This window comes from Ramlibacter sp. GCM10027632, assembly GCF_042675325.1.
Taxonomy (GTDB): domain Bacteria; phylum Pseudomonadota; class Gammaproteobacteria; order Burkholderiales; family Burkholderiaceae_C; genus Ramlibacter.
Window position 1 is genome coordinate 1 of the sequence record NZ_JBHTGW010000010.1, and the last position, 55133, is coordinate 55133.

General features: G+C 71.4%; 50 protein-coding genes and 1 tRNA gene (1 of these 51 running past the window's edge). 12 read left to right on the forward strand and 39 right to left on the reverse strand.

Annotated features, from left to right (window positions below):
* From ACFQZY_RS15070 to rfbB, 8 genes are all read right to left on the reverse strand, one after another.
* On the reverse strand, positions 1-818 hold an 818-nt coding region (locus ACFQZY_RS15070), incomplete at its 3' end, for a hypothetical protein (protein WP_377417267.1).
* A 2-nt stretch (positions 819-820) separates the two neighbouring features.
* Positions 821-1543 carry a hypothetical protein gene (locus ACFQZY_RS15075; protein WP_377417269.1) on the reverse strand — a complete coding sequence of 241 codons (723 nt, stop codon included), beginning with the start codon at positions 1541-1543 and terminating at the stop codon, positions 821-823.
* Entirely contained in the window at positions 1540-2259 is a 720-nt protein-coding gene (locus tag ACFQZY_RS15080; protein WP_377417271.1) for a hypothetical protein, read from the reverse strand. The genes ACFQZY_RS15075 and ACFQZY_RS15080 overlap by 4 nt, the downstream gene beginning before the upstream one ends.
* Complete coding sequence (locus ACFQZY_RS15085) at positions 2259-2921, reverse strand: class I SAM-dependent methyltransferase (RefSeq protein WP_377417273.1); 663 nt, start codon at positions 2919-2921, stop codon at positions 2259-2261. Before ACFQZY_RS15085 ends, ACFQZY_RS15080 begins: the two co-directional genes overlap by 1 nt.
* A complete protein-coding gene (locus tag ACFQZY_RS15090) occupies positions 2890-3939 on the reverse strand; it encodes a hypothetical protein (protein ID WP_377417275.1) in 1050 nt (349 codons plus the stop codon). Before ACFQZY_RS15090 ends, ACFQZY_RS15085 begins: the two co-directional genes overlap by 32 nt.
* Positions 3940-3945: 6 nt before the next feature.
* Positions 3946-4938 carry a glycosyltransferase family 2 protein gene (locus ACFQZY_RS15095; RefSeq protein ID WP_377417277.1) on the reverse strand — a complete coding sequence of 331 codons (993 nt, stop codon included), beginning with the start codon at positions 4936-4938 and terminating at the stop codon, positions 3946-3948.
* Positions 4939-5014: 76 nt separating this feature from the next.
* The gene (gene rfbD, locus ACFQZY_RS15100; RefSeq protein ID WP_377417279.1) at positions 5015-5911 is read right to left on the reverse strand and encodes a dTDP-4-dehydrorhamnose reductase; all 897 of its coding nucleotides are present in this window, start codon (positions 5909-5911) and stop codon (positions 5015-5017) included.
* On the reverse strand, positions 5908-6987 hold the full coding sequence (rfbB, locus tag ACFQZY_RS15105) for a dTDP-glucose 4,6-dehydratase (RefSeq protein WP_377417281.1): 1080 nt from the start codon (positions 6985-6987) through the stop codon (positions 5908-5910). Before rfbB ends, rfbD begins: the two co-directional genes overlap by 4 nt.
* A gap of 91 nt (positions 6988-7078) precedes the next feature.
* On the opposite strand from rfbB, the gene ACFQZY_RS15110 reads away from it, so the two are divergent.
* The 3 genes from ACFQZY_RS15110 (at position 7079) to ACFQZY_RS15120 (ending at position 9174) form a co-directional block, all read left to right on the forward strand.
* Positions 7079-7612, forward strand: coding sequence for a phasin family protein (locus ACFQZY_RS15110; protein ID WP_377417283.1), 534 nt, complete (start codon positions 7079-7081; stop codon positions 7610-7612).
* Positions 7613-7711: 99 nt separating this feature from the next.
* On the forward strand, positions 7712-8374 hold the full coding sequence (locus ACFQZY_RS15115; RefSeq protein ID WP_377417285.1) for a TetR/AcrR family transcriptional regulator: 663 nt from the start codon (positions 7712-7714) through the stop codon (positions 8372-8374).
* A gap of 26 nt (positions 8375-8400) precedes the next feature.
* Positions 8401-9174: a hypothetical protein gene (locus ACFQZY_RS15120; protein WP_377417561.1), complete on the forward strand. Its 774-nt coding sequence runs from the start codon at positions 8401-8403 to the stop codon at positions 9172-9174.
* Between the two features lie 206 nt (positions 9175-9380).
* On the opposite strand, the gene ACFQZY_RS15125 is transcribed toward ACFQZY_RS15120, so the two are convergent.
* Both ACFQZY_RS15125 and ACFQZY_RS15130 read right to left on the reverse strand, forming a co-directional pair.
* Positions 9381-10535, reverse strand: a complete 1155-nt coding sequence (locus tag ACFQZY_RS15125) for an aminopeptidase (protein WP_377417287.1) — start codon at positions 10533-10535, stop codon at positions 9381-9383.
* A gap of 19 nt (positions 10536-10554) precedes the next feature.
* A complete protein-coding gene (locus ACFQZY_RS15130) occupies positions 10555-12624 on the reverse strand; it encodes a molybdopterin-dependent oxidoreductase (protein WP_377417289.1) in 2070 nt (689 codons plus the stop codon).
* Positions 12625-12681: 57 nt separating this feature from the next.
* Here ACFQZY_RS15130 and ACFQZY_RS15135 point away from each other — a divergent pair, with 57 nt between their 5' ends.
* The 3 genes from ACFQZY_RS15135 (at position 12682) to ACFQZY_RS15145 (ending at position 16173) form a co-directional block, all read left to right on the forward strand.
* A complete protein-coding gene (locus ACFQZY_RS15135; RefSeq protein WP_377417291.1) occupies positions 12682-13791 on the forward strand; it encodes an ABC transporter substrate-binding protein in 1110 nt (369 codons plus the stop codon).
* Between the two features lie 67 nt (positions 13792-13858).
* On the forward strand, positions 13859-15055 hold the full coding sequence (locus tag ACFQZY_RS15140) for a M20 aminoacylase family protein (RefSeq protein ID WP_377417293.1): 1197 nt from the start codon (positions 13859-13861) through the stop codon (positions 15053-15055).
* Positions 15056-15072: 17 nt separating this feature from the next.
* Entirely contained in the window at positions 15073-16173 is a 1101-nt protein-coding gene (locus tag ACFQZY_RS15145; RefSeq protein WP_377417295.1) for a M14 family metallopeptidase, read from the forward strand.
* 63 nt (positions 16174-16236) lie between these two features.
* Here ACFQZY_RS15145 and ACFQZY_RS15150 read toward each other — a convergent pair whose 3' ends face one another.
* Both ACFQZY_RS15150 and ACFQZY_RS15155 read right to left on the reverse strand, forming a co-directional pair.
* The gene (locus ACFQZY_RS15150) at positions 16237-17004 is read right to left on the reverse strand and encodes a type III pantothenate kinase (protein ID WP_377417297.1); all 768 of its coding nucleotides are present in this window, start codon (positions 17002-17004) and stop codon (positions 16237-16239) included.
* Positions 17005-17021: 17 nt separating this feature from the next.
* Positions 17022-17690 (reverse strand): LuxR C-terminal-related transcriptional regulator, encoded by a 669-nt coding sequence (locus ACFQZY_RS15155; protein WP_377417299.1) that lies wholly within the window; start codon positions 17688-17690, stop codon positions 17022-17024.
* Positions 17691-17798: 108 nt separating this feature from the next.
* On the opposite strand from ACFQZY_RS15155, the gene ACFQZY_RS15160 reads away from it, so the two are divergent.
* Positions 17799-19112, forward strand: coding sequence for a sensor histidine kinase (locus ACFQZY_RS15160; protein ID WP_377417301.1), 1314 nt, complete (start codon positions 17799-17801; stop codon positions 19110-19112).
* On the forward strand, positions 19109-20098 hold the full coding sequence (locus ACFQZY_RS15165) for a response regulator (protein ID WP_377417303.1): 990 nt from the start codon (positions 19109-19111) through the stop codon (positions 20096-20098). The genes ACFQZY_RS15160 and ACFQZY_RS15165 overlap by 4 nt, the downstream gene beginning before the upstream one ends.
* Before the next feature lie 179 nt (positions 20099-20277).
* Here the strand turns inward: ACFQZY_RS15165 and cqsA are convergent, their stop codons facing one another.
* Positions 20278-21561, reverse strand: coding sequence for an alpha-hydroxyketone-type quorum-sensing autoinducer synthase (gene cqsA, locus ACFQZY_RS15170; protein WP_377417305.1), 1284 nt, complete (start codon positions 21559-21561; stop codon positions 20278-20280).
* Positions 21562-21728: 167 nt separating this feature from the next.
* On the reverse strand, positions 21729-24485 hold the full coding sequence (gene secA / locus ACFQZY_RS15175) for a preprotein translocase subunit SecA (protein ID WP_377417307.1): 2757 nt from the start codon (positions 24483-24485) through the stop codon (positions 21729-21731).
* 188 nt (positions 24486-24673) lie between these two features.
* Between secA and ACFQZY_RS15180 the strand changes: the two genes are divergently transcribed.
* Positions 24674-24985 carry a hypothetical protein gene (locus ACFQZY_RS15180; RefSeq protein ID WP_377417309.1) on the forward strand — a complete coding sequence of 104 codons (312 nt, stop codon included), beginning with the start codon at positions 24674-24676 and terminating at the stop codon, positions 24983-24985.
* A gap of 37 nt (positions 24986-25022) precedes the next feature.
* On the opposite strand, the gene ACFQZY_RS15185 is transcribed toward ACFQZY_RS15180, so the two are convergent.
* The 4 genes from ACFQZY_RS15185 to ACFQZY_RS15200 form a co-directional block, all read right to left on the reverse strand.
* Positions 25023-25988 (reverse strand): Tim44 domain-containing protein, encoded by a 966-nt coding sequence (locus ACFQZY_RS15185; RefSeq protein ID WP_377417311.1) that lies wholly within the window; start codon positions 25986-25988, stop codon positions 25023-25025.
* Between the two features lie 137 nt (positions 25989-26125).
* A complete protein-coding gene (locus ACFQZY_RS15190; protein ID WP_377417313.1) occupies positions 26126-35887 on the reverse strand; it encodes a tandem-95 repeat protein in 9762 nt (3253 codons plus the stop codon).
* 212 nt (positions 35888-36099) lie between these two features.
* Complete coding sequence (locus ACFQZY_RS15195) at positions 36100-38343, reverse strand: molybdopterin cofactor-binding domain-containing protein (protein ID WP_377417315.1); 2244 nt, start codon at positions 38341-38343, stop codon at positions 36100-36102.
* Between the two features lie 2 nt (positions 38344-38345).
* Positions 38346-38804 carry a (2Fe-2S)-binding protein gene (locus ACFQZY_RS15200; RefSeq protein WP_377417317.1) on the reverse strand — a complete coding sequence of 153 codons (459 nt, stop codon included), beginning with the start codon at positions 38802-38804 and terminating at the stop codon, positions 38346-38348.
* 179 nt (positions 38805-38983) lie between these two features.
* Here ACFQZY_RS15200 and ACFQZY_RS15205 point away from each other — a divergent pair, with 179 nt between their 5' ends.
* Positions 38984-39958 carry a Bug family tripartite tricarboxylate transporter substrate binding protein gene (locus ACFQZY_RS15205; protein ID WP_377417319.1) on the forward strand — a complete coding sequence of 325 codons (975 nt, stop codon included), beginning with the start codon at positions 38984-38986 and terminating at the stop codon, positions 39956-39958.
* A gap of 27 nt (positions 39959-39985) precedes the next feature.
* Here the strand turns inward: ACFQZY_RS15205 and ACFQZY_RS15210 are convergent.
* The 6 genes from ACFQZY_RS15210 to petA all read right to left on the reverse strand — a co-directional run bounded on the left by ACFQZY_RS15210 (position 39986) and on the right by petA (position 44137).
* Positions 39986-40061 (reverse strand) — tRNA-Thr (locus ACFQZY_RS15210).
* Between the two features lie 39 nt (positions 40062-40100).
* The gene (locus tag ACFQZY_RS15215; protein WP_377417321.1) at positions 40101-40607 is read right to left on the reverse strand and encodes a ClpXP protease specificity-enhancing factor; all 507 of its coding nucleotides are present in this window, start codon (positions 40605-40607) and stop codon (positions 40101-40103) included.
* A 14-nt stretch (positions 40608-40621) separates the two neighbouring features.
* Complete coding sequence (locus ACFQZY_RS15220; RefSeq protein WP_377417323.1) at positions 40622-41233, reverse strand: glutathione S-transferase N-terminal domain-containing protein; 612 nt, start codon at positions 41231-41233, stop codon at positions 40622-40624.
* A 99-nt stretch (positions 41234-41332) separates the two neighbouring features.
* Entirely contained in the window at positions 41333-42103 is a 771-nt protein-coding gene (locus ACFQZY_RS15225; RefSeq protein WP_377417325.1) for a cytochrome c1, read from the reverse strand.
* A 20-nt stretch (positions 42104-42123) separates the two neighbouring features.
* On the reverse strand, positions 42124-43536 hold the full coding sequence (locus ACFQZY_RS15230) for a cytochrome bc complex cytochrome b subunit (protein ID WP_377417327.1): 1413 nt from the start codon (positions 43534-43536) through the stop codon (positions 42124-42126).
* Between the two features lie 4 nt (positions 43537-43540).
* Positions 43541-44137, reverse strand: coding sequence for a ubiquinol-cytochrome c reductase iron-sulfur subunit (gene petA, locus ACFQZY_RS15235; protein WP_377417329.1), 597 nt, complete (start codon positions 44135-44137; stop codon positions 43541-43543).
* Positions 44138-44283: 146 nt separating this feature from the next.
* Between petA and mscL the strand changes: the two genes are divergently transcribed.
* Complete coding sequence (mscL, locus tag ACFQZY_RS15240; protein ID WP_377417330.1) at positions 44284-44718, forward strand: large conductance mechanosensitive channel protein MscL; 435 nt, start codon at positions 44284-44286, stop codon at positions 44716-44718.
* On the opposite strand, the gene pdxA is transcribed toward mscL, so the two are convergent.
* Both pdxA and ACFQZY_RS15250 read right to left on the reverse strand, forming a co-directional pair.
* Positions 44708-45733, reverse strand: a complete 1026-nt coding sequence (gene pdxA, locus ACFQZY_RS15245) for a 4-hydroxythreonine-4-phosphate dehydrogenase PdxA (RefSeq protein WP_377417332.1) — start codon at positions 45731-45733, stop codon at positions 44708-44710. The two genes, mscL and pdxA, sit on opposite strands and share 11 nt — an antisense overlap.
* Positions 45730-46488, reverse strand: a complete 759-nt coding sequence (locus ACFQZY_RS15250) for a Nif3-like dinuclear metal center hexameric protein (protein ID WP_377417334.1) — start codon at positions 46486-46488, stop codon at positions 45730-45732. The genes pdxA and ACFQZY_RS15250 overlap by 4 nt, the downstream gene beginning before the upstream one ends.
* 82 nt (positions 46489-46570) lie before the next feature.
* On the opposite strand from ACFQZY_RS15250, the gene ACFQZY_RS15255 reads away from it, so the two are divergent.
* Positions 46571-47719, forward strand: a complete 1149-nt coding sequence (locus ACFQZY_RS15255) for a trypsin-like peptidase domain-containing protein (RefSeq protein ID WP_377417336.1) — start codon at positions 46571-46573, stop codon at positions 47717-47719.
* 80 nt (positions 47720-47799) lie between these two features.
* Here the strand turns inward: ACFQZY_RS15255 and tatC are convergent, their stop codons facing one another.
* The 13 genes from tatC to hisD all read right to left on the reverse strand — a co-directional run.
* Positions 47800-48591, reverse strand: a complete 792-nt coding sequence (tatC, locus tag ACFQZY_RS15260) for a twin-arginine translocase subunit TatC (protein WP_377417338.1) — start codon at positions 48589-48591, stop codon at positions 47800-47802.
* A complete protein-coding gene (tatB, locus tag ACFQZY_RS15265; RefSeq protein WP_377417340.1) occupies positions 48591-49052 on the reverse strand; it encodes a Sec-independent protein translocase protein TatB in 462 nt (153 codons plus the stop codon). The genes tatC and tatB overlap by 1 nt, the downstream gene beginning before the upstream one ends.
* A gap of 22 nt (positions 49053-49074) precedes the next feature.
* A complete protein-coding gene (gene tatA, locus ACFQZY_RS15270; protein WP_377417342.1) occupies positions 49075-49329 on the reverse strand; it encodes a Sec-independent protein translocase subunit TatA in 255 nt (84 codons plus the stop codon).
* 69 nt (positions 49330-49398) lie between these two features.
* The gene (locus tag ACFQZY_RS15275) at positions 49399-49758 is read right to left on the reverse strand and encodes a histidine triad nucleotide-binding protein (RefSeq protein ID WP_377417344.1); all 360 of its coding nucleotides are present in this window, start codon (positions 49756-49758) and stop codon (positions 49399-49401) included.
* A 6-nt stretch (positions 49759-49764) separates the two neighbouring features.
* Complete coding sequence (locus ACFQZY_RS15280; RefSeq protein WP_377417346.1) at positions 49765-50145, reverse strand: DUF4870 family protein; 381 nt, start codon at positions 50143-50145, stop codon at positions 49765-49767.
* Between the two features lie 27 nt (positions 50146-50172).
* On the reverse strand, positions 50173-50541 hold the full coding sequence (locus ACFQZY_RS15285; RefSeq protein WP_377417348.1) for a phosphoribosyl-ATP diphosphatase: 369 nt from the start codon (positions 50539-50541) through the stop codon (positions 50173-50175).
* Between the two features lie 16 nt (positions 50542-50557).
* The gene (gene hisI, locus ACFQZY_RS15290) at positions 50558-50947 is read right to left on the reverse strand and encodes a phosphoribosyl-AMP cyclohydrolase (protein WP_377417350.1); all 390 of its coding nucleotides are present in this window, start codon (positions 50945-50947) and stop codon (positions 50558-50560) included.
* A 129-nt stretch (positions 50948-51076) separates the two neighbouring features.
* Positions 51077-51856: an imidazole glycerol phosphate synthase subunit HisF gene (gene hisF / locus ACFQZY_RS15295; protein WP_377417352.1), complete on the reverse strand. Its 780-nt coding sequence runs from the start codon at positions 51854-51856 to the stop codon at positions 51077-51079.
* Positions 51857-51869: 13 nt separating this feature from the next.
* On the reverse strand, positions 51870-52610 hold the full coding sequence (gene hisA, locus ACFQZY_RS15300; RefSeq protein ID WP_377417354.1) for a 1-(5-phosphoribosyl)-5-[(5-phosphoribosylamino)methylideneamino]imidazole-4-carboxamide isomerase: 741 nt from the start codon (positions 52608-52610) through the stop codon (positions 51870-51872).
* Between the two features lie 21 nt (positions 52611-52631).
* Positions 52632-53276 (reverse strand): imidazole glycerol phosphate synthase subunit HisH, encoded by a 645-nt coding sequence (gene hisH, locus ACFQZY_RS15305; RefSeq protein WP_377417356.1) that lies wholly within the window; start codon positions 53274-53276, stop codon positions 52632-52634.
* A gap of 9 nt (positions 53277-53285) precedes the next feature.
* Entirely contained in the window at positions 53286-53891 is a 606-nt protein-coding gene (hisB, locus tag ACFQZY_RS15310) for an imidazoleglycerol-phosphate dehydratase HisB (protein WP_377417358.1), read from the reverse strand.
* Positions 53888-54964, reverse strand: a complete 1077-nt coding sequence (gene hisC / locus ACFQZY_RS15315) for a histidinol-phosphate transaminase (protein WP_377417360.1) — start codon at positions 54962-54964, stop codon at positions 53888-53890. Before hisC ends, hisB begins: the two co-directional genes overlap by 4 nt.
* A 35-nt stretch (positions 54965-54999) precedes the next feature.
* Positions 55000-55133: the end of a histidinol dehydrogenase gene (hisD, locus tag ACFQZY_RS15320; RefSeq protein ID WP_377417362.1), read on the reverse strand. 1192 nt of this gene lie beyond the right edge of the window; the window shows 134 of its 1326 coding nt (coding positions 1193-1326); the start codon falls outside the window, past its right edge; the stop codon is at positions 55000-55002.

Here is a 55133-nt window from a genome sequence, read left to right on the forward strand (position 1 = left end):
AGCAGGGCGCCGGCCGCGGCGGCCCGGCGCGGGAGCGCCTGCAGCAGCGCCAGGCGCTGAGGCGGCACGCGGCAGGCGGGCACGACGAAGAGCGCGTCGAGCGTGAGGTCCGGCAGCGGCAGGCCGGCGGCGGGCTCGCCGGCAAGCAGGCGGCGCGCGTCCTGCGGCAGCGAGGGGCGCACGCGCCCGTGGCGGGCGTCGTCCTCCACCTGGGCCAGCGTGAGGCGGCCCTCGGCGAGCACCCCCGCCAGCGCCGCGAGCCAGGCCGCCCGGGCCGGCGCCTGCGCGGCGTACCAGGGCCGCTGCGTGAACGGCGCCGCGGTGCGCAGCGCGGGGACCGCGAGCCAGGCGGGCAGCGGGGTGGCAGTGAAGCCGGCGTGGCGGCTGAGGCTCTCGTAGTCGCCGCGCAGGCTGGCCAGGACCTGCAGGGCCCGCGCCTCGTGCGAGGCGTTGTCGGCGGCGAACAGCTCCAGCCCGCCGACGTCGATGAAGTCGTCGGCCGCGAGGGGCCGGGACAGCGCGCCCCACGCCACCGGGTCCTGCGGCGCGACCAGTGCGGACGCGGCGCCGGGCACCAGGTGCCCGGGCAGGAACAGCGTGCGCGTGCCGGCCAGCGGCTCGAGCGCCTCCAGGCGCACCGCGAGGCGGCGCGAGGCCGCGGGCGGCACGTCGGCCCAGCGGCGCGCGGGCGGCTCGGCGCTCGTCAGGCGCACCTGCACGCCTTCGCGCCGGGCGAGGCCCGCCGCCAGCGCCGCGAGCACGGCGCGCTGCGTGGCGCATTCGCCCGCGTCGTCGAGGAAGACACGCCAGGTCGCCATGGCTACACCAGGCAGGCCAGGAAGCGGCGGTGCACCGCGCCGCGCCAGACCTCGCGCAGCAGCTCGCGGCGCGGCACGGCGCCGGCGCGCACCGCCTCGCGCAGCCAGCGGGTCCACAGCGGCGTGAGCGCATGCGCCGGGTTGCGCCAGGGCTGCGAGCGCACGTGGCTGAAGTGCACGAGCCGGGTGTCGGGCTCGACCACGTTGAAGTGGTTCCAGCGCGGGTCCAGCGGCTGGATGCGCGCGGGGTCGAACCAGGACAGGCACATGAAATCGCGGTAGCGGACCTGGCCCGGGCCGGGCGTGGCGCGGTTGGGAACGACGCCGTCGAACAGCCGCTGCGGGTCCCAGTCCCGCAGGCGGTCGCAGTCCAGGACCATGACGCTGGTCTGGTTGCCCGGGCCCACCGGCTTGCCGCCGAAGTGGCCGTGCGGGGCGTTCACCAGCGCGAGGCTGTGCGGGCCCTCGAGCTGCGCGGCGAGCTCGTGGATGTCGGCGAAGACGAGCTGGTCGGCGTCGAGGTAGATGGCGCGGCCCGCGTATCCCTGCAGGCCGGGCACGAGGAAGCGCACGAAGCCGAACTGGGTGCCGCCCACCCGCGCCTGCTGCTGCTTGACCGGCACCACGCGCACCGGGCGGCGCGCGTGCTTGTGGATGGAGTACGCGAGGACCTTCTGGGCGACCAGCTGGTCGTCCTCGGTGCCCACGTAGACGGCGAGGGTCATGGCAGGGCCTCCAGCAGGCTGTCGAGGGCGACGTCGCCGCGCAGCACCGCGTGCTGCCAGTCGACGCGGTGGTAGCCGACGATGGGCGAGAGACCGAGCACGCGCACGCCCTTGCGTCGCAGGAAGTCCTGCACGATCAGGGTGCCGCGCGCGTAGCTGTCGTAGTTGCGCGCCTGGCCGCGCTTGAGGACCTCGTCGTCGCGGAAGCCGTTCTTGTCGTAACGGGCGTAGTGGCGGCCGGCGAGCATCGCGCTGTCGCAGCCGATGGTGTAGACGGTGCGCGCGCCCAGGATCCACGCCAGCTGCAGCGCCGCATGCAGCGAGCAGCCCTCGGGGGTGTAGTACAGGTGGTCGGTGTCCTTGGTCAGCTCGTGGATGCGGGCGATGTCGTGGTGCCAGTCGTAGAAGTAGAAGTACGGGTGCTCCCAGTCCACCGCCTCGGCGCGGGTGCGGCCCGTGCCCTTGACCACCGGGTAGCGGATGCCCGCGAAGTGCGGGTGCAGCGGCGCCTGGGGCGTGTTGCCCTCGCGGCTGTAGGTGGCGTGGTGCATCAGCGCCACGGGGGTGACGGCAGGATGGATCTTGTAGCTGTCGTTGAGGGACAGGCAGACCTTGTCGGCCAGGAAGTCCATCGGGAAGACCTCGGCCGTCGGGCCGCTGCCGACGATGTAGATCTCCTGGCCGGCGAAGGCGTCGCGCAGGTGGCGAAGGCGCATCACTTTTCTCCCGCCACGCGCATGTCGCGCGGCTCGCGCTGCTTGAAGACGGCCGGCTCCTGGCGCACGTGGCGCAGCCCGCAGCGGGCCAGCAGGTCGGCCAGGGTCTCGGGGGTGTAGCCCCAGCGGTGGCACATGAGCGGGTCGCGCCAACCGGGGTCGCCGTACAGCGGCCACATGGCGAGCTGGCCGTCCTTGCCCTGCGCGCGGGCGGCGCGAGAGGGCTCTTCGAGCAGCGCGCGGGCGGCGGCCAGGAGGTTGGGGCATTCGAGCACCAGCCGGCCGCCGGGCTTGAGGAGGTCGCGCCAGTGGCGCACCAGGTCCTCGGCCTCCCAGGGGTGGAAGTGCTCGATCACGTGCACCGCCAGGATCTCGTCGGCCACGCCGGGGCCGAAGGCCAGCGCGCGCAGGTCGGCGACGACGTCGGGCGCCCGGCCCTTGCGCGAGGGCGCGGCGTCGATGTTGATGTACCCGGGCAGCAGCTTGTCGCCGCAGCCGAGGTTCAGCCGCACGCGGCCGTCGTCGGGCGGGGGCTGCCAGCGGGCCTTGGGCGGGCGGGCCGGTGGCGCGGGCGGCGCGGCTCGCGCCTGTGGCCGGCGCAGCAGCCGGCGCGCGAGGGAGGCCAGGGCATCAGGCACGGAGGCCGGCAGGGCGATCGGCATGGCGGTCGGCGCGTTCGCGCAGCAGGTGGAGGAAGAAGGCCTCGAAGGCGCCGGCGATGCGCGCGGGGCGAAAGCGCACGGCGGCGGCGAGGAAGCGGCGGTGGATGGCCAGGCGCAGCGCGTGGCTGGCGCACAGGCGATCGAGCTGGCGCTCGAGCGAGCCGGGCGCGTCGGTGAAGAACAGGACGTCGCCGCAGTCGGTCTCCTGCGCGGAGAGCTCGCCGGCATGGACCAGGGCCGGCGTGCCCGAGCCGTAGGCGTTGGCCAGCTTGATGTTGGACTTGTAGCTGCGCGCCAGGAAGCTGGCGTGCTCGCCGCCGCGCGCGAGGACCACGATGTCCAGGTCGGTGTACCGCGCGGGGTTGGTGACGAAGCGCAGGCCGCGCGCGGCGCACGCCGCCTCCAGCCGGCCGCGCCACTCGCCCAGGTAGTCCGCGCCCTCGTAGCCCACGGTGGCCACGCGCTCGCGCACCGGGTTGCGGGCGATGCCGGGGCGGTGGTGGTGGTGGATCACCACGCCCTGGCGCACCAGGTCGCCCAGGTCCTGCGCCATGCGCTGGGTGGGGAAGATGTAGCCGTCGGCGCCGAGGGCGCGCCAGGCCGGCGCGAACAGCGCGCGCGCCGCGGCCACGCCGGCGTGGCGCAGGCCGTCGGCCGGCTGGGCCCAGGAGTCGACGATGTCGAAGACCACCGCCTTGCCCAGGGCGCGCGCGCGCTCGACGACCTGCAGGTCGGGCCGCTTGACCACGCACACCAGGTCGCAGGCGGCGAGGTCGGCCTCGGCGGGGCGCGGGACCGCGCGCCAGTTGGCCCGCAGGGCCGCCACCTGCTCGCCCCGCACCTGCCAGGCGCCGGCGCAGGACCGGCTGGTGAAGAGGGCGCGCACCGGGGAGGCAGGGACTTCGGGGCCGCCGGGATCGCCGGGGCCGCCGGGATCACCGGCGCCATCGGCGACCTCGTGGCGATCGTGGCGATCGTGGCGGCCGGGCCGGTCGGCGAGGTCAGGGCAGTCGGCCATGGCGGCTCACACCTTCTTCAGCAGGGCCGCCGCGGCCAGGCCGAGGTTGCCCGCCAGGGTCTGGCGGTAGATGCCGGCATCCACCAGGCCCGCGAGGCGGTGCGGCAGCAGGGCGTCACGGGCCAGGGCGAAGCGATCGAGCACGCGCCGGTTCTCCTCGGTGAGCAGCGGGCGCAGCGCGGCGAGCGCGTCGAGGTTGCGGCTGTTCCAGGCGCGGAAGCGCCCGCGCAGCATCAGCCCCAGGCGCCGGATGCGGGCCGGCCAGGTGGCGTTCATGCCGACCTGGTTGTGCGCATGCTGGCGGTAGCGCAGCGAGGGCTGCGGGTCGTAGTGGACATGGCCGCCGCAGCCGCTGACGACGAGGTAGGTCCACCAGTCGTGCGTGAGCACGTCGACCTCGCCGGCGCGCTGCAGCAGGCGGCGCGCGGCGCGGTTGAAGACCATGGTGTTGCCGCCGCCGATGTTCTGCACCAGCGCGTTGCGGAAGCCGGGCGGCCGCGAGAACAGCGGCGAGTGCCCGATGGCCCGGCCCTGCGCGTCGACCAGCCGGGTGCGCGAGCAGTACAGGGCCGGCCGCGCCGCAGGCTGCGGGCGCAGGGCCGCGAGGGCGCGGGCGAGCTTGTCCGGCTCCCAGATGTCGTCCTGGTCGCAATAGGCGAAGTAGTCGGCCTCGATGGCGCCGTCGCAGGCGAGCGCGGCGAAGTTGGCGGCAAAGCCGCGGCACGGGCCGCGCCGCGCGCCCAGGCGCGCCGGGCCCCAGCGGGCGCGGTAGCGGGCGAGGATGCGGGGGGTGGCGTCGCGCGAGCCGTCGTCCGAGGCCCAGACGCGCCAGTGCGGGTGGGTCTGCGCCGCGATCGAGTCGAGCTGCTCGGGCAGCCACGCCGCGCCGTTGCAGGTGGCCAGGAGGATGGCCACCCGCGGTGGCGGGGTCGCGGGCTGGCCGCGGGCAGGAGGAAGGGGCTGGCCGCCGTCGCCGGCTGCGCCCGTCGCGTCTTTCATCACCGTGGAAGAAAAGTCGAGGCGGGCGGAGACTAGGCGGGGGCTCAGCTCTTCAAGTTATCAATCCGTCAGAAGTTCAACGATCGAGCACTTCGCGCAGCATGCGGTCGACGCCGCTGCGCCAGTCGGGCAGCGTGAGGCCGAAGGCCTCGCGCAGCTTGCGCGTGTCCAGCCGCGAGTTGAGCGGCCGCTGCGCCGGCGTGGGGAAGGCGCTGGTGGGGACCGGCGCGACGGCCTCGGGACCGGCCTTGAGCGCCACGCCCGCGGCCTGGGCGAAGCCGATCACGTGGCGGGCATAGCCGTGCCACGTGGTTTCACCGGAGGACACCAGGTGATACAGGCCGCAACGCGAAGGATCGGCGAGCGCGGCGCGGATCGCGTGCGCGGTGACGTCGGCGATCAGGTCGGCCCCGGTGGGCGCGCCGAACTGGTCGTCGATGACGGTGAGGCGGTCACGCTCGCCGGCCAGGCGCAGCATGGTGCGCGCGAAGTTGCCGCCGCGCGCGGCATAGACCCAGCTGGTGCGGAAGGTGAGGTGGCGCGCGGTGTGCTGCGCGACCAGCTGCTCGCCCTCGAGCTTGGTGCGGCCGTAGGTGTTCAGCGGGCCGGTGGCGGCGCCCTCGGCGCGCGGGGCGTCGCCGCTGCCGTCGAACACGTAGTCGGTGGAGTAGTGCACCAGCAGCGCGCCGGCGGCCTCGGCGGCGCGGGCCAGCACGCCGGGGGCGACCGCGTTGACGCGGCGCGCGCCCTCGGCGTCGGACTCGGCCTTGTCGACCGCGGTCCAGGCGGCGGCGTTGACGATGACGTCGGGCCGCACGAGGCGCACCGTCTCGGCGAGGCGGTCGGGCTCGTTGAAGTCACTGGGGTGCGGCTCGCCGCGCGAGCCCAGGGCCACCACCTCGCCCAGGGGCGCGAGGCTGCGTTGCAGCTCCCAGCCGACCTGGCCGTTCTTGCCGAAAAGCAGGACCTTCATTGCTGCTGCGCGCCTTGCATGCCCTGGTACTGGCGCTGCACCCACTCGCGGTAGGCGCCGCTTTGCACGCGGGCCACCCAGTCGGGGTGGTCCAGGTACCACTGCACGGTCTTGCGGATGCCGGTGTCGAAGGTCTCGGCCGGCTTCCAGCCCAGCTCGCGCTCGATCTTGCGGGCATCGATGGCGTAGCGGCGGTCGTGGCCGGGGCGGTCGGTGACGTAGGTCACCTGGGTGGCGTAGGACTGGCCGTCGGCGCGCGGGCGCAGCGCGTCGAGCAGCGCGCAGACGGTGCGCACGATCTCGATGTTGGGCTTCTCGTTCCAGCCGCCGACGTTGTAGGTCTCGCCCAGGCGGCCGGCCTCGAGCACGCGGCGGATGGCGCTGCAGTGGTCCTTCACGTAGAGCCAGTCGCGCACCTGCAGGCCGTCGCCGTAGACCGGCAGGGGCTTGCCCGCCAGGGCGTTGACGATCATCAGCGGGATCAGCTTCTCGGGGAAGTGGAAGGGGCCGTAGTTGTTCGAGCAGTTGGTGGTGAGAACCGGCAGGCCGTAGGTGTGGTGCCAGGCGCGCACCAGGTGGTCGCTGGCGGCCTTGCTCGCCGAGTAGGGGCTGTTCGGCTCGTAGCGGTGCTGCTCGGTGAAGGCGGCATCGCCGGGGCCGAGGGAGCCGTAGACCTCGTCGGTCGACACGTGGAGGAAGCGGAAGGCGGCCTTCTCGCCGGCCGGCAGCGCGTCGAAGTAGGCGCGCACCGCCTCGAGCAGGCGGAAGGTGCCGACCACGTTGGTCTGGATGAAGTCGCCGGGGCCGTGGATGGAGCGGTCCACATGCGACTCGGCGGCGAAGTTCAGGACCGCGCGCGGGCGGTGCTTCGCCAGGAGCTGGGCCACCAGCGCGGCGTCGCCGATGTCGCCCTGCACGAAGGTGTGGCGGGCATCGCCGTCGAGCGCGGCGAGGTTCTCGCGGTTGCCCGCATAGGTCAGTTTGTCGAGGTTGACGACGGGCTCGCCCGTGTGGGCCACCCAGTCCAGGACGAAGTTCGCGCCGATGAAGCCGGCGCCGCCAGTGACGAGGATCATGCGCGGGACTGTAGCGGATTAGGCAGGCCTTCCTACGCCATGCCGGCACCGCGGGGCTAGAGTGGGAAGGTTCGATTTCGATGGAGGAACCATGGTCACGAAAGCCAGCAAGCCCGGCCCGGGCGACGACGACGACGCAGGGCCTGGCGCCCGGGGCCCGGCCCGCCAGATCTGGCAGGCCGGCCTGGGCGCCTTTGCCAAGGCGCAGGAGGAAGGCGGCAAGGTGTTCGAGGCGCTGGTGCGCGAGGGCGCGGCGATCCAGCGCAAGACCCAGGCCGCGGCCGAGGAGAGGATGGCCGAGGCCACCGAGCGCATGGCCGCCATGGCCGGCGACCTCTCCTCGCGGGCCCAGGGCCAGTGGGGCAAGCTCGAGGGCATCTTCGAGGAGCGCGTGGCGCAGGCCCTGAACCGCCTGGGCGTGCCCTCGGCGGCCGAGATGGCGGCGCTGCGCGATCGGGTGGCGCAGCTCGAGCAGCAGCTCGCCGCCGCCCGAGCGGCGCCGCGGGCCGCGGCGAAGGCGGCGCCCAGGAAGGCCGCAAAGGCGGCGGCCCCGGCAAGGGCCGCGAAGGCCGCGGGCCGGCCCGCCGCGCGCCGCAAGGCGCCGCCGCCCGGCACGGCCGGCTGAAGCCGCCGAGGGCAGGGGCAGCCCCGGCCGCCTGAAGCCTTTCCGGCTAGGGGTTCCACCTTGGCCGCGGGCCGGCGGCCCCTGCCTACACTGGGCCGCATGGCCGCCAAAGCCCCGCGCCGCACCGCAGAACGCATCCTCGATGCCACGCTGGACCTGTTCAACCGCTTTGGCGAGCCCAATGTCTCCGCGCCGGTGATCGCCAACTCACTGGGCATCAGCGCGGGCAACCTGCACTACCACTTCCGCGCCAAGGAGGACCTGGTCAACGCCCTGTTCGACCGCTACGCCGAGGGCCTGCGCGGGCTGCTGCAGGCCGCCGGCGGGGTGCGCGACGTCGAGGACGCCTGGTTCTTCCTGCACACCCTGTTCGAGCGCCTGTGGGGCGCGCGCTTCCTGTACCGCGACATCAACGACCTGCTCTCGCGCAACCGCCGGCTGGAGGCGGGCTTCCGACAGCTGCTGGAGGACAAGACCCAGGCCGTGCGCGACATGCTCGCCGGCATGGGCGCGCACGGCGCCCTGCGCATCGACCCGCGCGAGTCCGGCCCCACCGCCACCAGCATGGTGGTGGTGCTGACCTGGTGGCTGAGTTTCGAGTACGTGCGCGACCCGCGCCGGGCGCTGGAAGCCGAGGCGGCGCAATACGCCTTGTTGCGGGGCGCACACCATGTACTTCATCTGCTGGTACCCTATCTGGAAGCCGGGCAGCGGGAGCACCTGCTACGCCTGGTCGGCGCGTACGACGCGCCCCGGGAGTGACAACAATGCCGCAGGAGACTTGCCAGATGGGCCGCTGGACCGCCTTCCCGCATGCGGGTGACTTTCCGTTCGACGCCGAGCGCGTGGCGCGCGAGTGGGACCGGCTGCACGCCGGCGACGCCGAGCCCCTGCCCCGCGACCCGGCGGTGCTGCGCGCCTGGACGCTTTGCCACCGCGGCGAGTTCGAGGCCGCGGCCGAGGCCGGCCTGGCCGCCGGCGGCGACGGCGTGACCGTGGCCAGCAAGGCCATGACCGTGCAGGCGACCTACCTTGAACCCCGCGAGGGCGCCAGCCTCGACCTCTTGCTCGAGGTGGCGGCCCAGGCCGAGCGCCAGGCCCGCGAGCAGCCCGAGAACGCCAGCGCCTGGTACTGGCAGGCCATCGCCCTGGGCCGCTACAGCCAGGGCATCAGCGTGGCCAAGGCGCTGGCCCAGGGGCTGGCGGGCAAGGTGAAGGCCGGCCTGGAAAAGACGATCGCGCTGCGCCCGCACCATGCGGACGCCCACATCGCCCTGGGCACCTTCCACGCCGAGGTGATCGACAAGGTCGGCGCGCTGATCGGGGGCATGACCTACGGCGCCAACCGCGACACCGGGGTGCGCCTGCTGCGCGAGGGGCTGCGCCTGCACCCGCGCTCGCCGGTGGGCCTGCTGGAGGCGGCCAACGGCCTGCTGATGCTCGAGGGCGATGCCGCGCGCGACGAGGCCGCCCGCCTCTGGGAGGCCGCCGCCGCCACCGTGCCGGTGGACGCGATCGAGCGCCTGCACGTGGACCGCGCGCGGCTCGAGCTGGCGGATTGAGCGGGGAGCACGCGCCGCCTCTTCGCCTCTTCGCCTCTTCGCCTCTTCGCCTCTTCGCCTCTTCGCTTCTTCGCTTCTTCGCCTCTTCGCTTCTTCGCTTCTTCGCTTCTTCGCCTCTTCGCTTCTTAGCTTCTTCGCTTCTTCAGCGGCTTCAGCGGCTTCAGCGGCTTCAGCGGCTTCAGCGGCTTCAGCGGCTTCAGCGTCCCTCAACCTCCCGCCAGCGCCTGCAGCGCGCGTTGCCGCTCGGGCTGCGCCAGGCGGGCGAGCTCCTTCACCGCCGCGAAGAAACGGCGCCAGTCGCGCCCCTCCCGCTCGAACAGCGCCTCGAAGGCGGGGACGAGGTCGTCATACGCCGCCTGTGCGCCAAAGGAGGCGTTGTTGGCCTCCTCGACCCAGCGGTCGGTGGGGCGCAGGCGCGCGGGGTCGCCGCCCCAGGCGGCGCGCAGGCCCGCGTACTGCGCGCGGAAGTCGGCCAGGACCTGCGCCTTGCGCGCGAGGCGGTCCTGGGAATCGCCCGCCCGGGCCGCGCCGGCCTCGGTCGCGCCACCGCCACCGGCCCCCGTCACCGGCGCCTCGTAGATCGCCTGCAGCCGCTGCCGCGTGGCCCGCACCAGGGCGCGGAAGGCGTCGCGGCGCTGCGACGCCGCGGCGTACTCCGCGCGGGCGCCCTCCCCCGCCTCGCGCGCCAGCCAGGCCTGCACGCCCAGGCGCTCGACCGCGGTGGCGAAGGATTCGTTGAAGGCGGTGTCGTCCTTCACGTACAGCACCTGGTGCGCGAGCTCATGGAAGATCAGGCGGGCGAGTTCGCCCTCGCCGTACCCGATGAAGGTATTGAGCAGCGGGTCGCCGCCGGCCCAGTTCAGCCAGCCCAGGGTGGAGTACGCCGGCACGGGGTAGACCGTGGCATCCCAGCCCGCCTCGCGCAGGCGCTGCGCCTCGGCCCGCGCGCCGGCCTCGTCGAACCAGCCCCGGTAGCCCACGCAGCCGGCCACCGGGAAGCACCAGGTGCGCAGGGTGAGCGACAGCGCCGGCGCGGCAACCACGTTCCACAGCGCGGCGGGGCGCTGCAGGTCGGCATAGCGGCGGTAGCTGGCGTTGTCCGGGAGGGCCAGCTCGCGACTGGCGAAGGCGCGGATGCGCTGCGCCAGCTGCAGCCGCGCGCGCAGGCGCTCGGGGGTGGCCGGGTCCTCCAGCCAGTCGGCCACCGGGCGCGCGGCGTGCAGCATCTGCAGGTGGCCGGCGGCGGCCTGCCAGTAGTAGCCCAGGTCCTCGCGGTCGCCGCCCGCGCTGCCCGCGCCGGGGCCGCCGGCACACCCGCACAGGGCCAGGGCGGCAACGAGGGAGGCGACCGCGCACCGCATGGGGTCACGCCGCATGGGGTCAGGCCCGCCGGACTTCGACCAGGCAGTCGTAGAACACCGGGGCGCGGCCCATGTCGGTGAGCGCCTGGCTGGTCAGCTCGTTGACGTTGGTCCCGTCCAGGCCGAGCTTGCGCCACCAGATGCCCAGGCCGTTGACCACGCCGGGCCGCGCGCGCTCGCAGACCCGGGCCTTGCAGCGGTACTCGCCGCGGTCGTTGAAGACGCGCACCACGTCGCCGCTGGCGATGCCGCGCGCGGCGGCGTCCCCGGGGCTGATCTCCAGCAGCGGCTCGCCCTCGATGTCGCGCAGGCTCTCGAGGTTGGCGAAGCTGGAGTTGAGGAAGTTGCGCGCCGGCGGCGAGATCATGGCCAGCGGGTGGCGCGGGTCGCTGCCCGCGGGCTCGTGATTGGGCAGGTGGCCGGGCAGGCCGTCCTGCCCCGCGCGCGCCAGCCGCTCGCTGAAGAACTCGCAGCGGCCCGAGGCCGTGGGGAAGCCGCCCTCGGCGAAGGGCGCGTCGGGCACGGGCAGCGGGGCGAAGCCCTGCGCCAGCAGGAGGTCGAAGTCCACCGCGTCGCCGAAGGCGCTGCGGCACAGGGTTTCGTCGTCCTCGGCGAAGCAGGGGTCGTCGAACCCCATGCGGCGCGCCAGGCGCCGGAAGATCTCCGCATTCGGCAGGCTCTGGCCAACCGGCGCGATGGCGGGCCGATTGAGCAGGACGTCGGTGTGGCCGTAGGCGGGGTGGATGTCCCAGTGCTCCAGCTGCGTGGTGGCGGGCAGCACGTAGTCGGCATGGTCGGCGGTGTCGGTGAGGAAATGCTCCAGGACCACGGTGAACAGGTCCTCGCGGGCGAAGCCGCGCGCCACCTTGGCGGACTCGGGCGCGACCGCCACCGGGTTGCTGTTGTAGACGACCACCGCCTCGACCTTCGGGCCGAAGGCCGGTGAGGACTCGCGCAGCAGGTCGTCGCCGATGGTGCTCATGTTGATGGTGCGCGGCATGCGGCCGGCGAGCAGGTCCGGCCGCGGCAGCGCGGAGCGCCGCGCCGGGAACCAGTCGCTGTTCGACATCAGCAGGCCGCCGGCCGGCTCGCGCCAGGCGCCCACCAGCGCCGGCAGGCAGGCCACCGCGCGCACCGCGTTGCCGCCGCCGCGCACGCGCTGCATGCCGTAGTTCAGGCGGATGGCGGCAGGCTTCGTCGTGCCGTAGTCGCGCGCCAGGGCGCGGATCTGCGCCGCCGGCACGCCGCACACCTGCGCCGCGCGCTCGGGCGGCCATTGCAGGGCGCGCTCACGCAGCGCCTCCCAGCCCAGGGTGTGGCGGGCGATGTAGTCGTGGTCCAGCCAGTCGTTGGCGACCAGCTCGTGCATCAGCGCGAGGGCCAGCGCGGCATCGGTGCCCGGGAGCAGCTGCAGGTGCTCGTGGCATTTCTCGGCGGTCTCGGTGCGGCGCGGGTCGATGCACACCAGCCGCGCGCCGGCGCGCTTGGCCTCCTGCGCCAGCCGCCAGAAATGCAGGTTGCTGCCGATGGAGTTGCTGCCCCAGATCAGGATCAGCTTCGCATGCGCGAAGTGCTCCACCTTCATGCCGACCCGCCCGCCCAGCGTGTGCCGCAGGGCCTCGCCGCCGGCCGATGCGCAGATGGTGCGATCGAGCAGCGAGGCGCCCAGGCGGTGGAAGAAGCGCCCGGCCATGCCCTCCCCCTGCACCAGGCCCATGGTGCCGGCGTAGCTGTAGGGGAGGATGGCCTGCGGGTCGCGCGCGGCGATGGCGCGCAGGCGGGCGGCGATGTCGTCCAGCGCCTCGTCCCAGGAGACCGGCTCGAAGCGGCCGGCGCCCTTGGGGCCGGCGCGGCGCAGCGGCGTGAGGACGCGGCCGGGGTGGTAGGTGCGCTCGGTGTAGCGCGAGACCTTGGTGCAGAGCACGCCGCCGGTGAGGGGGTGGGCCGGGTTGCCCGCGACCTTGATAGCCACGCCGCCCGCGACGGTGGTCACCAGGGCGCAGGTGTCGGGGCAGTCGTGCGGGCAGGCGCCCAGCACCTGCCGGGCGCCGCCAGGGGCGGGCGCCCCGGAGGCGATTGGCGATTCCATGATGTCAACCTATAGTTTTCATTCCGAGCCAGACCACGAGGACAGGGAGGTCCCGCCATGAACATCCGCCACGCCATCGCCACCTGGGCCCGCGCCGCCATGGTAGCGGCGCTCACGCTCGCCGGGCCCCTCGCGCAGGCGCAGGGCGGCGCCATCGTGCTGGGCCAGTCGCTGGCGCTCACCGGGCCGGGCTCGGTGATCGCCGCACCCTACCACCAGGGCGCCCGGCTGTTCTTGGAGCGGCTCAATGCCACTGGCGGCATCCAGGGGCGCCGCATCGAGCTGCTCACGCTCGACGACCAGGGCGACCCGGCGCGCACCGCCGCCCACACCCGGAAGCTGATGGACCAGGGCGTGCTCGCCCTCTTCGGCTACGTGGGCTCGCCCCAGGTCACGGCGGCCTACCCCATCCTCAAGGACAGCGACCTGCTGCTGTTCGCGCCGCTGTCCGCCGCCGACGAGTTCCGCGGCGCGCTCTATCCCAATGTCTACGCGCTGCGGCCCGGCTACTCGGAGGAGGCCGCGGCCATCACCCGCCATGCCGAGACGCTGGGCGCGCGGCGCCTGGGCATCCTGCATGCGGCCGACGGCGAGGCCCTGGCGGCGCTGGACGCGGCCGAGCGCACCATGACCGGGCTGGGCGCCAACCTGGTGGCGCGCGCGCCGGTGGCGGGCGGGCTGGACAAGCTGGTGGCGGCGCGGCCCGAGTCGGTGCTGGTGATCGCCGAGCCGGGCGCCGCGGCCGCGGCCATCAAGGCGCTGCGCGCCAAGGCCTTCCGCGGCCCGATCTACGGCTTTTCCACCACCGGCGAGAGCCTGCTGGCCGACCTGCTCGGCCCGGCCGGCGCGGGCGTGGTGGTGGTGCGCGTGGTGCCGCGCAGCGACGACGCCCGCCTGCCGGTGGTGCGCGCCCTGCACGAGTCCGCCGGCGCGGCCGGCCTGGGCCGGCCCAATGTCTACATGCTCGAAGGCTACCTGGCCGCCCGCGCGATGGCCGAGGCATTGCGCCGCGCGCCGCAGCCCACGCGGGCGAAGCTGCGCAAGGCGCTGGAGAGCCTGGACGACATGAACCTCGGCGGCTTCCGCGTGCATTTCGCCGGCGCCCGGGTCGGCTCGCGGCTGGTGGAGTTGAGCCTGATCGACTCCCAGGGCCGGGTGCGCGAGTAACAGCATGGCCGCGGGGGCAGCGTGTGGGTAGACTGGCAGCTCGTGACTCGGCCTCGTCACCCTGACCATGAAACTTCTTGAACCCATCGTCGCCCAGGCCCCCGAGATCGCGGCCCTGCGGCGCGACCTCCATGCCCACCCCGAGCTGTGCTTCCAGGAGGTGCGCACCGCCGACCTCGTGGCCGCGCGCCTGGCCGAGTGGGGCATTCCCGTGCACCGCGGCCTCGGCCGCACCGGCGTGGTGGGCATCGTCAAGGCCGGCACCAGCGACCGCGCCATCGGCCTGCGCGCCGACATGGACGCCCTGCCGATCCAGGAGTTCAACACCTTCGCCCACGCCAGCCGGCACGCCGGCCGGATGCATGCCTGCGGCCATGACGGCCACACCGCCATGCTGCTCGGCGCGGCCCGCCACCTGGCGGCGCACCGCAATTTCGACGGCACGGTCTACCTGATCTTCCAGCCCGCAGAGGAAGGCGGCGGCGGCGCGCGCGAGATGATGCAGGACGGCCTGTTCGAGCAGTTCCCCATGGAGGCCGTGTTCGGTATGCACAACTGGCCCGGCATGCCGGCCGGCACCTTCGCCGCCAGCCCGGGGCCGGTGATGGCCTCGTCCAACGAGTTCAAGATCACCATCCGCGGCAAGGGCAGCCATGCGGCCATGCCGCAGAACGGCATCGACCCGGTGCCGATCGCCTGCCAGATGGTGCAGGCCTTCCAGACCATCATCAGCCGCAACAAGAAGCCGATCGACGCGGGCGTGATCTCGGTGACCATGATCCACGCCGGCGAGGCCACCAACGTCGTGCCCGATTCCTGCGAGCTCCAGGGCACGGTGCGCACCTTCACCCTGGAGGTGCTGGACATGATCGAGCGGCGCATGCGCCAGGTGGCCGAGCATGTGTGCGCGGCGCACGAGGCGACCTGCGAGTTCGCGTTCGAGCGCAACTACCCGCCCACCGTCAACAGCGCCGCCGAGGCGGCCTTCTGCCGCGAGGTGATGGCCTCCATCGTCGGCGAGGAGAACGTGCTGGACCAGGAGCCCACCATGGGCGCCGAGGACTTCGCCTACATGCTGCAGGCCAAGCCCGGCGCGTACTGCTTCATCGCCAACGGCGACGGCAGCCACCGCGAGATGGGGCACGGCGGCGGCCCGTGCATGCTGCACAACCCCAGCTACGACTTCAACGACGACCTGATCCCGCTGGGAGCGACCTACTGGGTCCGCCTCGCCGAGGCCTGGTTCGCCCGCCCGCGCGCCTGAGACGCCGTGATGCCGCGATGATCGACCTCGACATCGACGCGTTCTCCTCCACCTACGCGCTGGCGCGCGAGAAGTTCCTGCAGGCCGCGCGCGAGGCCGGCCTGCCCGTGGAGCAGCGGCTGCACCCCTTCCGCGGCCCGCGCGGCGAGGACCTGGCGATGGACGTGGTGCGCGACGGCCCGCTCGACGCGAAGGCCCTGCTGATCGTCACCAGCGGCTGCCACGGCATCGAGGGCTTCAGCGGCAGCGCGGTGCAGGTCGCGGCGCTGCGCGACGCCAACTGGCGCGGCTTCGTCCACGTGCGCGGCGTGGCGGTGCTGTACGTGCATGCCCTCAACCCGTGGGGCTTCGCGCACCTGCGCGCGACGACGCACGAGAACGTCTTCCTGGACCGCAACTTCATCGACTTCAGCGCGAAGCTGCCGGCCAACGACGCCTACCGCCACCTGCACCCCCTGCTGCTGCCCGCCAACTGGCCGCCGACGGCGGAGAACCAGGCGGCCGTGCAGGCCTGGATCGCCTCGCACGGCGAGCGCGACTTCCTCGCGGCCGTGACCCAGGGCCAGTACGACTTCCCGGACGGGCTGTTCTACGGCGGCACCGCGCCGAGCTGGAGCAACCGCAACTGGCGGCGCGTGCTGCGCCAGCACGCGCGCGATGCGGCGCGCCTGGCCTGGGTCGACCTGCACGCCGGCCAGGGCCTGGACGGCGTCGGCGATCGCGTGTACGCCGGGCCCGACGACCCGGCCGCCCTGGCGCGGGCGCGGCGCTGGTGGAGCGGCGGCGGGCGCACGCCGGTCACCTGCGGCCACGACGGCACGGCGCCGGCACCGCACCGCCACGGCCTGCTGTGGACCACGGTGCGCGAGGAGTGCCGCTTCTGCGAGTACACCGGCGTCGCGCTCCACCCCGCCACGGTGCCGGTGATGGAGCTGCTCGACGCCCTGCGCGGCGACCACTGGCTGCACAGGAACCCGGACGCGCCGCCGGCGGTGGCCGATGCGGTCCGCCAGGCGATGCGCGACGCCTTCCACCCGGAGGCGTCGGCGTGGAAGCTGCGGGTGCTGGAGCAGGCCGGGCAGGCGCTGCAGCAGGCGGTGGAGGGCTTGTCCGCCTGAGGGGCGGCAAGGAGAGCGGGCCGGGGAGCGGGCCCGCTTCGCCGCGCGGCCGGCGCGCGAAACTCAGGACTGGCCGCGGCTGCGGGCGATCTCGAGCAGGCCGTCGAAGATCAGGCTCTCGACCAGTTCGCAGGACACCGAGAGGAACGGCGCCATCTTCCAGCCGGCGCCCCCGGTCATGTAGACCACGGGTTCGGCGCCGCAGTGCCGGCGGACATGCTGCACCATGCGCTCGACCGCGCCGGCGATGGCGAAGGTGCCGCCGCTGGTGAGTGCGTCGCTGGTGTTGGTGGGGAATTCGCGCACCTCGCCGGTGGGCACGTGCAGGCCGGCGGTGCCGGACTCGAGGGCGCGCAGCATGATGCCGTGCCCCGGCAGGATGAAGCCCCCGAGGAAGCGGCCCTCGGCGTTGATCGCCTCCACGGTGACCGCGGTACCCACCATGACCACCACCACCGGGCGCGCCGGCCCGGCGGCGAGCATGCGGTGGCGCGCGCCGACCATGGCCACCCAGCGGTCCGCGCCCAGGCGCGTGGGGTGGTCGTAGCCATTGACCAGGCCGCACTCGGCGGTGGTGGCGTGGATCCAGCGCGGGGCCACGTCCCACAGTTCCTCCATCTGCTCGCCGACGCGCAGCTTGATGGCGTCGGCCGCGACGGCGCAACCGAGCATGCGCGAGGGCGCGGGCAGCGCGCGCCAGGCGCCGTCGGCCAGCTTGTCGATGTTCTCGAGGAATTCAGCGCCGTGCGCGCGCAGCGGCGCACCGGGACGGGCCTCTTCGTACAGGGCCCATTTGAGTCGGGTGTTGCCGACGTCGATGGCGAGGAACATGCGTCTCCTGGATCGGTCTAGATCGCGCCGATCCAGCAGGCCCGCTGGATCGCGGCCAACTTGTTCTCCACCTTCAGTTTGGCCATCGCGTTGGCCAGATGGTAATTGACGGTGCGCTCCGCGCATTTCATCTGCTCGGCGCTCTCGCGTGCGGTGAGGCCGTTGAAGGCGAGCATGAGGCACTGCCGCTCGCGTGGGCTGAGGGCCGAACGCTCCTGCGCGATGCAGCGTTTCACCAGCGGCCAGACATTGAGCGTGGACCACACCATCGCCGCCGCCTCGGCCCGGCAGGCCATCTCGCGCGGCGTGAACATGAAGCACTCGAAGGCGCGCTCGGCCGGCAGCGGGAACTCCACGCGGATCAGGGTCTGGAAGCCATGCGCCAGCGCCAGCAGCCGCCAGTGCGAGTCCTGCACGCCCCCGCCCTTGGCGATGTGCTGCCAGGCCACCAGCGGCGCGTCGCACTCGCGCCAGGGCGCGCCGAACTCGCAGCTGCGGGCCAGCGCGCCCACCGCGTCGGCGGCGCGCGGCGGGTGGACGCACAGGACCTGGCGGTCGTCGAAGCCACCGAACGGGTCGGGACCGAGGACGGCCACGGCCTCGACCGCATGCTCGCGCAGCGACGTCAACCAGTCGCTGAGGATGCTGTCGAGATTGACGCTGTCAAAGTTAACAGGATCTCCCATGGCCTCGGCCTGCCCGTCGGATGAAACCGACACAATAGCATTACATTGCCGCCTCCGATCACCCGCTCGCGGCCCCTCCTCGCCCCACCCGCCAACGACCTCGTGCCCATGCCGGCCTCCCCCTGGATCCACTGGCTCCATTGGCGCATCCGGCTGCGTGCCTTCGCATCCGGCCTGCTGATGCACCTGCTGCGCGAGCCGCTGCTGCACCCGTCGCCCCGGCGCATCCAGGCGCTGGGCCTGTCGACGGCGCTGGGCCATCCCCTGTTCCACCTGGTGTGGACGCGCTGGCTGCCCCAGCCCTACGACAACCCCTGGGAGCGCCTGGCCGCCGGCGGCCTGGGCCTGTTCCTGCTGCTGGCACCGGGGCTGCGCCAGCAGCCGCCCTCGCGCGAGGCCGCCTGGGTGTTCTGCGCCGTCACCTGGCTCTCGCTGCCCGTCTACTTCACCTGGATGTACCTGTGCAACGACCGCAACACGGTCTGGCTCACGACGCTGGCCATGGTCATCCTGATCTACTTCCACCTCAGCGACTGGCGCATCGCCAGCGTCGGGCTGGTCGGCGGCCTGCCGGCGGGCTGGCTGCTGTTCGCGGCAGCCGGCCCGGCCGTGCAGCCCGTGGCCAGCGAGGAAGCCACCACCCATGGCGTGCTGCTCGCCTTCGCGGGCTACATGGGGCTGATCCTCGGCCTCTCGGCCTACAACCTGCGGCGCGCCCAGCTCGAGCAGGCGCTGGGGACCATGGGCATCATGGCCCATGAGCTGCGCACGCCGCTGGCCACCATCGCGCTGGTCGGTGACGCGGTGCGCCTGCAGTCGCAGGCGTCGGCGCCGGACGCCGCCCGCCTGGGCGAGCTGGCCGAGCGGCTCGGGGGCATGGTGCGCCGCATGAACTGCCAGATCGACATGCAGATCACCAACGCCCGGATGATGAACCTGCGTCCGCGCCACGACCCGGTGCCGGTGGCCGCGGTGGTGCGCGCCCGCGTGGAGGGCTACCCGTTCCGCAGCGAGGGCGAGCGCGCCTGCGTGCAGGTGCACGTGATCCGCGACTTCGCCTTTCCCGGGGCGCCCGACCTGTTCGGGCAGGTGATCGACAACCTGGTGAAGAACGCCTTGCGCTCGCTCGCGAGCCTGCCGCAGCCCCCCGGCCCCGGCGACCTGCGCATCGTGGTGGAGAAATGCCGCGCCCACGGGCGCGTCGCGGTGATCGACCGCGGCGCGGGCATGGACCCGCTGCTGCGCGCACGCCTGTTCCAGCCCTTCGTCTCCACCCACCAGGGCTCGGGCCATGGGCTGGGGCTGGCCTTCTGCCAGCGCGTGGTGCGCGCCTCGCGCGGGCAGATCCGGGTGGAGTCCGAGCCGGGCCAGGGCGCGCGCTTCCTGATCGAGCTGCCGCTGGTGGCGGGCCGGGACGCATGACCCCTCGCGCCCGGCCGCCGCTGTTCCGCCGGCCGGGCGCCGTCGTCCTGCTCGACGACGACGCCGACTACCTCGAGATGCTGGCCATGGTGCTGCCGCGCCACTGGCCGCTGCGGCTGTTCACCCGGCCCACGCTGTGCGTGCATGCCTTCCACCGCGAGCTGAAGCTGTGGGAAGCGGACCGCTGGCAGGTGCAGTACCTGGTGGACCTGTGGCGCCAGGGCAAGCCGCTGCTGCCGCAGATCCTGGGCTACTGGGCGCGGGCGACCGAGCGCTACGGCCTCACCCAGGTCTGCGTGGTCGATTTCTCGATGCCCGCCATGGACGGCCTGCAGGTGCTCAGCGAACTGGTCGACTGGCCCGGCGCCCGCGTGCTGCTCACGGGCCAGGCCGACGAGCGCGTGGCCGTGCATGCCTTCAACCGGCGGCTGATCGACCACTACATCCCCAAGCAGGCGCCCAACATCGCGCTGCACCTGATCGAGACGCTGGACATGCTGGCGCAGCGCGCCTGCGAGCGCTTCGAATCCATCATCGCCGCCACGCTGAGCCCCGCACAGCACGCGCTGCTGCGCGCGCCCGGGGTGCCGCAGGCCCTGGAGGACTTCATCCGCCGGCGCTGGATCGAGCACATGGTGATCGGCGACCCGTTCGGCGTGCTGGGCATGGACGCCGCGGGGCGCATCGGCTGGCTGCAGTTCGAGACCCGCGAGGGCCTCGCCGCGCAGGCGGAGCTCGCCGAACTGGAGGGCCTGCCGCCGCCCGTGGTGGCCGAGATCCGCTGCGGGCACCGGCTCGCCAACCTCGAGCTGCGCCAGGGCCTGGACCGGCGCTGCGGCGTGGAGCACGGCCCGGCCTTCGCGCTGGGCGACGAGGCATCGCTGCTGGCGGCGCTGTTCAACGTGCAGGGCCAGGTGCTGGCGCCGGCGCCAGCCAGCTACGAGAGCTGGCTGGCGCAGCAGCCGCCGCGGGCGGTGCCGCGCTAGGGGTGGCATCGGCGCATGAATCGGCGCAGGGTCCGCCGTATGGGGCTGCCGTATGGGGCTGCCGTATGGGGCTGCCGTATGGGGCCGCCGTACGGGACCGCCGCATAGGTCCGCCGCATAGGTCCGCCGCAGGGGACCGCCGTTCGCGGTCGGCCCCAGGGCATGCCGGAGGGCCGCGTTCAGGCTGCCACGCGCTGGCGCCGCGCCGCCGCCCAGTCCCAGGGCCGCACGAGCGGCGCGATCTCGGCCGCCACCGCCTCGACCTGCGCGACCTCCGCCTCGGTGAGGCCGGCGTTCAGGGTGAGGCGCACCAGCGCGCGGTTGCGGCTGGTGGCCGGCGAGATGAAGACCGCGCCGAACACGCCGCGCGCCTCCAGCGCGTCGCGCAGGGCCAGGGTGGCGACCTCGGTGCCGGCCTCCAGCGCGATGATCTGCTCGCTGCCCTGGGCGATCGGGTAGCCCAGGCCCGCCAGCGTGCCGCGCAGGCGCGCGGTGTGCCGCGTCAGCGCGGCGCGCGCGGCATCGCTGCGCCGGATCACGTGCAGCGTGGCGTGCAGGCCGGCCACCTCATGGGGCAGCAGGCTGGAGCTGAAGATGAACGGGAAGCTGTGCACCGCGAGGTAGTCGCGCAGCTCGCGCGGCAGGGTGAAGATGCCGGCGCGCCCAGCGAAGGACTTGGCCAGGCTGGCGGTGATGAAGTGGACCCGGTGCGTGAGCCCCAGGTGCGCGCACAGCCCGCGCCCCTGCGGCCCGTGCGTGCCCAGGGCATGGGACTCGTCGGCCACCACCATCGAGCCGCCGGCCTCGGCCGCCTCCACCACCTCGGCGAGGCGGCACAGCGCGCCGGTGGCGCTGTAGACGGTGTCCACCACCACCACGCCAGGCCCGTGCTGGGCCATCAGCTTGCGCAGGTGGGCCGGGTCGTTGTGGCGGAAGCCATGGGCCACGGCGCCCGAGGCGCGCACGCCCTCCCACAGCGACATGTGGGCCATCATGTCCAGGTACACCGGCGAGCCGGGGTCGGCCAGGATCTGCAGCAGGCCGAGGTTGGCGGCATAGCCCGACTGGCACAGGAAGCTGTCCTCGGCGCCCAGCCAGTCGGCCATGTCCCGCTCGAAGCGGCCGGCCGGCGTGTCGCCGAACTGGAAGATGCTCGATTGCACCACCGCGCTGCGCGCATGCGCGAGGGCCTGGAGCTGCGCCTGCACGATCTCGGGATGGTCCACCACCGAGAGGTAGTCGTTGCCGTCGAGGCGGATCGCGTCCGGCCCGGGCACGCGCCCATGCGTGAAGAACCGCCCGCCCCACTCGCGGTGGAAGCGGTCATGGAAGTCGCGCGCCAGGCGCTCGCGCAAGGCGGCCGACAGCGGCGCGCCGGTGGACGCGGGCCGGCTGCCGGCCGCGGGGTGGGAAGGGGAAACGGGCGCGGCCACGCCAGCCGCCGGGTCGATCACGCAGTCCATGGGGAACCTCCGCTGGAAGAACACCCTTCCATTGGAGAAACCCCGGGCCGCAGGTGCCCGCGACAACCTGTCAGGCCTGACAGGTCAAGTTACAAAAAGATTGGCGGATTTTTGCTACCGGCACGAGGGCCGGACCAACGGGCCCCCGGGGCCCATGGATCCCGGCCTCAGGCCAGCTTGCCGTGGCAGTGCTTGTACTTCTTGCCGCTGCCGCAGGGGCAGGGGTCGTTGCGGCCGACATGGGCCACCGGGGCGCGGGCGGTGCTCTCGTCCAGCGTGGTCTGCGCCTCGCCGGTCTCGGTGGGCGCGGTGTAGGTCACGTTGGCGATGTGCTCGGCACGCTCCTCCAGGGCCTCGGCAGCCTGGTCGAGCTGCTCGCCGGACTGCACGCGCACGGTCATGAGCACGCGGGTGACCTCGTTCTTCACCGAATCCAGCAGCTGGCCGAACAGCTCGAAGGCCTCGCGCTTGTACTCCTGCTTGGGCTGCTTCTGCGCGTAGCCGCGCAGGTGGATGCCCTGGCGCAGGTAGTCCAGCGCGGCCAGGTGCTCGCGCCAGTGGGTGTCCAGGCTCTGCAGCAGGACCACGCGCTCGAACTGGGTGAAGTTCTGCGCGCCGATCTGCGCCAGCTTGGCCGCGAAGGCGGCGTGGGCGGCGGCGACCACCGCCTCGAGGATCTCCTCGTCGGTGATGGAGGCGGATTCCTTGACCTTGTCCTGCAGCGAGACCTGCACGCCCCAGTCCTCGGCCAGGGTCTTCTCCAGGCCGGCCAGGTCCCACTGCTCCTCGACGGACTCGGCGGGGACGAACTGGCGCACCAGGTCGGTGAAGCAGCCCTCGCGCAGGGCGGTGATCTGGGCCTCCAGGTCCTGCGCGTCGAGGATGTCGTTGCGCTGCTGGTAGATCACCTTGCGCTGGTCGTTGGCGACGTCGTCGTACTCCAGCAGCTGCTTGCGGATGTCGAAGTTGCGGGCCTCGACCTTGCGCTGCGCGCTCTCGATGCTGCGGGTGACGATGCCGGCTTCGATGGCCTCGCCCTCGGGCATCTTGAGGCGGTCCATGATGGCGCGCACGCGGTCGCCCGCGAAGATGCGCATCAGCGGGTCGTCGAGGCCCAGGTAGAAGCGCGAAGAGCCCGGGTCGCCCTGGCGGCCGGAGCGGCCCCGCAGCTGGTTGTCGATGCGGCGCGACTCATGGCGCTCGGTGGCGATGATGCGCAGGCCGCCCAGCGAGGTGACCAGCTCGTGGTCCTTCTTCCACTGGGCGCGCAGTTCCTCGATGCGCGCGGCCTTGGCGGCGGCGTCCAGCGATTCGTCGGCCTCGATGGCCTCGATGGCCTTCTCCACGTTGCCGCCCAGCACGATGTCGGTGCCGCGGCCCGCCATGTTGGTGGCGATGGTGATCATCTTCGGGCGGCCGGCCTGGGCCACGATGTCGGCCTCGCGGGCGTGCTGCTTGGCGTTGAGCACCTGGTGCGGCAGCTTCGCCTTGTCCAGCAGCTGGGAGATGATCTCGGAGTTCTCGATCGAGCTGGTGCCCACCAGCACCGGCTGGCCGCGCTCGTAGCACTCGCGGATGTCGGCGATGGCGGCGTCGTACTTTTCCTTGGTGGTCTTGTAGACGCGATCGAGCTGGTCCTCGCGCTTGCTCACGCGGTTCGGCGGGATGACCACGGTCTCCAGGCCGTAGATCTCCTGGAACTCGTAGGCCTCGGTGTCGGCCGTGCCGGTCATGCCGGCGAGCTTGGCGTACAGGCGGAAATAGTTCTGGAAGGTGATCGAGGCCAGGGTCTGGTTCTCGGGCTGGATCGGCACGCCCTCCTTGGCCTCCACCGCCTGGTGCAGGCCGTCGCTCCAGCGCCGGCCGGCCATCAGGCGGCCGGTGAACTCGTCGACGATCACGATCTCGCGCTGGCCGCCCTCGCCCGCCTGCACCACGTAGTGCTGGTCGCGGAAGTACAGGTGGTGCGCGCGCAGGCCCGCGTACACGTGGTGCATCAGCGTGATGTTGGCCGGGTCGTAGAGCGAGGCGCCCTCGGCCAGCAGGCCGTTCTCGGCGAGCACGCGCTCGGCGGTCTCGTGGCCGCGCTCGGTCAGGTACACCTGCCGGCTCTTCTCGTCGACGGTGAAGTCGCCCGGCTTGGTCACGCCTTCGCCGGTGCGCGGGTCGGCCTCGCCCTCCTGGCGCTCCAGGCGCGGGATCAGGCGGTCGATGGCGATGTACAGCTCGGTCTGGTCCTCGGCCTGGCCGCTGATGATCAGCGGGGTGCGGGCCTCGTCGATCAGGATCGAGTCCACCTCGTCGACGATGGCGTAGTTCAGGCCCCGCTGCACGCGGTCGGCCTGCTCGTAGACCATGTTGTCACGCAGGTAGTCGAAGCCGTATTCGTTGTTGGTGCCGTAGGTGATGTCGCAGCGGTAGGCTTCCTGCTTCTGCTCGCGCGGCATCTGCGGCAGGTTCACGCCCACCGACAGGCCCAGGAAGTTGTAGAGCCGGCCCATCCAGGTGGCGTCGCGGTTGGCCAGGTAGTCGTTCACCGTGACCACGTGGACGCCCTTGCCGGGCAGCGCGTTGAGGTAGACGGCCAGCGTGGCGGTGAGGGTCTTGCCCTCGCCGGTGCGCATTTCGGAGATCTTGCCGTTGTGCAGCGCCATGGCGCCGAGCATCTGCACGTCGAAGTGGCGCATCTTCATGACGCGCTTGGAGCCCTCGCGGACCACGGCGAAGGCCTCGGGCAGCAGGGCGTCGAGCGTCTCGCCCTTGGCCAGGCGGTCGCGGAACTCCTGGGTCTTGGCGCGCAGGGCCGCGTCGTCGAGCTTTTCGAACACCGGCTCCAGGGCGTTGATGCGGTCCACCGTCTTGCGGTACTGCTTGAGCAGCCGGTCGTTGCGGGAGCCGAAGATCTGGGTCAGGAAGTTCTTCATGAACGCGGCGCGTCCCTCGCCGGCGGTGCCGGCGGGGCGCGCAATCCTTTACGGGTTATGCACGGGAAGGCGTCGGGCGCGCGGGCGCGCCGAACAAACCAACGATTTTACCCACGGGTACGCGGCGGCCCGGACCGGCTGGCAAGCCCTTCCGGGATAATCGGGCGAGTCCCGCCCTGCCCCTGCCGATGTACCCCGAACGCCACCGGATCCACCAGCCTGTCACCCTGCTGCAGGCGGCCGAATCCTCGCCCACGCTGGCGGGGCTGGCGGCGCTGGCGCGGGAATCGGGCGAGCGGCTCAAGGCGGTGGAGCCGCTGATCCCGCCGCCGCTGCGCGCGGTGGTCCAGGCCGGGCCGATCGAGGGCAGCGGCTGGTGCCTGCTGGTGCGGGGCAACGCGGCCGCCGCCAAGCTGCGGCAGCTGCTGCCGGCGCTGGCCGCCCGGCTGCGGCAGCGGGGGTGGGACGTGCAGACGATCCGGCTGAAGGTGCAGGCCTGACCGGCAGCTTGCCGGCCGGCCCGCCCTTCGCGCCTCCTCAGGCCTGCTGGATACCCGCCACCACCCAGCCACCGGCGCCGTTGCGCGCCTTGACCAGGTGCCAGGTCTCGTCCAGGTCCTCCGGCGCGGCGCCGGCCTCGTGGCGGATGCTGCCGGTGAAGCGCACGCTGGCCACGTAGCGGTCACCCTCCTCCACCACGGCCAGCACCTGCGCGGCCAGGCCGAAGACCTCGGTGCGCTGGGGCGCGTCGCCGCGGTCGGCCAGGTCGGCCTTCACGACCTCGAACATCTCCGGCGTGAGGTACTCGCGCAGGCGGACCAGGTCACGGGCGTCGTTGGCTTCCTGCAGGGCGGTGAAGTTCGCCTGGGCGGCGCGGGTGAAACCCGCCACGTCGAAATCGGCCGGGATGACGCCGGCCGGCGCCGGGGCGCCGAGGCCGGAGCCGATGCCCGAACCGATGCCCGAACCGATCAGGCTGCCGGTGCGCTGGCCCGCGGGCTCGGCGGTGCGCTGCATCGACAGCGGCGAGCCGGCGTGGCCGCCGCCCGCACCCGCGCCCGCGCCCGAAGCGGCGAGAGCCGGCGTCGCGCCCGCGGCGCGGCGGCGCATGACGAGGCCGACGACCACCAGCACGGCCAGCACCAGCAGGCCGATCAGCATGAAGCTGGCAAGCTCCTCGGCGAAGCCGAAGTGCGAGGCCAGCGCCGCCAGGCCCAGGCCGGCGGCGAGGCCGGCGACCGGGCCGAGCCAGCTGCGCTTGGCGGGCGCGGCGGCGGCGGTGGCGGCCGTCGCCGCCGCAGGGGCCGCAGCCCCGGCCGTGGCGGGCTGCGACTGGGGCGTGGTGGGTGCGGGCGAGGCCGGCTGGCTGCGCGCCGGCGCCGTGACCGACTCGCGCTGCATTCCGCTGGACTTGCCGCCGCCGAGCCGGCGCGCGGCCTCGGCGTCGAACGCAGTCAGGCCGACCGACAGCGCGACGGCCAGGATGGTGAGGGCTTTCTTCATGTGACCTGTCTCCTTTTCAAACACATGGACCCTGCAACGTAACCCATTTCACGCATCGAAAAAAGAAGACAGAGACTGGCGATGGATCAGAAAAAACAGAAGAGTCAGGAATGCCCGCGCCGGACAGGACGCGGACCTCAGGCAGCCACGCCCACCAGGGCCACGGAGGCGAACAACGCCCCCTGGTCCACGTAGCCCTGCGACAGCAGTCCCAACTGCTGCGCCGCCGCCTGGCTCATCTCCTGCGTGAGGCCGTCGGCGCGCAGGTACAGGTGCACGTCGAAAGCGCCCTGCCCCGGAGCCAGCACGCGGCCCAGGCCGGGGTCGGCGGCGGCCACGTAGCAGGCGTAGGGCATGGCCTGGCCGGCGGGGGCGTAGAACCAGTCCCCGGTCAGCGCGTTGCGCCAGGCCGCCAGGGGCAACGTGTCGCTGCCGACGCGGTCGGTGGTGGCGAAGGCCGGCTGCGCGCCGGGCGTCACGGCAAGGGACAGGGTACGGTCGCCATTGGGCAGCAGCGCGCCGTAGACGAGCTTGGCGGGGGTCTCGTTCACGTCGGCCACGGTGACCCGCACGGACTGCAGGCTGGCATTGCCGGCGGCGTCGGCCGCGCGCACCACCAGGTCGTAGAGGTTGTCGCGGTTGGCGTCCTGCGGCAGCTCGTAGTCGGGCGCGGCGGCGAAGCGCAGCGCGCCGGTGGCGGGGTCGAGGCGGAACAGGGCGGCGTCGGCGCCGCCGGCCAGGCCCCAGGTCGCGGCCTCGTCGGCGGCGAAGGTGGCCACCGGCAGGGTGTTCTCCGGCACCGTCTTCGCGCTGCTGGCCGCGCCCGCACCGCCCGAGGGGCCGGTGATGCGCGGTGCGACCTCGTCGAGGTCGGTGACGGTGACGAGCACCGACTGCACGCTGGCATTGCCGGCGGCGTCGGTGGCGCGCACCTGCAGCTCGTGGATGTTGTTGCCGTTGGCGTCGCGCGGCAGCTCGTAGTCGGGCGCGGCGGTGAAGGCCAGCGCGCCGCTGGCGGCGTCGAGCGTGAACAGCCCGGCGTCGTTGCCGCCGGCCAGGCTCCAGGCCACGGCCTCGTTGGCGGTGAAGGTGGCGACCGGCCGCGCGTTCTCCGGGACCGACTTCGCGCTGGCGGCTGCACCGGGGCCGCCCGAGGGGCCGGTGATCACCGGCGGGCTGGTGTCGACCGTGCCGCCGCTGCTGCTGCCGCTGGTGGGCACGCCCGGGTCGACGATGCGGCCGACGGCCAGGTCGTTGTCGCCGAAGGCGTTGTCGGTCAGCGTGAGCTCGATGGCGGTGACGATGCCGCCGCTGGTGATGAAGCGCGCGCCGTCGCCGCCGGGCGTGCGCTGGGTGAAGTCGTACCAGCCGGCCGAGGTGATGGGGCGGCCCTCCAGGTCCACCAGGTTGCCCGCGAGCGCGCCGGCGCTGACGTACTTCTGGTAGCCGGTGAAGGTGCCCGCGGCCACCTGGGCGCGCGAGATGTCCAGCACCACGCGCACCTGGGTGCCGGCGCGCGCCGGGTCGGCGTCCACCAGACCCATGCTTTGCAGCGGCTCGATGGTGAACTGGATCGGGTCCCAGGCGGCGCCGGCGGGCTTCGAGCCGCCGGTGGCGGCGCTGGTGGGGGCCAGCACCTTCACGTCACTGAGCTGGGCGCTGTCGTCGACGGCGCTGCCCGGGGTGGACTGCATCACGGCCACCGACATCACCCTGGTGAAGTCGGTCAGCGTGCCGGCGATGGCGGCGTTGAACTGGTCCACCGTGGTCCAGGCCAGGGTGGTCACGGCGTTCTGGTTGGCGTCGGCGATGCCGTCGCCGTTGAGGTCGCCCTGCACGCCGCCGGCGGTGTTGGCATTGGCGGCCAGGCGCGTCTCGACGCTGGCGCCGATGCCGTCGCGGTCCAGCGTGTCGCGGGCGTCGAACGTCAGCGTGAGCGAGGCGCCGTGGCCGCCGTCCGAGGCCTTGAGGAAGAACTGGTCGATGGTGGCGCTCGCCGCCGGCGTGTAGCTGTAGGCGCCGGTCTGCGTGTTCAGGGCCAGCGTGGAGCCCGAGGCCACGGTCCTGGTGACCGTGGTGCCGGCGGGCACCGCGCTTTGCGAGAAGGTGGCGATGGTGTCGAACGAGAAGCGGATCTTCTCGCCGTCGGAGTCCAGCCAGTCGGTGCCGTTCCAGAACGTGGGCAGGCGGTTCTGGTCCATGCCGCCAACCGCGCCGCGGGTGACGGTGGTGGTGGCGTCGATCTTCACGTTCTCGCGCCGGCTGGTGATGTCGTACAGGCCAGGCGTGCTGTCGATGGTGAAGGCGTTGGACAGGTTGCTGGTGTAGCCGCCGCGTGAGAGGCGGGCCACGTAGTCACCGGCCACCAGCGGGTGGCTGCCGAAGTCCAGCGTGTAGATGCCGCCGGCCTCGGTGGCGGTGAACTGGCTGGCGTTGACGGCGGTGAGGTTGCCTTGGCCATCGCGCAGGAACAGGCTGACCGTGCAGTTCGCCTCGCCGCGCAGCGTGACCACCTGGGTGGTGTCGGCGGTGAGCAGGTCGTAGGGCGTCGGGTCGGCGGGGGTCTCGGTGACGTCGGTGATCACCGGGTCGGTGAGCGAGGCGACATCGGTGATGGACACCGTGCCCGAGGCGCCCGCGCCATTGCGCACGCCGCCGGTGACGGCGCCGGTCACGACCCGGAAGGCCTCGGTCCCTTCGTTGGACAGGTTGTCCTGCGCCAGCGCCACCCGCAGCTGCAGGGAGAGCTGGCCGGCGGTGATGGTGGGCGTGCTGGTGGCCACCGCCACCCAGTTCGCGCCGTCGTACCACTGCAGCGTGCCGCCGGTGTCGGTGCCGACGGTGGCGGTGCCGCTGGACAAGGTGGGCGCGAAGCTCACGTTCGTGTCGCTGGCGTTGGACAGCGACACCGACACCACGGCATACGGCTGCGCCTCGCTGACGGTGACGTGGCTCACGCTGACCGTGGGCCGGTCGTCGGTGCGGGTCAGGTTGGCGTTGGTCGTGCCGTCAGGGTTGTGGATCTGGCCCGCGCCGGCGTCGTCGATGGTGATGGTGCCGGAGGCGGCGGTGCCGCCCGAGGGCGTGGCGGTGAGGACGATGGTCTCGCCGTTGTCGCTGACCGTGTCCTCGACCACCGGGGTGCGCACCAGGAGGCTGCCACCCGCGGGCATCCGGGGCGGGCTGCCGGCGCTGTAGTCGGCCCAGTTCACGCCGCCGTCCAGGGAGACCTGCAGCGCGGGACCGCGGTCGACGCCGCCGCCGGTGGACGTGCCCGACACGGTGAGCGCGATGCTGGAGCCAGGGTTGCCGGTGACGGTCCACACGGCCCAGGGGGAGGCCTCGTTGACGGTGGCCGAGCTCACGCCGGCGGTGCGGTCGTCGTCGAGGCTGGCGGTGCTGGTATCGAGGGTGCCGCTGGTGAAGGTGCCGGGGTAGCGGACGCCCGTGCCGTCGTCCTTGATCGTCGCCGTGCCCAGCACCGCCGAGCCGCCGCCGACGGGCGTGACCTGCAGCTGGAAGGGCTCGCTGCCCTCGTAGCTGGCGTCCTGCTCCTGCCCGATGGCCACGCGCACGTACAGCGTGCCGCCCGCAGGCAGCGTGATGGACGTGGCGTAGTCGTCCCACGTGCTGCTGGTCGCGTTCCAGACCTTCAGCGTCTGCGCCGCCAGGTCCGCCGTGTTGCTGCCGCTGCCTTCCAGCAGCGCCAGGCTCACCACGCGGCCGGCCGTGCCGCTGACGGTGAAGACCGCGTAGTCCGAGGCCTCGTTGACCGTGATCGGGTTGACGGACAGCGTGCGGTCGTCGTCCTTCACCGCGCCGGCGTCGGCCGCGCCCGTGGTGTTGTCCGGGTAGATGCTGCCGGTGCCGCCGTCCACGATCGTCGCCGTACCGGTGGCGGCCGTGCCGCCACCATTGGCGGCGCGCAGGCCGAAGGTCTCGGGGCCCTCGTACACCGCCGGGTTGTCGTTGGCCAGCGCCACCCGCGCCAGCAGCGTGCCGCCGGCGGGAATGGTGGCGGAGGCGCCATAGGAAACCCACGCGCCGTTCACCAGCACCTGCAGGCTCGACGCGTCGTAGTCGCTGGTGGAAGTGGCCGAGCCAGCCACCATCGAGAGGGTCACCACCTGGCCCGCTGCGCCGCCGACCTCGAACACGGCATAGGGCGAGGCCTCGTTCACCGTGATGCTGTTCACCGTGACGGCGCGGTCGTCGTCCAGGTTGCTGGTGCTGGCGTCGGGCGCGCCATTGGTGATGGTGCCGGCGTAGATCGTGCCGGCGCCGTCGTCCCTGATCGTGGCCGTGCCGGTGACTGCGCTGCCGCCGTTGCCCGGCGTGACCACCAGCTGGAAGGGTTCGGCGCCTTCGTACGTCGTGTCCTGTTCTTGCGCGGTGGCCACCCGCACGTAGAGGGTGCCGCTCACGGCGGGCAACGTCGCCGAGGTGGTGTAGTCGTCCCAGGCACTGGTGGTGGCGTTCCACACCTTCAGTGTCTGCGCCGCCAGGTCCGCCGAGTTGCTGCCGCTGCCTTCGAGCAGCGACAGGGTGACGGTGCCGCCCGGCGCGCCGGTGACGGTGAAGATCGCGAAGGACGAGGCTTCGTTGACCGTGAGGTCGTTCACCGTGGTCGAGACCGAGGTGTCCTGGTCCAGCACCGTGGTGGTGTCGGCCACAGGGGAGCCCGCCGTCACCCCACCCGTGTAGATCGTGCCGTTACCGTCGTCGACGATGGTGCTGGTGGCGCTGCCGGCTGCGCCTGCGCCGGTGGCCGTGGACGCCGTGAGCGAGAAGCCCTCGTCCGCCTCGTTGTTGGTGTCGTGCTCGGGGGTGATGTCCACGCGCACGTAGACCTTGCCGTTGCCCGGCACGTTGGGCTGCACCGCGCTGCTGTAGGTCGTCCACGTGGCGCCGTCGTACGAGAACGCCATCGTGAAGCCCGCCACCGTGGCCTGGGCGGCGCCGGCGCCCGCCAGCGACAGCGCCAGGTTCTCGCCCGGCGTCGCGGTGACGGTGAACATCGCGTGGGTCGAGGCCTCGTTCACAGGGCCATGCGCGACGACGCTCACCGAGAGGTCGTTGTCCTTGGCCGCGGCGCCGTCCACCGCGCCGGTGGTGGCGTCGTAGACCGAGCCGGTGCCGTCGTCCACGATCGTCGCCGTGCCCGTGGTGGGCACGCCGCTGCCGTTGGTGGCGCGCAGGCCGAAAGTCTCGGGCCCCTCATAGGCCGCCGGGTTGTCGTTGGCCAGCGCCACGCGCGCCAGCAGCGTGCCGCCGGCGGGGATCGTGGCCGCGGTGCCGTAGGCCACCCACGCGCCGTTCACCAGCACCTGCAGGCTGGCGGCGTCGTAGTCGCTGGTGGGCGTGGCGGTGCCGCCGACCACGGCCAGCGTGAGCACCTGGCCCGCCGCGCCGCCGACCTGGAACACCGCGTAAGGCGAGGCCTCGTTCACCGTGATGCTGCTCACCGTGAGCGCGCGGTCGTCGTCGAGGTTGCTGGTGCTGGTGTCCGGCACGCCGCTGGTGAGGGTGCCGGCGTAGACCGTGCCGGCACCGTCGTCGACGATGCTGCTGTCGCCGGTGAAGGCGGTGCCCGCGACGTTGGCGGCGGTCAGGCGCAGGGTCTCGCTGCCTTCGGAGGCGCCGTCCTGCATGAGGGCGACGCGCACCTGCAGCGTCGCGGCCGGCAGGGTGGCATAGCTGCCGGCGGTGTAGGCCTGCCACTGCGCGCCGTCCCACCACTCGAGGGCGGGCGCGAAGTCCGCGCCGGCGGTGGCGGTGAGGCCGGAGAGCGACAGGGCCACGCGCTGGCCGGTCGCGCCGCCGACCTGGAAGAAGACGTAGGGCGAGGCCTCGTTGGCCGTGGTACCGGTGACAGTGAGGGCGCGGCTGTCGGGGGTGACGGTGAGGCCCAGGACATCGGTGTCCGACAGGCCGCCGGCGTCGACGGTGGTGATGCGCAGCGAGTCGGCGCCCGAGAACCCCGCCGTGGCCCGGTAGGCCAGCGTGCCCAGCACCGTGTTGAGGGCCGCGCTGCTGGCGCCGGAAAGCACCAGCGGGTCGGCCGGGGTGCCGGTGCCGCTCACGGTGATGCCGCCGCTGGCGGTGGCCGACAGCGTGCCGTGGGCCACGCTCAGGGTGACCGTGCCGCTGCTGGCGAGGTTGTTGTCCACGTCGGCGACCGACAGGCCGGTGAGGGACAGCGTCGCGTAGTCGGGCGTGCCGGGGTTGGCCGGGAGGGTGTTGACCGGCGCGTCGTTGACCGACAGCACGTTCAGGGTCAGCGTGGAGGTGGCGCTGAAGGCGGTGCCGTCGCCGACCTGGAAGCCCACCGTGGCATAGGGCGAGCCGTGGGCATCGGCCACCGGCACGAAGCGCAGCTTGCCGGCGGCGAGGTCGGCGGCGGTGATGACCTGGTTGGCCGTGACCGCGACCCAGGTGGTGCCGGTGCTGTTGTACTGCAGCGCGCCGGCGGCGGGCAGCGAGGTGATCTTGACCGAGGCCAGGGCCGTGCCCTCGGCGTCGGCGTAGCTGCCGAAGTCCGGGGCAGACAGCACCAGGGACGTGTCCTCGGAGGTGGTGGCCGCGTCGTCGGTGGTGGTGGGCGCGTCGTTGGCGCCGTTCAGGGTGATGGTCAGCGTCGCGATCGACGAACCCGAGGAGGTGGGCGCGTTGGTGATCCGGTACTGGAAGGTATCGGTCAGGCTCTGGCCCGCGCCCAGCGCGTTGACGGCGGGCAGGCTGTCGTTCGGCGCGTACGAGTAGGCCCCGTTGCTCGAAAGGGTCAGCGTGCCGTACCTGCCGGCGACCGTGGTGCTGGTGCCGATGGCGGTGTCGGCGGCGGCCCCCGACAGGCGCGCGCCGGCGACGAGGGTGGTGGTTCCGGGGCCGGTCGCCGCCGCCGTTTCCTTGTCGTTGGACAGGAGGTTGCCGCTGGCGTTCGCCCCCGCCGACGTGCCGGCTTCGGTGGCGGCGCCGGTGTCGGCCGCGGCCACCGGGTCGTTGCTGCCGGCGCCATACACGGTGATGTTCAGGGTGGACGAACTCTGCGCGCCCGTGCTGTCCTGCATCGTGTAGCTGAACACCTCGACGGCGGACTGGCCAGACGCCAGCCTGGCGTTGTCGGTGGTGGGCGTGTAGGTGTAGCTGCCGTTGGCCCCCAGCGTGAGGGTGCCGTGCGTGCCGGTGAAGGTCTGGCCCGCGGTGACGGTGGAACTGAACGTGTAGGCGCCGCCGGTGGCGACCGAGAACTCCCCGCCCACCCGCACCGCGGTGATGACGCCGTTGGTGTACGTCACCGAGCTGACCGTCATGCCGGCGGTGGTGCCCGGCCCCGAGACCGTCATGCCGGCGGTGATGCTGCCGGCGACCGCGCTCAGGCCGGTCAGGTCGGTGTAGCCGCTGCTGGTGGTGTTGCTGACGGTGGCGGTCTTGCCGCCGGAGGCGTTCTCCGTCGCCGAGCTGGAGTTCTCGAACAGGACGGACGCGTTCGTCGTGAGGAAAGTCGCGAGGTTGCTGATCGCGACGTAGCTGCCCCCGTTGGCGTAGTGCGTGGGCGTGTAGTTGAGGACGATCTCGGAGTCGCTGCCCGTGGTGGTCCGCGTGTGGACAGAGACCAGCGAGTAGCTGCTGCCGTTGTAGTAGTAGAGGCCCCGGTAGTTGTCGCCCGCCGCGTCGGTGGACAGCTTGACGTAGGCCTCTTCGCCGCCGTTGACGGAGGTGAAGCCGCTGTCCCCGCGGAAGATCAGCTTCGCGCTGCCGGCGGTGACCGCCACGGTGCCCGCGCTGGCCGACGCATTGGCCGTGATGCCGACGATGCTCCTGGTGTCGCCCGTGTCCGGGTCGGTGTCGTTGGCCAGGACGTTGCCGGTGGCGTTGTAGCCGGTCGACACGAAGCCGGAGGTGGCGGTGGTGCTCTCTCGCGCGCTGTTGTAGTCGGCGACGGCGATGGGCGCGTCATTCGCCGGCGTGGCGGTGATGGCCAGCGTGTAGCTCGCGGCGCTCGTGGCCGTGCCGTCGCTCACCGTGTAGCCCACGCTCGCATAGGGCGAGCCGCTGGCATCGGCCGCCGGCACGAAGCGCAGCTTGCCGGCCGCGATGTCCGCCGCGGTGATGGACTGGTTCAGGGTGACCGCGCCCCAGGTGCCGCCGCTGTTGTATTGCAGCGCGCCGGCAGCCGGCAGGCTGGTGACCTGCACCGAGGCCAGCGGGTCGCCGTCGATGTCGGTGAAGGTGCCGAAGTCACCGAGGCCCAGTACCGCGATCGCGTCCTCGGCGAGGGTCAGGGTGTCGTTCGAGCCGGTGGGCGCGTCGTTCACCGGCGTCACGTTCACCGTGAGCGTGTAGGTGCCTGCGCCGTAGGCCGCGCCGTCGCTCACCTGGAACTGCAGCGAGGTGTAGGGCGAGCCGTGGGCCTCGGCTGCCGGTGTGAAGCGCAGCTTGCCGGCGGCGATGTCGGCGGCGGTGATCTCCTGGCCGGCGGTGACCGGGGCCCAGGTGCTGCCGCTGCTGTTGTACTGGAGGCTGCCGGCGCCGGGCAGGCTGGTGACCTTCACCTTGGCCAGCGGCGTGGACTCGGCGTCCGCGTAGCTGCCGAAGTCGCCCAGGCCGAGGACGATGGCCGTGTCCTCACGGGTGGTGACGCTGTCGTGGGTCGACGTCGGCGCGTCGTTCACCGGGGTGATCGACAGGCTCAGGCTGGCCGTGGCGGTGCCGCCGTTGCCGTCGGACAGCGTGTACTTCACCAGCGGCACGGTGCCGGCGTAGTTGGACACGGGCGTGAAGGTGTAGGCCCCGGTGGCGGCGAGCGTGAAGCTGCCGACGCCGGGGATGGCGGTGGCCTGCCCCAGGCTGCCGCTGGTGCCGCCGATGGTGAAGGCGGTGACGCTGAGCGTGTCGCCATTGGCATCGGTGTCATTGGCCAGCACGTTGCCGGCGGCCGAGGCGTCCTCGTTCAGGATGGCGCTGTCGTTCACGCCCACCGGCGCGCTGTTCACCGGAAGCACGCTGTTCATCGAGCTGTCGACGCGGTCCGAGCTGCTGCCGATGGCGGCGTTCCCGCTGAAGTAGCTGTTGTCCAGGCTCAGGATGAAGGCGGTGTCGCCGCTCGTGCCGGCGCCGCTGCCGTCGTTGTCCAGCCAGACGTAGAAGCCCTTGACCACGCCGCCGACCTTGATCGGCCGGCTCGCCAGCCCGGTGAAGGTGGTGGTGACGCCATTAGCCTCGTACGACACCGTGCCCAGCACGTTGTTGCCCGAGAACTGCACGCCGGCCTGCGAAAAGGTGACCCGTGTGGTGGACACCGCCGTGGTGTTGATCGTGACGCTGCTGGTCTCCTCGCCGAAGAAGCCGTCGGGCGCGCCGCTGGCGGTGGCCCGGTAGAGGCCCTGGACCTGGAGGGTGACCAGCTGGTGCGGCCAGGCCTGCGCCACGCGGGGGTGGAACGGCAGGGCCGGGGCCTGGCCGCGGCCGCCGGCCAGGCGCCAGTGGCTGCGGCCGGTGCGCGGGTCGCGGCCCAGGGGGCGGCCGGCGGCCCAGACCTCGGCGCCGGTCAGGCGCGCGAGGGTGGCGGTCCAGGCCGTGTCCAGGCCGACGTCGCAGGCCCACAGGGCGATGCGCCGCACGCGCCAGTGCGCCAGCAGGTGCGCGCCGCGCTCCAGGGCCTCGCGGTCGATCCAGTGCCCGGCGATCGACAGGCCGCCGCGGGCGCCGTGGGCCACCAGGTGCAGGGTGTTCAGCGTCTCGCCGGCCAGCGCGCAGGTCAGGGCCTGCAAGGGGTCGGCGGCGTGGCCCAGGGCCAGGGCGGGCAGGCGGGCCTCGTGGAGCAGGGGATCCAGTTCCGTGGCGAGCCCGTCGGCGATCAGCAGTTCGGAGGGGCGGGCGGGCGTGAAGCGGAGGGACATCGGCATCCTGGGCAATTCGGAACGGGCCGCCCAGGGGCCGCGGGACGCGACCCGCAGGCGCGGCCCAAAAGATCTAGAACGTTCGGAATTTTCTCAGAACGGAAGTGGCGTGACCTGCGCTTAAGGAATTCGATAAAAGGCAAAAAGTCCGCACTCTTTGCAGAGATGCGGACTTGAAGATTAAGGAATGAGGGGAATGGGACAGCGAGCCGTCAGGCCATGACCTTGCGCACGTTGTCCGGCGTCATCGGCAGCTGCCGCACCCGCTTGCCGGTGAGGGTGAAGAGCGCGTTGGCAATGGCCGGGGCCACCGCCACCACGCCGGCCTCGCCCATGCCGGTGGGCGGGGCGTCCGACTTCACCAGGCGGGTATGGATCCGCGGCATCTCGCTCATTCGAAGCACCGGGTAGTCGTGGAAGTTGGACTGCACCGCCGCCCCACCCTTCACGGTCACCTGCTCCTTGAGCGCCACCGACAGGCCCCACACCGCCGCGCCCTCGAGCTGGGCGAGCACGTTCTCGGGCTGCACCGCCAGGCCGGGGTCGACGGCGATCCACAGGTCGTGGACCTTCACCTGGCCGCTCTTGCGGTCCAGGGAAATCTCGACCACGCCGGCCGTGACCGTGCCGTGGTAGTCGCCGAAGGCGATGCCCAGCGCGCGGCCGGCGCGGCGCTTGCGCTGCCAGTCGGACATCTCGGCGGCGGCACGCAGCACCGCGTGGGCGCGCGGGTCGTCCTTCGTGAGCTCCAGGCGCAGGGCCAGCGGGTCCACCTTGCGGGCGTGGGCGATCTCGTCGAGGAAGGACTCGATGGCGAACTTGTTGTGGCCCGCGCCGATGCCGCGGAAGGCATGCACGCGCATGCCGCGGTGCTCGCGCACGCCCTCGGAGAGCCAGTTCGGGATGGCGTAGTGCGGCAGGTCGGAGCCGTTCCAGCCGATGTAGTCCTTGCCGCCGGTGGCGGCGAAGCGCGGGGGCGCAGCCACCGCGTCGACGTTCTCGGCCACGATGCGGTGGCGCCAGCCGACGATCTGGCCCTTGTCGTCCAGCGCCGCGCGCAGCACCTGGTGCGTCATCGGGCGCGGGCGGAAGGCGGCGAAGTCGTCCTCCCGGCTCAGGAGCACCTTGACCGTCTTCTTGCTGGCGTTGGCGATGGCCACGGTCTGGCCGACGATGTCGGGCGTGATGCGCCGGCCGAAGCCGCCGCCCATGAGGACCTGGTGGATGCGGATCTTGTCGGGCGTGGTCTTGAGCACGCCGGAGGCGGCCGCCGCCACCAGCACCGGCGCCTGCGTGCCAACCCAGACCTCGGCCGACTGGCCGTCGGGCGCGACGCGGGCGATGCAGTTCATCGGCTCGAGCTGCGCGTGGTAGGTGTGCTCGGTGACGTACGCCGCCTCGATCACCCGGGCCGCGCCGTTGAAGGCGTCCGCCGCGTTGCCTTTCCTGTACGCCTCGCGCGGCTGCGAGTTGGCCGGCGGGTTCTTGGCATGCTCGGCGTATTCGGCCTTGGCCTTCTCGGAGTCGAAATTCGCCGCCGGCGCATTGGCCGTGTTCCAGGTGACCTTGGCCTTGAGCGCGTTGCGGCCCGCACGCGTGGCCTCGACGGTGCGGCCCAGGACCGCGACGCCGAAGGGCATGGGCAGCACCTGCTCCACGCCGGGGATGGCCAGCGCGTCCTGCGCGTTCACGTTCTCGGGCGTGGCGCCCTGCACCGGCGCCTCGAGCACCGCGGCGTAGACCATGTCGGGCACGCGCACGTCGATGCCGTAGACGGCCGTGCCGTTGGTCTTGGAGGCCACGTCGCTGCGCCCGATGTCGGTGCGGCCGACCAGCTTGAACTGCTCCGGCTTCTTCAGGTCGGCCGGCGTGATCTTGGGCAGTTCGGCGGGCAGGGTCGTGAACTTCACGACCTCGCCGTAGGTGATGCGCTGGCCCGTCTTCGCGTGGACCACCCTGCCGGACTCGGTGGACAGCTCGGCGACCGGCACGCCCCACTTCGCGGCGACCGCGTCGAGCAGGACGCGGCGCGCCTGGGCGCCGGCGGTGCGCAGCGGCATCCAGTAGCCCGGCACCGCGATCGAGGCCAGCGAGGCCTGGCCGCCATTGAGCAGCGGGTGCGGGTTGCCGTACACCCGCGCGTTGGCGGGCGCGAACTCGGTGCGCACCTTGGACCAGTCGGCGTCCAGTTCCTCGGCGAGGATCAGGGGCAGCGCGGTGAGTGTGCCCTGCCCCATCTCGCCGGTGGGGACGGTGACGGTGATGGTGTCGTCGGGCGACAGGGTCACCCAGGCATTGGGGCGCAGCGGGCCGTCGGCCTGCGCGCCGGCCTCGCCGCTGGCGGCGGCCAGGCCGGCGCCCAGCGTGACGATGAAGGTCAGGCCGCCGGCGGCAGCCAGGAAGCCGCGGCGGGTGGTCGCCAGGGCGGGGGTCTCGGGGCGGGAGGAGGCCTTCATGTTCAGGCCTCCTTGGCGGCGCGCTGGACCGCCTTGACGATGCGCTGGTAGGTGCCGCAGCGGCAGATGTTGCCGTCCATGTGGCGCACGATCTCGTCGCGCGAGGGGTTCTTCTTCTTCGCCAGCAGCGTGGCGGCCTGCATGATCTGGCCGGACTGGCAGTAGCCGCACTGCGGCACCTGCTCCGCGACCCAGGCCTTCTGCAGGGGATGGGTGCCGTCCTTGGACAGGCCCTCGATGGTGGTCACCTTGCGCTTGCCCACCGCGGAGACCGGCGTCACGCAGGACCGCACGGCCTCGCCATCCAGGTGCACGGTGCAGGCGCCGCACTGCGCCATGCCGCAGCCGAACTTGGTGCCGGTGAGTTGCAGGTGGTCGCGCACCACCCAGAGCAGCGGCGTGGCGGGATCGACGTCGACGGTACGGACTTCGCCGTTGACCGACAGGGAATGCTGGGCCATGTGTCTCCTTGGAGTCTGGTTGTTTGGGCGCGATCGTAGCCATGCCCCATTCCCCGACCAATGCGAAGGGGCGAGGGTTTCCACGGAGGCGCTGTCACCTGCGGCACACCCCGCCCGCGCGAGGCCCGCGCCCGGCCCATACTGCGCCCCGACAGCCACCCCTCCCGCGGAGACACGCCATGCAATTCACCCGCCGCCACGCGCTCGCGCTGGCCCTGGCGCCCCTGGCCACGACGGCCTGGGCCAACGACCCCTATCCCGCCAAGCCGGTGACCATCGTCGTCGCCTATGCCCCCGGGGGCCAGGGCGACGTGTTCGCACGCCTGGTGGGCGAACGCCTGTCCGCCAGCCTCAAGCAAAGCTTCGTGGTGGACAACAAGCCCGGCGTCTCCGGCACCGTGGGCACGCGCATCGCCGCCAAGGCCCGGCCCGACGGCTACACGCTGTTCCTCGGGCAGACCGGCGAGATGGTGGTCAACCGGACCTTGATGAAGGACCTGGGCTACGACCCGATGAAGGAGCTGGCGCCGGTGGTCCTGATCGGCAACGCGCCGCTGGTGATGCTGGCGCCGGCCGACTCGCCGTACAACACCCTGAGCGACTTCATCCGCGCGGCGCAGGCCAGGCCGGGCGAATTCAGCTACGGCTCGGTGGGCGCCGGCACGCCGGGCCACCTCTCGGCGGTGGCCCTCGGGTTGGGCGCCAAATTGAACATGACCCATGTGCCGTACAAGGGGGTGGGCCCGCTCATGACGGACCTGATGGCCGGCCGCCTGAATGCCTTCTTCAGCAGCATCTCGGCGGCCCTGCCCCAGGTGAAGTCCGGCAAGCTCAAGGCGCTGGCGGTGACCACGCCGCAGCGCGTGTCCTCGCTGCCGGGCGTGCCGACGGTGGCCGAATCGGGCCTGCCGGGGTTCAGCTACTCGCTGTGGGGCGGCCTGTTCGCGCCGGCGGGCACGCCGCAGGCGGTGATCGACCAGCTGAATCGGGAGGTGAACACCGCGCTGGCCGCGCCGGACATCCGCGCCCGCTTCGAGGCCGACGGCCTGGCCGTGCCGCGCAACACGCCGGCGGAGTTCGCCGACTACGTGCGGGCCGAGGCGGCCAAGTTCGACAAGCTGGTGCGCGACGCGAATATCAAGCTCGAGCAGTGAGCCGCTGGCGCGCAGGGAGGGGGAAGGTGGTGCCGGTTGTCGGAATCGAACTGACGACCTACCGCTTACAAGGCGGGTGCTCTACCAACTGAGCTAAACCGGCACGAGGGAAATTCTAAGGCCCGCCTGCGCGGGCCCGGCATCACTTGACGCGCTTGAGGGCGGGACGGCCACCGCCCGTGGGCGGCTTGGGCGGCTCGTCACCGGGCTCGGCCACCGTGCCCTCGGAGGGCACCAGCTGCATCGGCGCGCGGTCGGCGCCTTCCGCCTCGGCTGCCGGCGCCTCGCCGGCGATCGGCACCGGCGGCTCGTCGGCCGCCGTTGGGTGCACCGACACCGGGAAGGCCATGCCCTGGCCGTTCTCTCGCGCGTAGATCGCCAGCACGCGGTTGATCGGCACCATGATGTCGCGGGCCACGCCGGCGAAGCGCGCCTTGAACTCGATGAACTCGTTGCCCAGCTTCAGCGCACTGGTGGCGTCGTAGCTGATGTTCAGGACGATCTCGCCGTTCTTCACATAGTCGCGCGGCACCTGCACGGTCTCGTCGACCAGCACGGCGACATAGGGCGTGAAACCGTTGTCCGTGCACCAGTCGTACAGCGCCCGGATCAGGTACGGGCGGGTGGACGTGGACTCGAGGGCGTTCATGGCGCGCGGCGCGATTACTTGCGCATCACCTTCTCGGAGGGCGTCAGCGCCTCGATGTAGGCCGGGCGCGAGAAGATGCGCTCGGCGTACTTCAGCAGCGGCGCGGCGTTCTTGGACAGCTCGATGCCGTAGTAGTCCATGCGCCACAGCAGCGGGGCGATGGCCACGTCCAGCATGGAGAAGTTGTCGCCCAGCATGTACTTGTTCTTCAGGAACACCGGGGCCAGCTGCGTCAGGCGGTCGCGGATGTGGCTACGGGCCTTCTCCAGCGCCTTCTCGTTGCCCTTGGTGGCGCGCGATTCGAGCGTGCTGACGTGGGTGAACAGCTCCTTCTCGAAGTTGAGCAGGAACAGGCGCACGCGGGCGCGGTCCACCGGGTCGCCGGGCATCAGCTGCGGGTGCGGGAAGCGCTCGTCGATGTACTCGTTGATGATGTTCGACTCGTACAGGATCAGGTCACGCTCGACCAGGATCGGCACCTGCCCGTAGGGGTTCATCACGTTGATGTCCTCGGGCTTGTTGTACAGGTCCACGTCGCGGATCTCGAAGTCCATGCCCTTTTCGAACAGGACGAAACGGCAGCGGTGGGAGAACGGGCAGGTCGTTCCCGAGTAAAGCACCATCATGGAAGTGGCTCCTTCAATCAAAAAAGAGTGGGCCGCGAGGCAGCCCACTCTGTGCAAGGCGTCCAGGCCCTCAGGCCTGTGGCGGATCAGAAAGCCGCGTCAGCGGACATTCTTCCAGAAAGCGGCGTTCAGGCGCCAGGCAATCACGGTGAAGACCGACAGGAACAGCAGGACCCACACGCCCACGCGCACGCGGGTGTTCTGGGCCGGCTCGGCCATCCACTGCAGGAAGCCCACCAGGTTGGCGACCGCCTGGTCGTACTGCTGGGGCGTCATGGTGCCGGGGGAGACCTGCTTCCAGCCCTTGAAGACCTGGGTCTCGTGGCCGTGGGCGTTCACCGTCTCGAAGACCGGCTGGCGATCACCCTGCAGCTCCCACAGCACGTGCGGCATGCCCACGCTGGGGAAAGCCAGGTTGTTCCAGCCGGTCGCCTTGGACGGGTCGCGGTAGAACGTGCGCATGTAGGTGTACAGGTAGTCGGCACCGGTGCCGCCGTGGCCGGCGCGCGAGCGGGCGATCAGGGTGAGGTCGGGGGGCACGCCGCCGAACCACTCCTTGGCCTGCTTCGGGTCGATGGCGGCCTTCATGGTCTCGCCGACCTTGTCCGTCGTGAACAGCAGGTTGTCCTTGATCTGCTGCTCGGTCAGGCCGATGTCCTGCAGGCGGTTGAACCGCATGAAGGCCGCGGAGTGGCAGTTCAGGCAGTAGTTGACGAACAGCTTGGCGCCGTCCTGGAGGGCGGGCAGGTCGTTGGTCTTGTTCGGGGCCTTGTCCCAGGCGATGGTGTCGCCGCCGGCGGCCTGCGCGGGCGCAACCGCACCCACGGCCAGGGCCAGGGCGACGAACAGGGAAGAGATGATCTTTTTCATGTGTCGTTGGGCCCTGGGTCTCAATGCGCGGCGAAGGTGACGCGGTCGGGGACGGGCTTGAACTCGCCCTTGGCGCTCCACCACGGCATCAGCAGGAAGAAGCCGAAGTAGAACAGGGTGCCGACTTGCGAGACCCGCTCGCCGATCGGCGAGGGCGGTTGCACGCCCAGGTAGGCCAGCACCACGAAGTTGATCACGAACAGGCCGTACACGTACTTGTGCCAGTCCGGGCGGTAGCGGATCGACTTGACCGGGCTCATGTCCAGCCAGGGCAGGAAGAACAGGATGATGACGGCGCCGCCCATCACGACCACGCCCCAGAACTTGGCGTCGATCGACAGCAGCAGGGCGATGGCCACGGCCGCGGCGATGACGATGCCGCCCTTGAGGAAGCCGGCCAGCTTCGACTTCAGCACGGTGAAGGCGACGGCCAGCACCACGCAGGCCACGAGCACGTACACCATTTGCGTGGTGATGGCGCGCAGCATCGAGTAGAAGGGCGTGAAGTACCACACCGGGGCGATGTGCGCCGGGGTCTTCAGCGGGTCGGCCGGGATGAAGTTGTTGTACTCCAGGAAGTAGCCGCCGAACTCGGGCGCGAAGAAGATGATGGCGGTGAAGACCATCAGGAAGACCGACACGCCCAGGATGTCGTGCACCGAGTAGTACGGGTGGAACGGGATGCCGTCCAGGGGCTTGCCGTTGGCATCCTTGGGGGCGTTGGGGCCCTTGATCTCGACGCCGTCGGGGTTGTTGGAGCCCACGTCGTGCAGCGCCAGGATGTGCGCCACCACCAGGCCCAGCAGGACCAGCGGCACGGCGATCACGTGGAAGCTGAAGAAGCGGTTCAGGGTGGCGTCGGACACCACGTAGTCGCCGCGAATCAGCAGGGCCAGGTCAGGACCGATGAAGGGGATCGCGGAGAACAGGTTCACGATCACCTGGGCGCCCCAGTAGGACATCTGGCCCCAGGGCAGCAGGTAGCCCATGAAGGCCTCGGCCATCAGCACCAGGAAGATGGCGCAGCCGAACACCCACACCAGCTCGCGCGGCTTGCGGTAGCTGCCGTAGATCAGGCCGCGGTACATGTGCAGGTACACCACCACGAAGAACGCCGAGGCGCCGGTGGAGTGCATGTAGCGGATCAGCCATCCCCAGGGGACGTCGCGCATGATGTACTCGACGGAGGCGAAGGCCAGGGTCGCGTCCGGCTTGTAGTGCATCACCAGGAAGATGCCGGTGACGATCTGGATCACCAGCACCAGCAGGGCCAGCGAGCCGAAGAAGTACCAGAAGTTGAAGTTCTTCGGCGCGTAGTACTCGGACAGGTGCTGCTTGTAGCCCGAGAACGCCGTGGGAAAGCGGTTCTCGAACCAGTTGGTCAGCTTCTCGGTGGCCGAGGCGTTGGGAGAGATTTCCTTGAATTCAGCCATGGTCTCAAGCCTTCTTGTCTTCGCCGATCAGGATCTTGCTGTCCGACAGGTACATGTGAGGCGGGACCTCGAGGTTGTCCGGTGCGGGCTTGTTCTTGAAGACGCGGCCGGCCAGGTCGAAGGTCGAGCCGTGGCAGGGGCACAGGAAGCCGCCCTGCCAGTCGTCCGGCAGCGAGGGCTGCGGGCCGGCCTGGAACTTGTCGGAGGGCGAGCAGCCCAGGTGCGAGCAGATGCCCACGCCGACGAAGACCTCGGGCTTGATGGAGCGGTGCGTGTTCTTGGCGTAGTCCGGCGTGGGGTACGCGGTGCGCTCGGAAGCGGGATCGGCGAGCTGGCCGTCGAGCTTGGCCAGGGCGGCCAGCTGCTCGGGGGTGCGCTTCATGATCCACACGGGCTTGCCGCGCCACTCGACGGTGATCTTCTCGCCGGGCTGCAGGGCGGAGATGTCGACTTCCACGGCGGCACCAGCGGCCTTGGCCTTCTCGGAGGGTTGGAAGGTACTCACGAACGGGACGGCGACAAACGCGCCGCCCAGTGCGCCCGCGCAGCCAGACGCGATCAGCCACGTCCGTTTGCTCTTGTCCTCGGGGGTGCTACTCATGGGGGGGTCCTTGACGGAATACGCTTAGATGACGGTCAACCCACGATTGTAGCGAACCATTTCCCCGCGGTTCAATCTCCGGATGGGCTACAGCGTTGCTGATGAGTCATACTTAAATCTCCATTCCAACCGAGGAGGTATCAGCGATGGGACTGCTTAAGGAATTCCGGGAGTTCGCCGTCAAGGGCAACGTGGTCGACCTGGCGGTCGGCGTGATCATCGGCGCGGCGTTCGGCAAGATCGTCGACTCGCTGGTCAAGGACCTGGTGATGCCGCTGGTGGGCCTGGTGGTCGGCCGGCTGGATTTCTCGAGCCAGTTCTTCGTGCTGGGAACCGTGCCCGAGGGCGTGCCGCGCAACCTGGCCGACCTGGCCAAGGCCGGCGTGCCGGTGCTGGCCTGGGGCAACTTCGTGACGGTGGTCGTCAACTTCGCCATCCTGGCCTTCGTGATCTTCATGATGGTCAAGCAGGTCAACCGCCTGCGCCGCGCCGACGAGGCGCCCGCCCCGGCCCCCGCGCCCGCGGCCCCGCCGGAAGACATCATCCTGCTGCGGGAGATCCGCGACAGCCTCAGGAAATAAGGGCACGGGCCGCGCGCACGGCCTCCAGGAAGCTCGACGGGTCGGCGCGGCCGGTGCCGGCCAGGTCGAAGGCGGTGCCGTGGTCCGGGCTGGTGCGCACCAGCGGCAGCCCCAGGGTCACGTTCACGCCCTGGTCCAGGCCCAGGTACTTCACCGGGATCAGGCCCTGGTCGTGGTACATCGCCACGACCACGTCGAATTCGCCGGTGCGCGCCCGCATGAACACGGTGTCGGGCGCATGCGGTCCGCTGGCATCGATGCCCTCGGCGCGGGCCGCCCGCACCGCCGGGGCGATGGCCTCGATCTCCTCCCGGCCGAACAGGCCGCCCTCCCCCGCATGCGGGTTGAGCCCCGCCACCGCGATGCGCGGCGCGCGGCCCAGCGCGCGCGCCAGCGAGGCGTGCGTGATGCGCAGGGTCTCGCGCACATTGGCCTCGGTCACCGCCTCGATAGCCTCGCGCAGCGAGACATGGATGCTCACGAGCACCGTGCGCAGCTCGTGGCTGGCCAGCATCATGCGCACCGGCACCTCGGACACCGGCCGCCCCAGGTGGGCCGCGGCCTCGGCCTGCAGCAGCTCGGTGTGGCCCGGGAAGGCCACGCCGGCGGCGGACAGCGCCTCCTTGTGCAGCGGCGCGGTCACCACGCCGGCCACCTCCCCGCGCAGCGCGGCGCGCGCAGCCCAGGTGACGGCGGCGGCAGCGAGCCGGCCGGCCTCGCGGTCCACCCGTCCCCAGGGCACCAGCGTGCGCGACGGCTCGCCCACCTGCAGCACCGGGATGCAGTGCGGCGGCAGGTCCAGCGCTTCCTGCGGGCGCTCGATCACGGCCACCGGCAGCGGCAGGCCGCCCCGCGCGGCGGCCGCGGCGGCGCGGCGCAGGTGCGGCACGTCGCCGGCGACGAAGCTGCCGGCGAGCAAGGCCGGCTCGGCGGCATAGGCACGCGCGATGATCTCGCCGCCGATGCCGGCGGGGTCGCCCAGGGTGAGGGCCAGCGGCGGGGCGCTTCGGGTCATGCGGGGTTGGGGATGTCGATGAATCGGTGCTCCAGGCCCAGGTCCGCGGCGACGCGGGCCGCCAGCGCCGGCGCGCCGTGGCGCTCGGTGGCATGGTGGCCGCAGGCCAGGAAGCTCACGCCGCACTCGCGCGCGTAGTGGGCCTGGGGCTCGGAGATCTCGCCGGTGATGAAGGCCTGCGCGCCCGCGGCGATCGCCGCCTCGAAATAGCCCTGCGCGCCGCCGGTGCACCAGGCCACGCGGGAGATGGGGCCGCTGGTGCCCTCCACCACCGTGGCCGGCCGGCCCAGCGCGCGCGCGGCATGGTCCGCCAGGGCCTGCGTGGAGGCGAAGGCCTGGCCCGAGGCGGGCGCGCCAAGGAAGCCCAGGTCCTGGTCGCCGAAGCGGGCGTCGGCCGCCAGCCCCAGCACCCGGCCCAGCTGCGCGTTGTTGCCCAGCTCGGGGTGCGCGTCCAGCGGCAGGTGGTAGGCGTAGAGGTTGATGTCGTGGGCCAGCAGGCGGGCCACGCGCTGCTTCATCCAGCCGGTCAGGCGCCCGTCCTGGCCGCGCCAGAACAGGCCGTGGTGGACGACGATGGCGTCGGCCCCCGCCTCGATGGCGGCATCGATCAGGGCCAGGCTGGCGGTGACGCCCGAGACCAGGCGGCGCACCTCGCGGCGCCCCTCCACCTGCAGCCCGTTGGGCCCGTAGTCCTTGAAGCGGCCCGGCTCGAGCAGGGCGTCGAATGCTTGCAGCAGTTGATCGCGGTCGGTCATGGGAGGAACTTGCAACTCTTGCGGATTGTCGGCCAGACCCCAGGTTCTACACTTGTCGAAGTCTTCTTTCGTACGGAACCCCATGCGTCGCTACTGGCTCGTGTTCTCGCAGGCCGTCACCATCCTCCTGGCCGCCTACTTCGTCGTCGCCACGCTCAAGCCCGACTGGATCGGGCGTGCGGGCACCATGAGCCGCACCACCGGCGTGACCCTGCTCGAGGCGCCGTCGCTGCCCGCGGGCGCGGCCCCGCCCGGCAGCCTGCGGCAGGCCGCGCAGAAGGCCTCGGCGGCGGTGGTGAGCATCAGCACCACCAAGGCCACGCGCAATCCCCACGCCAACGACCCGTGGTTCCGCTTCTTCTTCGGCGATCCGGGCAACCAGACCCAGGCCGGCCTGGGCAGCGGCGTGATCATCAGCCCCGACGGCTACATCCTCACCAACAACCACGTGGTCGAGGGCGCCGACGAGATCGAGGTGCAGCTCAATGACGCGCGCATCGCCCGCGGCAAGGTGATCGGCACCGACCCGGACACCGACCTGGCCGTCCTCAAGATCAACCTCGACCGCCTGCCCGTGATCACGCTGGGCAACTCCGACAACCTGCAGGTGGGCGACCAGGTGCTGGCCATCGGCAACCCCTTCGGCGTGGGCCAGACCGTCACCAGCGGCATCGTCAGCGCGGTGGGCCGCAACCAGCTGGGGATCAATACCTTCGAGAACTTCATCCAGACCGACGCCGCCATCAACCCCGGCAACTCCGGCGGCGCGCTGGTCGACGTCAATGGCCAGCTGATGGGGATCAACACCGCGATCTACTCGCGCTCGGGCGGCAGCATGGGCATCGGCTTCGCCATCCCGGTATCCACCGCGAAGCAGGTGCTCGAGGGCATCGTCAAGGAAGGCGCAGTGCGCCGCGGCTGGATCGGCGTGGAGCCGGCCGACCTGTCGCCGGAGCTGAAGGAGACGTTCGGCGTGCGGGCCCGCCAGGGCGTGCTGATCACCGGCGTGCTGCAGAACGGCCCGGCGGCCCGTGCCGGCATCCGCCCCGGCGACGTGATCACCGAGGTGGCCGGCAAGGCCATCTCGAACGTCTCGGAACTGCTCACGCAGGTGGCTGCGCTCAAGCCGGGCGAGGCCGCCCCCTTCAAGGTGCAGCGGCGCGACGATGCGCTGACGCTGGCGGTGACCCCGGGCCTGCGCCCGCGGCCGCCCGCCCCGCCGCAGCGCTGATCGGGTCGCCGACCGGGCCGGGAGGCCGGGACGCCGCGAGCCCGCGACACCGGGACGCGGCCGGGAGCCCCTCGCGGGAATCAGGCGTCGCTGGCGACGCCGCCGTCCTCGGGGGCCTTGGTGTGCTTGATGAAGATCTGCGCGGCCCAGATGCCCAGCTCGTAGAGCAGGCACATGGGCACGGCCAGGGCCAACTGCGAGACCACGTCCGGCGGCGTGACGACCGCGGCGATGATGAAGGCCAGCACGATGAAGTAGCTGCGGAAGGCCTTGAGCTTCTCGATCGAGACGATGCCCATGCGCGCCAGCACGATCACCACGATCGGCACCTCGAAGGCGAGGCCGAACGCCAGGAACATGGTCAGCACGAAGCTCAGGTAGGCCTCGATGTCCGGCGCGGCGGTGATGCTCTTGGGGGCGAAACCCTGGATGAACGTGAACACCTGGCCGAAGACGAAGAAGTAGCAGAACGCCACCCCCACGAAGAACAGCAGGGTGCTCGAGACCACCAGGGGCAGCACCAGCTTCTTCTCGTGGCTGTAGAGGCCGGGCGCGACGAAGGCCCAGACCTGGTAGAGGACCACCGGCAGCGCCAGCATGAAGGCCGCCATCAGCAGGATCTTCAGCGGCACGAGGAAGGGCGAGATGACCGAGGTGGCGATCAGGGTGGCGCCCTTGGGCAGGGTGGCGGTCAGCGGCGCGGCGAGGATGTCGTAGAGCGCGCCGGGCCCGGGCCACAGGGCCAGGGCGGCGCCGGCGATACCCACCGCGATCAGGGCCTTGATCAGCCGGTCACGCAACTCGATGAGGTGCGCAACGAAGGGCTGTTCGGTTCCGGCGAGTTCGTCTTCTTGGTTCTGGGGGTCGGCCATCAGCTGAATTTCCTGGGCCGGTAGCGGGCGACCCGGGCCGCACCGGACTGCACGTGGCGGCGCACGCCGGCACGCGACTTGTACCAGTTGGGAACGGCGCCCTGCTTGAGGCGCCAGTTCTTGCCCGGATGCTTGTATTCGGGAACCGGGGGCTCGAGCGGTGCATAGGCGCTGGAGGCCGCGTCGGCGGCTGCCCCCAGGTCACGCTCGAGGTCGGCGGTGGTGTTGTGGACGGCGGTCTCGACGTCGCGCGCGGCGGTCTCGACCGTTTCCTTCATCTTGCGCAGCTCGTCGAGCTCCATCGACCGGTTGACCTCGGCCTTGACGTCCGCCACGTAGCGCTGGGCCTTGCCCAGCAACGTACCGACCGTGCGCGCCACGCGCGGCAGCTTCTCCGGCCCGATGACGATCAACGCCACCGCGCCGATCAGCGCCATCTTGGAAATGCCGAGATCGATCACTTAGGAAGCAACCCGCCGGGGATCAAGACTTGTTGCGCGCTTCGACGTCGATCGGGGCCTTGTCGGCGGCAGGGGCGGCGGCGCCGGTGACCTGCTGCGACGGGGGCGTGGCAGTGGCGTTGGCGTCGGCGGGGGCCGAGCCGTCCTTCATGCCGTCCTTGAAGCCCTTGACGGCACCGCCCAGGTCCTGGCCGATGTTCTTCAGCTTCTTCGTGCCGAAGACCAGCACCACGATCAGCAGCACGATCAGCCAGTGCCAGATGGAAAACGAACCCATGGAATCACTCCTGAAATAACTGCGTCTGATTTTAGACGCGCAACATGGATGGGGACGGTCGCCGAAAGGTCAACCCTTGAGCCAGGGACGCGGGCCCCCGATCACGTGGACATGCAGGTGGTGGACCTCCTGCCCGCCCTCCGCACCGGTGTTGGTGACGATGCGAAAACCCCCGTCGGGGTAAGGGTTGCAGCCCTGCTCCATCGCCAGCCTGGGCGCCAGGGTCATGAGGCGCCCCAGCAGCCCGGCGTGCTCGGGGCCGACCTGGGCCATCGAGGGGATGTGGGCCTTGGGAACCAGGAGGAAGTGGACCGGCGCCCAGGGGTGGATGTCGTGGAAGGCGAAGAGCTCCTCGTCCTCGTAGACCTTGCGGGACGGGATCTTGCCTTCGATGATCTTGCAGAAGATGCAGTTCGGGTCGTGGGTCATAGGGTTTCAGGAAAGGTCCTGCGGCAGGCGGCCTTCGGCCAGGCGCATCCACCCTCGCAGGCACCGGTACAGGTACCACAGGCCGACCAGGCCATGGGCGACCATGCCCGGCAGGATGAAGAGGAAGTACAGCGGCGAGGTCACGAGCAGCCACAGGACCGTCCACCAGAAGGTGGCGATCATGTAGCGGTGGTGCGCCGCGTACAGCAGGTTGCGGGTGTCGGCGCGCCGCACGTAGTTCATGACCAGCGCGATCAGCGCCAGCGTGCCCAGGGTCAGCCAGGCCAGCGTGTGCATGCCATAGAGCACGTGCATCAGCTGGCGCTCGGCCTGCGGCTCGGGGAACGGGGCGCGCGGGGAGGCGTCGAGGACTTCAGGGTCTTGCATCGTCACCTCCCGGGGGTTGGCGGGCCCTCAGGCCTGGCCGGCCTCGCGGGCCTGGGCCTTGCGCAAGGCCTTTTCCTCGAGGCCCGACAGGCCCTCGCGGCGCACCAGCTCGGCGACCACGTCGGCCGGCGACAGGCCGTAATGGGCCAGGGCGATCATGCTGTGGAACCAGAGATCGGCGACCTCGCCGACCAGCTTGGACTTGTCGCCGCCGTGGTCGCAGTCCTTGGCGGCCAGCACCACCTCGGTGGCTTCCTCGCCGACCTTCTTGAGGAAGGCGTCGGGGCCCTTGTGCAGCAGGCGGGCGACGTAGCTCTTGTCCGGGTCGCCGCCGTTGGCGGCCTTGCGGCTTTCGATGACGGCCGCGAGGCGGTCCAGGGAGTCGGTGGAGGACATGGAGGTCACAGGGGAATCACTTGTAGATGCTGCCCGGGTCTTTCAGCACCGGGTCGACGGGCTGCCACTGGCCGTCCTTGAGGACGCTGAAGAAGCAGCTGTGGCGGCCGGTGTGGCAGGCGATGCCGGGCTCGTGGCCGGTCTGGGTGATCTTGAGGAGGACGACGTCGTTGTCGCAGTCCAGGCGGATCTCGTGCACGGCCTGCACGTGGCCGGACTCCTCGCCCTTGAACCAGAGCTTGTTGCGCGAGCGGCTGAAGTACACCGCCCGGCCCTGCTGGGCGGTGAGCTCCAGCGCCTCGCGGTTCATCCAGGCGAACATGAGGACGTCGCCGGTGGCGGCTTCCTGCGCGATGGCGGGCACGAGCCCGCGCTCGTCCCACTTGACTTGATCCAGCCAGTTCATGATGTGTGCCCCCACGCTCGGCACTGCGTGTCCCCGCTGCACCCCGAGGGGGCGCGAACTTGCTTGGGGCGGCCCGGCGCTGCGTTCATGAAGTGATTGTCCCCCATGCGGGGAACCGCGTCAGAAGGGTCAGAGCCGCACCGGGATGCCGCGCTGCTCCATGTGCAGCTTGGCCTGGCCGACCGTGTACTCGCCGTAGTGGAAGATGCTGGCGGCCAGCACCGCGTCGGCGCGGCCCTGCTGCACGCCGTCGGCCAGGTGGTCGAGGTTGCCCACGCCGCCGGAGGCGATGACGGGCACGGCCACCGCGTCGGCCACGGCGCGGGTCAGCGCCAGGTCGAAGCCGGACTTGGTGCCGTCGCGGTCCATGCTCGTGAGCAGGATCTCGCCGGCGCCGCGGCGGGCCATCTCGGCGGCCCACTGCACGGCATCGAGGCCGGTGTTCTTGCGCCCGCCGTGGCTGTACACGTCCCAGCCCTCGCCGCGGGTGGCCGCGTCCTCGGGGGTGCGGCGCTTGGCATCGATGGCGACCACGATGCACTGCGAGCCGTAGCGGTCCGAGGCGTCGTTGATCACCTGGGGGTTGGCCAGGGCGGCGGAATTGAAGCTGGTCTTGTCGGCGCCGGCATTGAGCAGGCGGCGAACGTCCTCGACGGTGCGCACGCCGCCGCCGACCGTGAGGGGAATGAACACCTGCGAGGCGACGGCCTCGATGATGTGCAGGATCAGGTCACGGCCGTCACTGGTGGCGGTGATGTCCAGGAAGGTGAGCTCGTCGGCGCCCTGGTCGTTGTAGCGCGCGGCGATCTCGACCGGGTCACCGGCGTCGCGCAGCTCGACGAAGTTCACGCCCTTGACGACCCGGCCGCCGGTGACGTCCAGGCAGGGGATGATGCGTTTGGCCAGCAAGGCAGTCCTTCGCTCAGGCGCCCAGTTCGTCGGCGCGGGCCTGGGCCTTGGCGAAGTCCAGGTCGCCGGAGTAGATCGCGCGGCCGCAGATCACGCCCTCGACGCCCTCGCTCTCGACCGCGCACAGCTTCTCGATGTCGGCCATGTTGGACAGGCCGCCGGAGGCGATGACGGGGATGGTGAGGGACTGCGCCAGCTTGACCGTGGCCTCGATGTTGATGCCCGAGAGCATGCCGTCGCGGCCGATGTCGGTGTAGATGATGGACTCGACGCCCCAGTCCTCGAACTTCTTGGCCAGGTCGACGACCTCGTGGCCGGTGAGCTTGCTCCAGCCGTCGGTGGCGACCTTGCCGTCCTTGGCATCGAGGCCGACGATGATGTGGCCGCCGAAGGCGCTGCAGGCGTCCTTGAGGAAGCCGGGGTTCTTCACCGCGGCGGTGCCGATGATGACGTAGCGCAGGCCGCCGTCGATGTACTTCTCGATGGTGTCCAGGTCGCGGATGCCGCCCCCCAGCTGCACCGGGATGTCGTCGCCGACCTCCTTGAGGATGGACTTGATGGCCGAGAAGTTCTGCGGCTTGCCGGCGAAGGCGCCATTGAGGTCGACCAGGTGCAGGCGGCGGGCGCCCTTCTCGAGCCAGGAACGGGCCATGGCGGCCGGGTCCTCGCCGAAGGTGGTGGCCTGGTCCATGTCGCCCTGTTTCAGGCGAACGCAGTGACCGTCCTTCAGGTCAATGGCGGGAATCAGCAGCATGGGAAAACGTGAGGGGAAAGGTCAGGGGTTCCAGTGGAGGAAGTTGCGGTAGAGGGCGAGGCCCGCCTGCGCGCTTTTCTCGGGGTGGAACTGGGTGGCAAAAATGTTATCCCGGGCTACCGCGGCGGTAAAGAAGCCGCCGTAATCGGCCTCGCCCGCGGTGTGGCGGACATCCGACGGTCGCGCGTAGTAGCTGTGGACGAAGTAGAACCAGCTGCCGTCCTCCACCCCGGCCCACACCGGGTGGTCCTGGCGGAAATGGACGCGGTTCCAGCCGATCTGGGGCACCTTGAAGCGGCTGCCGTCGGCCTGGGTGCGGCCGGCGAGGTCGAAGCGCACCACCTCGCCCGGGATAAGACCCAGCGACTCGGTGGAGCCCTCCTCGCTGCGATCGAGCAGCATCTGCATGCCGACGCACACACCCATCAGGGGTTTGTGCGCTGCCGCATGCATCACGGCGTCATGCATGCCGGACTGGTGCAGCTCGCGCATGCAATCGCGCATCGCGCCCTGGCCCGGGAGGACGACGCGCTCGGCGGCCATCACCTCGTCGGCGCTGCGCGCCCAGACGACCTCGACCCCAGTGCCCTGCGCCGCATGGACGACAGCCTGCGTCACGGAACGCAGGTTGCCCATGCCGTAATCAACAACCGCAACGGTTTTCATGCGAGAGGCTTAGAGCGAGCCCTTGGTGGACGGGATGATGCCGGCGGCGCGGGCATCCGGCTCGGCCGCGGCGCGCAGCGCACGGGCAAAGGCCTTGAAGACGGTTTCGCACTGGTGGTGGGCGTTGTCACCGCGCAGGTTGTCGATGTGCAGGGTGACGAAGGCGTGGTTCACGAAGCCCTGGAAGAACTCGTAGGCCAGCTGGGTGTCGAAGGTGCCGATCATGCCGCTCTTGAACGGCACGTGCATCTCCAGGCCGGGGCGGCCGGAGAAGTCGACCACCACGCGCGAGAGGGCCTCGTCGAGCGGGACGTAGGCATGGCCGTAGCGGCGGATGCCCTTCTTGTCGCCGATGGCCTTGGCCACGGCCTGGCCGAGGGTGATGCCGACGTCCTCCACCGTGTGGTGGCCGTCGATGTGCAGGTCGCCCTTGGCCTCGATCTCCAGGTCGATCAGCCCGTGGCGGGCGATCTGGTCGAGCATGTGGTCGAAGAAGCCGATGCCGGTGGACAGCTTGGCCTGGCCGGTGCCGTCGAGGTTGACGCGCACGCGGATCTGCGTCTCCGCGGTGTTGCGGGAGACTTCGGCCTGGCGGGGGAAGGGGGTGGTGGTCATAGGGAAGCCTGCAGGGCCGCGAGCATCTGGTCGTTCTCGGCGGGAGTGCCGACGGTCAGGCGCAGGCAGTTGGCCAGCAAGGGGTGCATTTTAGAAACGTTCTTGACCAGCACGCCCCGGTGCTTCATCCCGGAAAACACGGAGTCGGCCTGGGGCACGCGCACCAGGACCATGTTGGCGTCGCTGGGGAAGGGATGGACGCCCGGCATCGCGGCCAGGGCCTCGATCAGGCGGGCGCGCTCGGCGCGCAGCTGCGCGGCCTGCTGGGCGTAGACATCGGCATGCTCCAGGGCGAACAGGGCCGCCTCCGCATTGAGCACGCTCACGTTGTAGGGCGGGCGGACCTTGTCGATCTCGTGCACCAGGGCGGCCGGGCCCATCAGGTAGCCCAGGCGGATGCCGGCCAGGCCGAACTTGGAGAGGGTGCGCATCAGCAGCACGTTCGGGTGCTTGCCGAGGCGGTCCAGGTAGGTGCGGCTGGAGAACGGCTGGTAGGCCTCGTCGATCACCACCAGGCCGGGGGCGGCCTGGATGATGCGCTCGACCGCCGCGTCATCCCACAGGTTGGCGGTGGGGTTGTTCGGGTAGGCCAGGTAGATGATGGTGGGCTGGTGCTGCGCGATGGCGGCGAGCATGGCCGACTCGTCGAGCTGGAAGTCGGGCGTGAGGTCCACGCCGATGAACTTCAGGCCCTGCAGCTGCGCGCTCATGGCATACATCACGAAGCCGGGCAGCGGCGCCAGGATCGACGCGCCGGGCGTGTCGCAGGCCATGGCGACCAGCGAGATCAGCTCGTCCGACCCGTTGCCCAGCATCAGGGCGCAGCCCTTGGGCAGGCCGGCGTACCGCGCCAGCGCCTCGCGCAGCGCGTCGATGCGGGGGCCGGGGTAGCGATGGAGTTCGACCGCGCCCAGGCGCTTGCCGAGTTCGGCCTGCAGCGTGGGGGACAGCGGGAAGGGGTTCTCCATCGCGTCGAGCTTGACCAGGCCCCGGGCGTCCTGCACCGCGTAGGCGTGCATGGACTGGACGTCCTGGCGGATCAGGCGGGCGAGGTTCGGGGGCAGTTCACTCATGGTCGGTTCGGGCCGGGTTCTTCAGGCGCCGCGGGTCAGGCGCCGTCCTTGAGGCGCATCTCGGCGGCGCGGGCGTGGGCCTGCAGGCCCTCGCCGTGGGCGAGCACGGAGGCGATCTGGCCCAGCACCTGGGCGCCCTGCTCGCTCACCTCGATCAGGCTGCTGCGTT

Excerpts from the sequence above, each read along its gene's own strand:
- tatA (WP_377417342.1), bottom strand. The coding sequence starts at position 49,329 with ATGGGTTCGTTTTCCATCTGGCACTGGCTGATCGTGCTGCTGATCGTG.
- ACFQZY_RS15145 (WP_377417295.1), top strand. The coding sequence starts at position 15,073 with ATGATCGACCTCGACATCGACGCGTTCTCCTCCACCTACGCGCTGGCG.
- ACFQZY_RS15115 (WP_377417285.1), top strand. The coding sequence starts at position 7,712 with ATGGCCGCCAAAGCCCCGCGCCGCACCGCAGAACGCATCCTCGATGCC.
- ACFQZY_RS15200 (WP_377417317.1), bottom strand. The coding sequence starts at position 38,804 with ATGGCCCAGCATTCCCTGTCGGTCAACGGCGAAGTCCGTACCGTCGAC.
- ACFQZY_RS15250 (WP_377417334.1), bottom strand. The coding sequence starts at position 46,488 with ATGACCGACCGCGATCAACTGCTGCAAGCATTCGACGCCCTGCTCGAG.
- ACFQZY_RS15190 (WP_377417313.1), bottom strand. The coding sequence starts at position 35,887 with ATGTCCCTCCGCTTCACGCCCGCCCGCCCCTCCGAACTGCTGATCGCC.
- ACFQZY_RS15285 (WP_377417348.1), bottom strand. The coding sequence starts at position 50,541 with ATGTCCTCCACCGACTCCCTGGACCGCCTCGCGGCCGTCATCGAAAGC.
- cqsA (WP_377417305.1), bottom strand. The coding sequence starts at position 21,561 with ATGGACTGCGTGATCGACCCGGCGGCTGGCGTGGCCGCGCCCGTTTCC.
- secA (WP_377417307.1), bottom strand. The coding sequence starts at position 24,485 with ATGAAGAACTTCCTGACCCAGATCTTCGGCTCCCGCAACGACCGGCTG.
- hisH (WP_377417356.1), bottom strand. The coding sequence starts at position 53,276 with ATGAAAACCGTTGCGGTTGTTGATTACGGCATGGGCAACCTGCGTTCC.
- ACFQZY_RS15230 (WP_377417327.1), bottom strand. The coding sequence starts at position 43,536 with ATGGCTGAATTCAAGGAAATCTCTCCCAACGCCTCGGCCACCGAGAAG.
- ACFQZY_RS15075 (WP_377417269.1), bottom strand. The coding sequence starts at position 1,543 with ATGACCCTCGCCGTCTACGTGGGCACCGAGGACGACCAGCTGGTCGCC.
- ACFQZY_RS15185 (WP_377417311.1), bottom strand. The coding sequence starts at position 25,988 with ATGAAGAAAGCCCTCACCATCCTGGCCGTCGCGCTGTCGGTCGGCCTG.
- hisC (WP_377417360.1), bottom strand. The coding sequence starts at position 54,964 with ATGAGTGAACTGCCCCCGAACCTCGCCCGCCTGATCCGCCAGGACGTC.
- ACFQZY_RS15095 (WP_377417277.1), bottom strand. The coding sequence starts at position 4,938 with ATGAAAGACGCGACGGGCGCAGCCGGCGACGGCGGCCAGCCCCTTCCT.
- ACFQZY_RS15130 (WP_377417289.1), bottom strand. The coding sequence starts at position 12,624 with ATGGAATCGCCAATCGCCTCCGGGGCGCCCGCCCCTGGCGGCGCCCGG.
- ACFQZY_RS15135 (WP_377417291.1), top strand. The coding sequence starts at position 12,682 with ATGAACATCCGCCACGCCATCGCCACCTGGGCCCGCGCCGCCATGGTA.
- ACFQZY_RS15090 (WP_377417275.1), bottom strand. The coding sequence starts at position 3,939 with ATGGCCGACTGCCCTGACCTCGCCGACCGGCCCGGCCGCCACGATCGC.
- ACFQZY_RS15160 (WP_377417301.1), top strand. The coding sequence starts at position 17,799 with ATGCCGGCCTCCCCCTGGATCCACTGGCTCCATTGGCGCATCCGGCTG.
- ACFQZY_RS15080 (WP_377417271.1), bottom strand. The coding sequence starts at position 2,259 with ATGCGCCTTCGCCACCTGCGCGACGCCTTCGCCGGCCAGGAGATCTAC.
- ACFQZY_RS15155 (WP_377417299.1), bottom strand. The coding sequence starts at position 17,690 with ATGGGAGATCCTGTTAACTTTGACAGCGTCAATCTCGACAGCATCCTC.
- ACFQZY_RS15275 (WP_377417344.1), bottom strand. The coding sequence starts at position 49,758 with ATGACCCACGACCCGAACTGCATCTTCTGCAAGATCATCGAAGGCAAG.
- ACFQZY_RS15140 (WP_377417293.1), top strand. The coding sequence starts at position 13,859 with ATGAAACTTCTTGAACCCATCGTCGCCCAGGCCCCCGAGATCGCGGCC.
- ACFQZY_RS15110 (WP_377417283.1), top strand. The coding sequence starts at position 7,079 with ATGGTCACGAAAGCCAGCAAGCCCGGCCCGGGCGACGACGACGACGCA.
- ACFQZY_RS15150 (WP_377417297.1), bottom strand. The coding sequence starts at position 17,004 with ATGTTCCTCGCCATCGACGTCGGCAACACCCGACTCAAATGGGCCCTG.
- ACFQZY_RS15165 (WP_377417303.1), top strand. The coding sequence starts at position 19,109 with ATGACCCCTCGCGCCCGGCCGCCGCTGTTCCGCCGGCCGGGCGCCGTC.
- pdxA (WP_377417332.1), bottom strand. The coding sequence starts at position 45,733 with ATGACCCGAAGCGCCCCGCCGCTGGCCCTCACCCTGGGCGACCCCGCC.
- ACFQZY_RS15220 (WP_377417323.1), bottom strand. The coding sequence starts at position 41,233 with ATGATGGTGCTTTACTCGGGAACGACCTGCCCGTTCTCCCACCGCTGC.
- hisB (WP_377417358.1), bottom strand. The coding sequence starts at position 53,891 with ATGACCACCACCCCCTTCCCCCGCCAGGCCGAAGTCTCCCGCAACACC.
- ACFQZY_RS15195 (WP_377417315.1), bottom strand. The coding sequence starts at position 38,343 with ATGAAGGCCTCCTCCCGCCCCGAGACCCCCGCCCTGGCGACCACCCGC.
- rfbB (WP_377417281.1), bottom strand. The coding sequence starts at position 6,987 with ATGATCCTCGTCACTGGCGGCGCCGGCTTCATCGGCGCGAACTTCGTC.
- ACFQZY_RS15215 (WP_377417321.1), bottom strand. The coding sequence starts at position 40,607 with ATGAACGCCCTCGAGTCCACGTCCACCCGCCCGTACCTGATCCGGGCG.
- ACFQZY_RS15120 (WP_377417561.1), top strand. The coding sequence starts at position 8,401 with ATGGGCCGCTGGACCGCCTTCCCGCATGCGGGTGACTTTCCGTTCGAC.
- tatC (WP_377417338.1), bottom strand. The coding sequence starts at position 48,591 with ATGGCCGACCCCCAGAACCAAGAAGACGAACTCGCCGGAACCGAACAG.
- ACFQZY_RS15180 (WP_377417309.1), top strand. The coding sequence starts at position 24,674 with ATGTACCCCGAACGCCACCGGATCCACCAGCCTGTCACCCTGCTGCAG.
- mscL (WP_377417330.1), top strand. The coding sequence starts at position 44,284 with ATGGGACTGCTTAAGGAATTCCGGGAGTTCGCCGTCAAGGGCAACGTG.
- ACFQZY_RS15085 (WP_377417273.1), bottom strand. The coding sequence starts at position 2,921 with ATGCCGATCGCCCTGCCGGCCTCCGTGCCTGATGCCCTGGCCTCCCTC.
- rfbD (WP_377417279.1), bottom strand. The coding sequence starts at position 5,911 with ATGAAGGTCCTGCTTTTCGGCAAGAACGGCCAGGTCGGCTGGGAGCTG.
- hisA (WP_377417354.1), bottom strand. The coding sequence starts at position 52,610 with ATGCTGCTGATTCCCGCCATTGACCTGAAGGACGGTCACTGCGTTCGC.
- hisI (WP_377417350.1), bottom strand. The coding sequence starts at position 50,947 with ATGAACTGGCTGGATCAAGTCAAGTGGGACGAGCGCGGGCTCGTGCCC.
- ACFQZY_RS15280 (WP_377417346.1), bottom strand. The coding sequence starts at position 50,145 with ATGCAAGACCCTGAAGTCCTCGACGCCTCCCCGCGCGCCCCGTTCCCC.
- ACFQZY_RS15205 (WP_377417319.1), top strand. The coding sequence starts at position 38,984 with ATGCAATTCACCCGCCGCCACGCGCTCGCGCTGGCCCTGGCGCCCCTG.
- ACFQZY_RS15225 (WP_377417325.1), bottom strand. The coding sequence starts at position 42,103 with ATGAAAAAGATCATCTCTTCCCTGTTCGTCGCCCTGGCCCTGGCCGTG.
- ACFQZY_RS15255 (WP_377417336.1), top strand. The coding sequence starts at position 46,571 with ATGCGTCGCTACTGGCTCGTGTTCTCGCAGGCCGTCACCATCCTCCTG.
- ACFQZY_RS15125 (WP_377417287.1), bottom strand. The coding sequence starts at position 10,535 with ATGCGGTGCGCGGTCGCCTCCCTCGTTGCCGCCCTGGCCCTGTGCGGG.
- petA (WP_377417329.1), bottom strand. The coding sequence starts at position 44,137 with ATGAGTAGCACCCCCGAGGACAAGAGCAAACGGACGTGGCTGATCGCG.